The sequence below is a fragment of the Streptomyces sp. NPDC021356 genome, from assembly GCF_040641015.1.
Taxonomy (GTDB): Bacteria; Actinomycetota; Actinomycetes; order Streptomycetales; family Streptomycetaceae; genus Streptomyces.
This window is the reverse complement of the sequence record NZ_JBFACU010000039.1, coordinates 1-56160: the sequence shown is the minus strand read 5'-3', so window position 1 is coordinate 56160 and position 56160 is coordinate 1. Positions and strand designations below refer to the sequence as shown.

The 56160-nt window shown below is 73.3% G+C and carries 52 protein-coding genes and 1 riboswitch (1 of these 53 only partly in view); of the genes, 16 read left to right on the top strand and 36 right to left on the bottom strand.

Annotated elements, in window-relative coordinates:
• Both AB0G56_RS35580 and AB0G56_RS35575 read right to left on the bottom strand, forming a co-directional pair.
• Window positions 1-482: the 5' end (the start) of a HEAT repeat domain-containing protein gene (locus AB0G56_RS35580; RefSeq protein ID WP_360978234.1), read on the bottom strand. It extends 937 nt beyond the left edge of the window; only the first 482 of its 1419 coding nucleotides appear in the window; its start codon is at window positions 480-482; its stop codon lies beyond the left edge, outside the window.
• A gap of 323 nt (window positions 483-805) precedes the next feature.
• On the bottom strand, window positions 806-1198 hold the full coding sequence (locus tag AB0G56_RS35575; RefSeq protein WP_360978231.1) for an ankyrin repeat domain-containing protein: 393 nt from the start codon (window positions 1196-1198) through the stop codon (window positions 806-808).
• 409 nt (window positions 1199-1607) lie between these two features.
• Between AB0G56_RS35575 and AB0G56_RS35570 the strand changes: the two genes are divergently transcribed.
• Both AB0G56_RS35570 and AB0G56_RS35565 read left to right on the top strand, forming a co-directional pair.
• Window positions 1608-1802 (top strand): hypothetical protein, encoded by a 195-nt coding sequence (locus AB0G56_RS35570; RefSeq protein ID WP_360978228.1) that lies wholly within the window; start codon window positions 1608-1610, stop codon window positions 1800-1802.
• Window positions 1803-1890: 88 nt separating this feature from the next.
• Window positions 1891-3675 (top strand): hypothetical protein, encoded by a 1785-nt coding sequence (locus AB0G56_RS35565; protein WP_360978225.1) that lies wholly within the window; start codon window positions 1891-1893, stop codon window positions 3673-3675.
• Window positions 3676-3779: 104 nt separating this feature from the next.
• On the opposite strand, the gene AB0G56_RS35560 is transcribed toward AB0G56_RS35565, so the two are convergent.
• Window positions 3780-5279, bottom strand: coding sequence for a PLP-dependent aminotransferase family protein (locus tag AB0G56_RS35560; protein ID WP_360978222.1), 1500 nt, complete (start codon window positions 5277-5279; stop codon window positions 3780-3782).
• A gap of 220 nt (window positions 5280-5499) precedes the next feature.
• On the opposite strand from AB0G56_RS35560, the gene AB0G56_RS35555 reads away from it, so the two are divergent.
• From AB0G56_RS35555 to AB0G56_RS35540, 4 genes are all read left to right on the top strand, one after another.
• Window positions 5500-6153, top strand: coding sequence for a hypothetical protein (locus tag AB0G56_RS35555; protein ID WP_360978219.1), 654 nt, complete (start codon window positions 5500-5502; stop codon window positions 6151-6153).
• Window positions 6150-6917 carry a glycerophosphodiester phosphodiesterase gene (locus AB0G56_RS35550; protein WP_360978217.1) on the top strand — a complete coding sequence of 256 codons (768 nt, stop codon included), beginning with the start codon at window positions 6150-6152 and terminating at the stop codon, window positions 6915-6917. Before AB0G56_RS35555 ends, AB0G56_RS35550 begins: the two co-directional genes overlap by 4 nt.
• A 67-nt stretch (window positions 6918-6984) precedes the next feature.
• Window positions 6985-8331 (top strand): MFS transporter, encoded by a 1347-nt coding sequence (locus AB0G56_RS35545; RefSeq protein WP_360978214.1) that lies wholly within the window; start codon window positions 6985-6987, stop codon window positions 8329-8331.
• A gap of 279 nt (window positions 8332-8610) precedes the next feature.
• Window positions 8611-8985, top strand: coding sequence for an RNA polymerase-binding protein RbpA (locus tag AB0G56_RS35540; RefSeq protein ID WP_003977404.1), 375 nt, complete (start codon window positions 8611-8613; stop codon window positions 8983-8985).
• Window positions 8986-9139: 154 nt separating this feature from the next.
• Here the strand turns inward: AB0G56_RS35540 and fxsA are convergent, their stop codons facing one another.
• The 4 genes from fxsA to AB0G56_RS35520 form a co-directional block, all read right to left on the bottom strand.
• Window positions 9140-9700, bottom strand: coding sequence for an FxsA family membrane protein (fxsA, locus tag AB0G56_RS35535; RefSeq protein WP_360978211.1), 561 nt, complete (start codon window positions 9698-9700; stop codon window positions 9140-9142).
• Between the two features lie 175 nt (window positions 9701-9875).
• Window positions 9876-10676 (bottom strand): polyprenol monophosphomannose synthase, encoded by an 801-nt coding sequence (locus AB0G56_RS35530; RefSeq protein WP_360978208.1) that lies wholly within the window; start codon window positions 10674-10676, stop codon window positions 9876-9878.
• 519 nt (window positions 10677-11195) lie between these two features.
• Window positions 11196-12800, bottom strand: coding sequence for an amidohydrolase (locus tag AB0G56_RS35525; protein ID WP_360978205.1), 1605 nt, complete (start codon window positions 12798-12800; stop codon window positions 11196-11198).
• A gap of 133 nt (window positions 12801-12933) precedes the next feature.
• On the bottom strand, window positions 12934-13374 hold the full coding sequence (locus AB0G56_RS35520) for an Lrp/AsnC family transcriptional regulator (RefSeq protein ID WP_360978202.1): 441 nt from the start codon (window positions 13372-13374) through the stop codon (window positions 12934-12936).
• Window positions 13375-13642: 268 nt separating this feature from the next.
• Here AB0G56_RS35520 and AB0G56_RS35515 point away from each other — a divergent pair, with 268 nt between their 5' ends.
• Window positions 13643-14077: a hypothetical protein gene (locus AB0G56_RS35515; protein ID WP_360978199.1), complete on the top strand. Its 435-nt coding sequence runs from the start codon at window positions 13643-13645 to the stop codon at window positions 14075-14077.
• Between the two features lie 477 nt (window positions 14078-14554).
• Here AB0G56_RS35515 and AB0G56_RS35510 read toward each other — a convergent pair whose 3' ends face one another.
• From AB0G56_RS35510 to AB0G56_RS35490, 5 genes are all read right to left on the bottom strand, one after another.
• Window positions 14555-15727, bottom strand: a complete 1173-nt coding sequence (locus AB0G56_RS35510; RefSeq protein ID WP_360978196.1) for an acyl-CoA dehydrogenase family protein — start codon at window positions 15725-15727, stop codon at window positions 14555-14557.
• Window positions 15728-16188: 461 nt separating this feature from the next.
• On the bottom strand, window positions 16189-16341 hold the full coding sequence (locus tag AB0G56_RS35505) for an SCO1431 family membrane protein (RefSeq protein ID WP_360978193.1): 153 nt from the start codon (window positions 16339-16341) through the stop codon (window positions 16189-16191).
• A 161-nt stretch (window positions 16342-16502) separates the two neighbouring features.
• Complete coding sequence (locus AB0G56_RS35500) at window positions 16503-17897, bottom strand: peptidase C39 family protein (protein ID WP_360978190.1); 1395 nt, start codon at window positions 17895-17897, stop codon at window positions 16503-16505.
• Between the two features lie 217 nt (window positions 17898-18114).
• The gene (locus AB0G56_RS35495) at window positions 18115-19623 is read right to left on the bottom strand and encodes an amino acid permease (protein WP_360978276.1); all 1509 of its coding nucleotides are present in this window, start codon (window positions 19621-19623) and stop codon (window positions 18115-18117) included.
• Window positions 19624-19694: 71 nt separating this feature from the next.
• Complete coding sequence (locus AB0G56_RS35490; RefSeq protein ID WP_360978273.1) at window positions 19695-20651, bottom strand: hypothetical protein; 957 nt, start codon at window positions 20649-20651, stop codon at window positions 19695-19697.
• A gap of 313 nt (window positions 20652-20964) precedes the next feature.
• Here AB0G56_RS35490 and AB0G56_RS35485 point away from each other — a divergent pair, with 313 nt between their 5' ends.
• Both AB0G56_RS35485 and AB0G56_RS35480 read left to right on the top strand, forming a co-directional pair.
• Window positions 20965-21588 (top strand): hypothetical protein, encoded by a 624-nt coding sequence (locus AB0G56_RS35485; RefSeq protein WP_360978270.1) that lies wholly within the window; start codon window positions 20965-20967, stop codon window positions 21586-21588.
• A gap of 430 nt (window positions 21589-22018) precedes the next feature.
• Window positions 22019-23887, top strand: coding sequence for an AAA family ATPase (locus AB0G56_RS35480; protein ID WP_360978187.1), 1869 nt, complete (start codon window positions 22019-22021; stop codon window positions 23885-23887).
• A gap of 82 nt (window positions 23888-23969) precedes the next feature.
• Here the strand turns inward: AB0G56_RS35480 and AB0G56_RS35475 are convergent, their stop codons facing one another.
• The 9 genes from AB0G56_RS35475 to AB0G56_RS35435 form a co-directional block, all read right to left on the bottom strand.
• A complete protein-coding gene (locus AB0G56_RS35475) occupies window positions 23970-25064 on the bottom strand; it encodes a hemolysin family protein (RefSeq protein WP_360978185.1) in 1095 nt (364 codons plus the stop codon).
• Window positions 25061-26407 carry a hemolysin family protein gene (locus AB0G56_RS35470; protein ID WP_360978182.1) on the bottom strand — a complete coding sequence of 449 codons (1347 nt, stop codon included), beginning with the start codon at window positions 26405-26407 and terminating at the stop codon, window positions 25061-25063. The genes AB0G56_RS35475 and AB0G56_RS35470 overlap by 4 nt, the downstream gene beginning before the upstream one ends.
• Window positions 26408-26651: 244 nt before the next feature.
• A complete protein-coding gene (locus AB0G56_RS35465) occupies window positions 26652-27134 on the bottom strand; it encodes a PH domain-containing protein (RefSeq protein WP_360978179.1) in 483 nt (160 codons plus the stop codon).
• A 13-nt stretch (window positions 27135-27147) separates the two neighbouring features.
• Window positions 27148-27996, bottom strand: coding sequence for an ATP phosphoribosyltransferase (gene hisG / locus AB0G56_RS35460; protein WP_360978176.1), 849 nt, complete (start codon window positions 27994-27996; stop codon window positions 27148-27150).
• A gap of 53 nt (window positions 27997-28049) precedes the next feature.
• Complete coding sequence (locus AB0G56_RS35455; RefSeq protein ID WP_086730082.1) at window positions 28050-28322, bottom strand: phosphoribosyl-ATP diphosphatase; 273 nt, start codon at window positions 28320-28322, stop codon at window positions 28050-28052.
• Window positions 28323-28356: 34 nt separating this feature from the next.
• Complete coding sequence (gene ribH / locus AB0G56_RS35450) at window positions 28357-28842, bottom strand: 6,7-dimethyl-8-ribityllumazine synthase (RefSeq protein ID WP_360978174.1); 486 nt, start codon at window positions 28840-28842, stop codon at window positions 28357-28359.
• A 22-nt stretch (window positions 28843-28864) separates the two neighbouring features.
• Window positions 28865-30154, bottom strand: coding sequence for a bifunctional 3,4-dihydroxy-2-butanone-4-phosphate synthase/GTP cyclohydrolase II (locus tag AB0G56_RS35445; RefSeq protein ID WP_360978171.1), 1290 nt, complete (start codon window positions 30152-30154; stop codon window positions 28865-28867).
• Complete coding sequence (locus tag AB0G56_RS35440; RefSeq protein WP_360978168.1) at window positions 30151-30795, bottom strand: nicotinamide mononucleotide transporter family protein; 645 nt, start codon at window positions 30793-30795, stop codon at window positions 30151-30153. The genes AB0G56_RS35445 and AB0G56_RS35440 overlap by 4 nt, the downstream gene beginning before the upstream one ends.
• On the bottom strand, window positions 30792-31400 hold the full coding sequence (locus tag AB0G56_RS35435; RefSeq protein WP_360978165.1) for a riboflavin synthase: 609 nt from the start codon (window positions 31398-31400) through the stop codon (window positions 30792-30794). The genes AB0G56_RS35440 and AB0G56_RS35435 overlap by 4 nt, the downstream gene beginning before the upstream one ends.
• Window positions 31401-31552: 152 nt before the next feature.
• Window positions 31553-31683: riboswitch (FMN riboswitch) on the bottom strand.
• 353 nt (window positions 31684-32036) lie between these two features.
• On the opposite strand from AB0G56_RS35435, the gene AB0G56_RS35430 reads away from it, so the two are divergent.
• Window positions 32037-32801, top strand: coding sequence for an NAD(P)H-binding protein (locus AB0G56_RS35430; protein WP_360978162.1), 765 nt, complete (start codon window positions 32037-32039; stop codon window positions 32799-32801).
• 64 nt (window positions 32802-32865) lie between these two features.
• On the opposite strand, the gene AB0G56_RS35425 is transcribed toward AB0G56_RS35430, so the two are convergent.
• On the bottom strand, window positions 32866-34071 hold the full coding sequence (locus AB0G56_RS35425) for an ROK family transcriptional regulator (protein WP_360978159.1): 1206 nt from the start codon (window positions 34069-34071) through the stop codon (window positions 32866-32868).
• 140 nt (window positions 34072-34211) lie between these two features.
• Here AB0G56_RS35425 and AB0G56_RS35420 point away from each other — a divergent pair, with 140 nt between their 5' ends.
• On the top strand, window positions 34212-35423 hold the full coding sequence (locus AB0G56_RS35420; RefSeq protein ID WP_360978156.1) for an MFS transporter: 1212 nt from the start codon (window positions 34212-34214) through the stop codon (window positions 35421-35423).
• Here the strand turns inward: AB0G56_RS35420 and AB0G56_RS35415 are convergent.
• Window positions 35383-35841 (bottom strand): thioesterase family protein, encoded by a 459-nt coding sequence (locus AB0G56_RS35415; RefSeq protein WP_360978153.1) that lies wholly within the window; start codon window positions 35839-35841, stop codon window positions 35383-35385. The two genes, AB0G56_RS35420 and AB0G56_RS35415, sit on opposite strands and share 41 nt — an antisense overlap.
• A 153-nt stretch (window positions 35842-35994) precedes the next feature.
• Between AB0G56_RS35415 and AB0G56_RS35410 the strand changes: the two genes are divergently transcribed.
• From AB0G56_RS35410 to AB0G56_RS35400, 3 genes are all read left to right on the top strand, one after another.
• Window positions 35995-37455 carry a solute carrier family 23 protein gene (locus AB0G56_RS35410; RefSeq protein WP_360978150.1) on the top strand — a complete coding sequence of 487 codons (1461 nt, stop codon included), beginning with the start codon at window positions 35995-35997 and terminating at the stop codon, window positions 37453-37455.
• 107 nt (window positions 37456-37562) lie between these two features.
• Window positions 37563-38258 carry a DUF5995 family protein gene (locus AB0G56_RS35405; RefSeq protein ID WP_360978147.1) on the top strand — a complete coding sequence of 232 codons (696 nt, stop codon included), beginning with the start codon at window positions 37563-37565 and terminating at the stop codon, window positions 38256-38258.
• Between the two features lie 217 nt (window positions 38259-38475).
• Window positions 38476-39405 (top strand): LLM class F420-dependent oxidoreductase, encoded by a 930-nt coding sequence (locus AB0G56_RS35400; RefSeq protein WP_360978144.1) that lies wholly within the window; start codon window positions 38476-38478, stop codon window positions 39403-39405.
• Window positions 39406-39420: 15 nt separating this feature from the next.
• Here AB0G56_RS35400 and AB0G56_RS35395 read toward each other — a convergent pair whose 3' ends face one another.
• On the bottom strand, window positions 39421-41133 hold the full coding sequence (locus tag AB0G56_RS35395) for an NAD(P)/FAD-dependent oxidoreductase (RefSeq protein WP_360978141.1): 1713 nt from the start codon (window positions 41131-41133) through the stop codon (window positions 39421-39423).
• A 68-nt stretch (window positions 41134-41201) separates the two neighbouring features.
• Window positions 41202-41990 carry a carbon-nitrogen hydrolase family protein gene (locus AB0G56_RS35390; protein WP_360978138.1) on the bottom strand — a complete coding sequence of 263 codons (789 nt, stop codon included), beginning with the start codon at window positions 41988-41990 and terminating at the stop codon, window positions 41202-41204.
• A gap of 295 nt (window positions 41991-42285) precedes the next feature.
• Between AB0G56_RS35390 and AB0G56_RS35385 the strand changes: the two genes are divergently transcribed.
• Entirely contained in the window at window positions 42286-42843 is a 558-nt protein-coding gene (locus AB0G56_RS35385) for a hypothetical protein (protein ID WP_360978135.1), read from the top strand.
• A 9-nt stretch (window positions 42844-42852) separates the two neighbouring features.
• On the opposite strand, the gene AB0G56_RS35380 is transcribed toward AB0G56_RS35385, so the two are convergent.
• The 9 genes from AB0G56_RS35380 to fmt all read right to left on the bottom strand — a co-directional run bounded on the left by AB0G56_RS35380 (window position 42853) and on the right by fmt (window position 52696).
• Window positions 42853-43305 (bottom strand): Lrp/AsnC family transcriptional regulator, encoded by a 453-nt coding sequence (locus AB0G56_RS35380; RefSeq protein ID WP_360978133.1) that lies wholly within the window; start codon window positions 43303-43305, stop codon window positions 42853-42855.
• A 43-nt stretch (window positions 43306-43348) separates the two neighbouring features.
• On the bottom strand, window positions 43349-44824 hold the full coding sequence (locus AB0G56_RS35375) for an amino acid permease (RefSeq protein WP_360978130.1): 1476 nt from the start codon (window positions 44822-44824) through the stop codon (window positions 43349-43351).
• Window positions 44825-45172: 348 nt separating this feature from the next.
• On the bottom strand, window positions 45173-46624 hold the full coding sequence (locus AB0G56_RS35370; protein WP_360978127.1) for a GuaB1 family IMP dehydrogenase-related protein: 1452 nt from the start codon (window positions 46622-46624) through the stop codon (window positions 45173-45175).
• A gap of 123 nt (window positions 46625-46747) precedes the next feature.
• The gene (locus AB0G56_RS35365; protein ID WP_360978125.1) at window positions 46748-47077 is read right to left on the bottom strand and encodes a barstar family protein; all 330 of its coding nucleotides are present in this window, start codon (window positions 47075-47077) and stop codon (window positions 46748-46750) included.
• Window positions 47074-47541: a ribonuclease domain-containing protein gene (locus tag AB0G56_RS35360; protein WP_360978122.1), complete on the bottom strand. Its 468-nt coding sequence runs from the start codon at window positions 47539-47541 to the stop codon at window positions 47074-47076. Before AB0G56_RS35360 ends, AB0G56_RS35365 begins: the two co-directional genes overlap by 4 nt.
• 40 nt (window positions 47542-47581) lie before the next feature.
• Window positions 47582-48625 carry a sugar-binding domain-containing protein gene (locus tag AB0G56_RS35355; RefSeq protein WP_360978119.1) on the bottom strand — a complete coding sequence of 348 codons (1044 nt, stop codon included), beginning with the start codon at window positions 48623-48625 and terminating at the stop codon, window positions 47582-47584.
• Window positions 48626-48703: 78 nt separating this feature from the next.
• Complete coding sequence (rpe, locus tag AB0G56_RS35350; protein WP_360978116.1) at window positions 48704-49390, bottom strand: ribulose-phosphate 3-epimerase; 687 nt, start codon at window positions 49388-49390, stop codon at window positions 48704-48706.
• A gap of 392 nt (window positions 49391-49782) precedes the next feature.
• Complete coding sequence (locus tag AB0G56_RS35345) at window positions 49783-51201, bottom strand: transcription antitermination factor NusB (protein WP_360978113.1); 1419 nt, start codon at window positions 51199-51201, stop codon at window positions 49783-49785.
• Window positions 51202-51763: 562 nt separating this feature from the next.
• Window positions 51764-52696 carry a methionyl-tRNA formyltransferase gene (fmt, locus tag AB0G56_RS35340; RefSeq protein WP_360978110.1) on the bottom strand — a complete coding sequence of 311 codons (933 nt, stop codon included), beginning with the start codon at window positions 52694-52696 and terminating at the stop codon, window positions 51764-51766.
• Window positions 52697-52935: 239 nt separating this feature from the next.
• Here fmt and AB0G56_RS35335 point away from each other — a divergent pair, with 239 nt between their 5' ends.
• Window positions 52936-53481 carry a hypothetical protein gene (locus tag AB0G56_RS35335; protein ID WP_360978107.1) on the top strand — a complete coding sequence of 182 codons (546 nt, stop codon included), beginning with the start codon at window positions 52936-52938 and terminating at the stop codon, window positions 53479-53481.
• Window positions 53482-53595: 114 nt separating this feature from the next.
• Here the strand turns inward: AB0G56_RS35335 and AB0G56_RS35330 are convergent, their stop codons facing one another.
• Together AB0G56_RS35330 and AB0G56_RS35325 are read right to left on the bottom strand one after the other, a co-directional pair.
• Window positions 53596-55743: a primosomal protein N' gene (locus tag AB0G56_RS35330; RefSeq protein WP_360978104.1), complete on the bottom strand. Its 2148-nt coding sequence runs from the start codon at window positions 55741-55743 to the stop codon at window positions 53596-53598.
• Between the two features lie 282 nt (window positions 55744-56025).
• Window positions 56026-56160: methionine adenosyltransferase domain-containing protein (locus tag AB0G56_RS35325; RefSeq protein ID WP_360978267.1), on the bottom strand; the 135-nt coding region annotated here is incomplete at its 5' end.

The window sequence follows — 56160 nt, the reverse complement described above, 5'->3', positions numbered from 1 at the left end:
AGCTCGGCCTCGCCCTCGGCGTCGGTGGCGAAGCGGGCCAGGACGGGCGCGGCCAGGGCGCGCAGGCCGGCGTCGTCGTCGCGCAGCGCCAGCTCGTCCAGGGCCCACGCCCAGTTGGCGCCGGTGGCGGCGTATCCGCGCAGGAGCGCGAGGGCGTCCCGCCTGCCGTAGGAGGCCAGGTGCCCGAGGACGGCGAGGGCGAGCCCGGTGCGGGACTCGTCGGTGTCGAGGGCGTCCTCGGGGTCGAAGAGGTGCGCCTCGATGGCGTCCAGCTCGCCGTGGAGGTCGAGCAGGAGCCGGGCGTAGTACAGGGAGCGGTTCTCCACCTGCCAGTCGTGGCGGGGGTCGTGCAGCACACAGTGGTTCAGGGCCGCCAGCGCCTCGGCGCGGGGGGCGGTGAGCGCGTGCAGAGTGCCGTCGCCGCGGCCCCGCTGGAGCAGGCCGAGCAGCGTGCCGCTGGGCGCTATGACCGGATCGAACATGGGAAACAGCCTCACATCAAGCGTCGACGCAACCGGGGAACACGCACTACCTGGCCGCGTGACAACACGTCGGGGCGCCCGCCGTCTCTTGCTTGTTGTAGACCATCTTCCTCTGCCTCTCGTCGGTGGCCCATGCGGACCGCATCACGGTCCGCGCGGTGCGGCAACACCTGCCCAGCCATCGCGTCCGTGAATCACGACGTCATGATGACCCGGCGTCTGCGCTGCCGCGACCGAAATTTCCGGCGGCCCTGTACCGCCTCCCCCGTTTTCCGTGTCGTGGCTGTTCAGCGGGGAGCCTCAGATGGTGGCGCCCCGCGGTCTCACTGCTCGCCGAACAGGCGCAGCAACTCCGTACGGCCGAACATGCGGGCCGTGTCAAGGGCCGACGGCGTGCCCGCGGACGGGTCCGCGCCGCCCTCCAGCAGGGCCTCGATCACCGCCTGCTCGCCCTTGAAAACCGCCCCCGCGAGGGGTGTCTGACCGCGGTCGTTGACGCGGTCGGCCTCGGCACCGCGGGCCAGCAGGGCGCGGACCGCGTCGGCATGGCCGTGGTAGGCGGCGAGCATGACGAGGGAGTCGCCCCGGTCGTTGGTGAGGTCGGCGGGTACGCCCGCGTCCACGTAGGCCACGAGCGCCTCGGTCCGCCCCTGCCGGGCCAGATCGAAGATCTTGGTCGCCAGCTCCACGACCTCGGGGTCGGGGGCATCACTCATCGGCCGGACCGCCTCTCACTGCGAACTTCGGGGACTGTGGGTACTGCGGGGCACTGCCGGGCACCGCCGGGCCCTGCGCAGGTGTCGCTCTGGGGACTGCGCAGGTACTGCTCGGCACTGCCGGTCACTGCGGGGAGCAAGCGTACGGCCATGAGCGCCGGGCGGCCGTACGGGTGAATCGCCAGGGTACTGGCTCGTCCGGAACGGAACCCGGTGCGCCGGAGGTGAAGATCACCCCGGACCGGGCCGTATGCGACAGCGGGGCCCGCCGGCCCTCCACACGATCCCCGCACCCCGAGGGTGATGGGAGGCATTTAACCCAGTTGCACCTTTTGTCATACAGATACATGCTGTGATCCTAGAAGGACTCAGGGTGACACCGTCCCCCTTCGACACCAGGAGATCTCACATGATCCTCTCCATCTCAGGCGTCGTCCTGTTCGGCGTCATCGGCTTCATCTTCTTCCGCAAGGACGGGCTGAAGCCCTCCCACGCGTGTGTGTCGACACTGTTCGGCTTCTACCTCTCGAGCACGGCGATCGCGCCGAGCATCAGAGCCGGCGGCGAGAGCCTGGCCAGCCTGCTCGGCGGCATGAGGTTCTGACGCCGCCCCGCCCCAGGACCCCGACACGCTCGACAAGCTCCGTCCAGGGGGCGCCCCCATCGCCCCTGAGCACTCCCAGGAGGCAGCAGTGGCCCGGCGCCCCCTCCCCCGCATTCTGAGCACAGGCGGCGCTCAGCTCGCCCGGAGCCGGGAGCTGGCACGGACGGCGGCCGACAGCGCCACGGACGTCCTGCACCCGCTGATCACCATCGCCCGCGGTCTGCGCCGGCTCGCGGCCGCCGGCCGGCACAGATGGGCTCAGACCCCCAAGGACCGGCGCGGGCCGCTGCTGTTCCTGGTGGCCTCGGTGATCCTGGTCGTGGCGCTGGTGCCCTACGGTCCGCTGCTCGCCGCCGTGGTGGTGACGGGGGCCGCCGCCTGGCAGGGCCGCGACCGCACCCCGCCCGAGCCCGTGGACTCCGACGAGCCGCGCAAGCAGCGCCTGAGCACGCTGTACGACGCGCTGGTCCCGTACTTCTCGGCCGCCGAGGACCCCGCGCCGCTGTACGCGCACGGCGGTGAGTGGGAGAAGGCCTTCCCGTCCTACGCCTTCGACGACTCCGGCCGCCTCTCCCACCTGCTGGTGCGCTACCCGGCGTACTTCACGGACGGCGAGCCCGAGGCCCGCGCGCGGATCGAGCACCTGCTGACCACCAAGGCCGGCCGCGGCCGGGAGTACCTCCTCGTCTGGGACGAGGAGGGCAACGAGCTGGCCGTCACCGCGCTGGCCCCGCTGCCCACGGACATCGCCGCCCAGCGGTTCGTGACCGCGCCGGGCGAGACGGTGCTCGGCTTCACCGACCCGAGCGAGGTCCAGCGCACGCTGCCCCTCACGTACGGCGAGGAGCGGCACGACGTCCCGCCGGTCGTCTGGCGCACCGGACTGCGCTCCACCGAGCCGCATCTGCTCGCCATGGGGCAGCCGGGCAGCGGCACCTCCACGCTGCTGCGCTCCCTCGCGCTCCAGGCGCTCCAGCACGGCGACATCCTGATCGTCGACGGCGGCGGCACCGGCGAGTACGCCTGCCTGACCGGCCGCGACGGTGTCCTGGCGGTCGAGTGCGGGCTGGCCGGGGTCCGTACGAGCCTGGAGTGGGCGGCCACCGAGACCGAGCGCCGGCTGATCGCCGTCAACCGCGCACGGCAGGCGGGCCACCCGCCGCCGGAGGACACCAGGCGTCCGCTGTGGCTGCTGCTCGACCGGCCGACCGCGTTCACGCACCTGGCTGCCGCGGAGGGCTGTGAGGACCCGCAGTCGCTGCTCCAGGTACCGCTGCGGCACGGCCGCGCCGTCAACGTCACGGTCGTCGTCGCGGAGCAGTTCGACAGCGCCGAGGCGCTGAGCGACGCGCTGCGTCAGCACACACGCGCGCGCGTGGTGCTCGGTCCCGCCACGGTGGAGCAGTTGAAGGCCGTGCTCGGGGCGCCGCCGCACACCACGCCGCTGCCCGTCGTCCCGCCGGGGCGCGGGTACGCACGGCTGGGCACGGGGGCCGTGCACCGGCTCCAGGTGCCGGCCACGCCCGATCCGTACGACGACTGCACGAGCGACGCGCTGCGCGCGGCGGTGCAGGACCTGCTGCCGCCGAAGACCACGCCGGCGGACGGGGAGACGGTGCCGGAGCCGACGACGGTGCTGAGGACGACGGCCGTGAAGGTGACGAAGCCGGTGGAGGTCATGAAACCGGTGAAGGTGACGAAACCGGTGGAGGTCACGAAGCCGGTGGAGGCGGCGCAGGCCGGCGGGGTGGCGGAGGCGGCGGGGGTCACCGTGGCCGCCGAGATCGCGGAAGCGGTGGAGTCAGCAGAGGCGGTGGAGGCTGCCGTGACGGAGGGGGCGGTGCCGGAGGCGGCCGTGGCCGAGCCGACCTGATCCCGGCCGCCTCGGACCCGGAGGTGTCCCGTCACCCCGTCCCCGAGGCCGCCTCGCCTCCCCGCCCCGCCCACTCGGTTGCGCAACTGCCGGGCCCACCGCGGCTACGCCACGACCGTCCGCGGCGACTCGCCGCCTCCCGACGCGCCGGACTCCACCAGCCGGGCCGCCGCCGCGAGGCGTGTCGCCGCCTCCTCCGCCACCGCTCCGGTCACGGTGAACGGCAGCCGGACGTACCCTTCGAAGGCCCCGTCGACGCCGAAGCGCGGCCCCGAGGGCACCCGGACACCGACCCGCTCCCCCGCCTCGGCGAGGCGCGACCCCGACAGGCCGCCCGTGCGCACCCAGAGGGTCAGGCCGCCGCGGGGGACCTCGAACTCCCACTCGGGCAGCTCGCGGCGGACCGCCGCGACCAGCGCGTCGCGGTTCTCGCGGGCCTGGACCCGGCGGACCTCGACGGCCTGCTCCCAGCCGCCGGTGCTGAACAGCCAGTTCACGGCGAGCTGTTCCAGTACGGGGGTGCCGAGGTCGGCGTAGGCGCGCGCGGCGACCAGGCTGCGGATCACGTCGGGGGCGGCCCGTACCCAGCCGATCCGCATCCCGGCCCAGAACGCCTTGCTGGCGGACCCCACGGTGATCACCGTGGAGCCGGCCGGGTCGAAGCCGCACACCCGCCGGGGCATGTCCACGTCCGGCTCCAGGTGCAGCTCGCTCATCGTCTCGTCGACGACGAGCACCGTCCCGGCGGACCGGGCCGCCTCCACCAGACGGCGCCGCTGGTCCTCGTCCGCGAGGGCACCGGTCGGGTTGTGGAAGTCGGCGACGACGTAGGCGATCCGGGGCGCCGCCTCCCGCAGCACCTGGCGCCAGCGGTCCACGTCCCAGCCGGTGAGCCCTTCGGCCATCGCCACGGGCACGAGCCGGGCGCCCGCCTCCCGCATGAGCTGCAGGATGTTGGCGTAGGAGGGCGACTCCACGGCGATGCGCTCGCCCCGGCCGCCGAAGAGGTGGCAGATGGCGTCGATGGCGCCCATCGCGCCGGTGGTCACCATGATCTGCTCGGGCATGGTCGGGATGCCGCGCGCGGTGTACCGCTCGGCGATCATCGAGCGCAGCGCGGGCAGGCCCGCCGGGTAGTCCCCGTGTGTGTGGGCGTAGGGCGGCAGCTCCTCCAGGGCGCCCTGGACCGCGCGGGTGAGCCATGGCTCCGGGGCCGGCAGGGCCGCCGTGCCGAGGTCGATCACCGAGCCCAGGGCCTCCGGCGGGAGGGGTTCGAGCCCCCGCGCGGGCAGCGGATTGCCGGCCGGGACCGCGGTCCAGCTGCCCGCTCCGCGCCGCGACTCCAGGAAGCCCTCGGTGCGCAGCGCCTCGTAGGCGGCGGCGACGGTGGTGCGGCTGACGGACAGGGCCAGGGCGAGTTCGCGCTCGGCGGGCAGCCGGGCGGCCACCGGGACCCGGCCCTCCAGGACCAGCAGCCGGACCCCGTCGGCGAGCGCCCGGTAGGCGGGCGGGCGGCGCGAGCCGGGGCCCGCGGGGCGCTCCTGCTGGGAGTTGAGGAGCCGGGCGAGCTGCGCGGCCCCCACCGCCGAGGTCCACTGCGCCATGAGTACCAGTCCACCTTCCTCGAATTGGCCATGGATGGGTCACTTCCCCACGCCACAGAGTGGCACGGGTCAGGCCACTTTCACCACCGGTTCCCGTTCGGGCCGCACCGCGACCCACCGGCCCACCACCGGTCCACCATCAGGGCCGTCACCGGTCACCATCGGGGCCGTCACCGGTCCGTCACCGGTCCACTCTCAGGACCACCACCAGGGGGGCATCATGTCCATGCCGGACCGACTCGGGCGGCGACTCGTCCAGCTCTACACCGGCCTCGTGCTGTACGGCGCCAGCTCCGCGCTGCTCGTGGAGGCCGGACTCGGCCTGGAACCCTGGGGCGTCCTGCACCAGGGCCTGGCCGAACTGTCCGGTCTGACGATCGGCGTCGTGTCGATCGTCGTGGGCGCGGTGGTGCTGCTGCTGTGGATCCCGCTGCGCCAGCGGCCCGGCCTCGGCACCGTCTCCAACGTCTTCGTGGTGGGGCTCGCCATGGACGGCACCCTGGCCCTGGTGCCCGACCCCCGCGCCCTGGCGGTGCGGATCCCGGTGCTGGTGGCGGGCATCCTGCTCAACGGCGCGGCGACCGGTCTCTACATCTCCGCCCGTTTCGGGCCCGGTCCCCGGGACGGGCTGATGACGGGGCTCCACCGGCGCACCGGCCGCTCGATCCGCCTCATGCGCACGGCCGTCGAGGTGGCGGTCGTGGTCACCGGCTTCCTCCTCGGCGGCACGATCGGGGTCGGCACCCTGCTCTACGCCGTCTCGATCGGCCCGCTGGCCCAGCTCTTCCTGCGGGTCTTCGCCTCGCCCGCGACCCCCGGCGGCGGCCCGGGCGTTGCCACCGGTACACCCGAAAGGGCGATACTGCGTCCGTGACCACGCCCGTACGCCATCCCTACCTCGACCACCCCGGGCCCCTCGCCTTCGCGCACCGCGGTGGGGCGGCCGACGGGCTGGAGAACACCGTGGCGCAGTTCCGCAGGGCGGTCGAGCTCGGGTACCGGTACATCGAGACCGATGTCCATGCCACGGCCGACGGGCACCTGGTCGCCTTCCACGACGCGACACTCGACCGCGTGACCGACGGTGCGGGCCGGATAGCCGACCTGCCGTGGGCCGAGGTGCGCCGCGCGCGCGTGGCGGGCCGCGAACCGGTGCCGCTCTTCGAGGAACTGCTGGCGGCGTTCCCCGAGGTCCGGTGGAACGTCGACGTCAAGGCGGAGCCCGCGCTGCGGCCCCTGCTGGACGTCATCGAACGGACGGACGCCTGGGGGAGGGTGTGCGTCGGATCGTTCTCGGAGGCGCGCGTCGTGCGGGCACAGCGCCTGGCGGGACCGCGCCTGGCGACGTCGTACGGCACGCGCGGGGTGCTGGGTCTGCGGCTGCGCTCCTGGGGCGTGCCGGCCGCACTGCGCCGGTCGGCCGTCGCCGTGCAGGTGCCGGTGGCGCAGTCGGGCGTCCCGGTGGTCGATCGGCTGTTCCTGCGCGCGGCCCACGCGCGGGGCCTGCACGTGCACGTGTGGACCATCAACGAACCCGGGGAGATGCACCGGCTCCTCGACCTCGGCGTCGATGGCATCATGACCGATCACATCGACACGCTGCGCAAGGTCATGGAGGAGCGGGGCGTCTGGGCCTGAGCCCGGCCGCGACCGCTACCGCCCGGGAGGCCGGCTCGGCGGCTGAGGCGGGGAAGCGAGGGCGCGGGTGGGCACCGGCACCGTGCGGGCGCAGACGGACGACGGGATGGCGGAACGGCGGCGCGAGCAGCGCGGCTGGTACTTCTACGACTGGGCGTGCTCCGTCTACTCCACCAGCGTGCTCACCGTGTTCCTGGGGCCCTATCTGACCTCGGTCGCCCGGTCGGCGGCGGACTCCGGCGGGTTCGTGCACCCGCTGGGGATCCCGGTGCGGGCCGGGTCGTTCTTCGCGTACTGCGTCTCGCTGTCGGTGATCGTGGCGATCGTGGTCATGCCGCTCGCGGGCGCGGCGGCCGACCGGACCGGCCGCAAGAAGCCGCTGCTGGCGACCGCCGCCTACGTGGGCGCGGCGGCGACGACGGCCCTCTTCCTCCTGGACGGCCGCCGCTACCTGCTGGGCGGCTTCCTGCTGATCGTGGCCAACGCGTCGGTCGCGGTCTCGATGGTGCTCTACAACTCCTACCTGCCGCAGATCGCGCGTCCCGAGGAGCGGGACGCGGTCTCCTCCCGCGGGTGGGCGTTCGGCTACGCGGCCGGCTCGCTCGTGCTCGTGGCGAACCTGGTGCTGTTCACCGCCCACGACTCCTTCGGGGTGTCCGAGGCGATGGCGGTCCGCATCTGCCTGGCGTCGGCGGGGCTGTGGTGGGGCGTCTTCACGCTCGTACCGCTGAGGCGGCTGCGCGACCGGGGGACGGGAGCCGCCGCACCGCCGGGGCACGGCTGGCGGCAACTGGCGGCCACCGTCCGGGACATGCGGGGCAAACCGCTCACACTCGCCTTCCTGCTGGCGTACCTCGTCTACAACGACGGCATCCAGACGGTGATCTCCCAGGCGTCGGTGTACGGCTCGGAGGAGCTGGGGCTCAGCCAGTCGACCCTGATCACGGCTGTGCTGATGGTGCAGGTGCTGGCGGTGGCCGGGGCGCTGGGCATGGGACGGCTGGCCCGCACGTACGGGGCGAAGCGGACGATCCTCGCCTCGCTGGTCGCCTGGACCCTCACCCTGGGCGCGGGGTACTTCCTGCCGGCCGGGGCACCGGTGTGGTTCTTCGTGCTGGCGGCCGGGATCGGTCTCGTCCTCGGCGGCAGTCAGGCGCTGTCCAGGTCGCTGTTCTCGCACCTGGTCCCGCCCGGCAAGGAGGCCGAGTACTTCTCGGCGTACGAGATGAGCGACCGGGGCATGAGCTGGCTCGGGCCGCTGCTGTTCGGGATCACCTACCAGCTGACCGGGAGCTACCGGGACGCGATCGTCTCGCTCGTGGCGTTCTTCGTGATCGGGTTCGTGCTGCTCGCGCGGGTGCCGGTGGCGCAGGCGATCCGGGCCGCGGGCAACCCGGCGCCCGACCGGATTTAGCGCTGGAGGCGAAAGGGCTGTAGTGTACGCGTTTGGCCTGCCAGGCGTACCGTTACTGCGCGTCAAAGATGCCGAAACGCTGGGTGACATCTCCTTGCAGATGTGACAAACCGGGCGCCGGTGGGTACTGCACTGGTTGACAAGGCTGCGGCTACGACGGCGACACATGACCCGGAACGGGACATCGGAACGGGAATCTTTACCGCCGACCGGACGTTGACCGGATGACGACGACAGCGACACCTGTCCTGTGGGCGACAAGCCCGGGAGGCACGATTCATGAGTGAGCGAGCTCTTCGCGGCACGCGCCTCGTGGTGACCAGCTACGAGACGGACCGCGGCATCGACCTGGCCCCGCGCCAGGCCGTGGAGTACGCATGCGAGAAGGGGCACCGCTTCGAGATGCCCTTCTCGGTCGAGGCGGAGATCCCGCCGGAGTGGGAGTGCAAGGTCTGCGGGGCCCAGGCACTCCTGGTGGACGGCGACGGCCCGGAGGAGAAGAAGGCCAAGCCTGCGCGTACGCACTGGGACATGCTGATGGAGCGGCGCACCCGCGAGGAACTCGAAGAGGTCCTCGAGGAGCGTCTCGCCGTGCTGCGGTCCGGGGCGATGAACATCGCCGTTCATCCCCGGGACAGCCGCAAGAGCGCATAGCCCCGCGCGGCGTGGGCCGGTTACCAGCGCACCTCGAACAGGACGGGCGCCGTACGCGAAGTTCGCGTACGGCGCCCGTCCTGCTGCTGTGAGCCGGTGCTCTCCTCACCTGTACCCGCCGCGGCGCCCGGCGCTCGCCCGCGACAGCCGGTGCTCACCGGGTCAGCGGCGGGCGCTGCTCCCGCGGGGCGTCGCCCGGCTCGTCGTCCCTGATCACCTCGCCCTGGACGACCTTGCCGTCGGGGCGGTGGATACGGACCTGCTGGAAGGCGTCCCCCAGGGTGCCCGGGGCGGCCGCGCGCAGTCTGCGGTCGACCGTGCGCTCGGCGAACCGGCCCACGGCACGCTGGACCGGCGGGATCAGCAGCAGCAGACCCACCGCGTCCGAGATCATGCCGGGGATCATCAGCAGCAGGCCGCCCAGCATCATCAGGCCGTTGCCGCCGCGCCGGGCGGAGGGGGTGGCGCCGCGCTGCAGCGCCTCGTTGAGGTTCTGGAAGGCACGGCGGCCCGCTCGCTTGATCACGACGGCACCCAGCACGAAGGCGGCGACCAGCAGAAGGAACACGGTGAACCCGCCGGCCGCGCCGGCCACCAGTGTCAGCAGCCAGATCTCCAGCACCAGCCACACGGCGACGGCGAGCGGCAGGAACCTGCGCAACCGCGAGGGCCGGGGCCTGGTGGAGGGTGAAGAGGTCGGAGCGCCTGTCGTCATACTCCCAGTGTGCCTGGGCGCGGCTCAGCACGGGATAAGAGGGTGGCCCGCCGCCCCCGGCCAGCGGGCGGGCACCTGCCGCGCGGGCGGCCCCCGGCCAGCGGGCGGGCGCCTGCCGCGCGGGCGGCGGACGCCACGGGTGACGGCTGCGGGGACCGGGGCGACGGGGGCGACGCTACGACTGCGGCTTGCCGCCCCTGCCGGTGAGCTTGGTCACCCGCTCCCCCACACCCCAGGAGGTGACCCGCCACAGCGCCTCCGCGACGATGTCCCGGCTCATCTTGGAGTCGCCGAGTTCCCGCTCCACGAACGTGATCGGCACCTCGACCACGTGGAAGCCGGCCTTGATCGCGCGCCGGGCCAGGTCGACCTGGAAGCAGTACCCCTGCGAGGCGACCTCGTCCAGGCCCAGGCCCTCCAGGGTCTCGCGCCGGAACGCCCGGTAGCCGCCGGTCACGTCGCGGATCGGCACGTCGAGCATGAGGCGCGAGTAGGTGCTGCCGCCGCGGGAGAGGAACTCGCGGGACCTGGGCCAGTTGACCACGCGGCCGCCCGGCACCCAGCGGGAACCGAGGACCAGGTCGGCGCCCTTGAGGGCGGTCAGCAGGCGCGGAAGCTCCTCGGGCTGGTGCGAGCCGTCGGCGTCCATCTCGACCAGCACGCCGTAGTCGCGCTCCAGACCCCAGCGGAAGCCCGCCAGGTAGGCGGCGCCCAGGCCCTCCTTGCCCTTGCGGTGCAGTACGTGGACGTGCCCGTCCTCGCCGGCCAGTTCGTCGGCCAGCTTGCCGGTGCCGTCGGGGCTGTTGTCGTCGGCCACGAGGACGTGCGCCTCGGGGACGGCCCTGCGCACCCGGCCCACGATCGTCGTGATGTTCTCCGCCTCGTTGTAGGTCGGAATGATCACCAACGCCGTGCCGAGCGGACCGAACCGCCTCTCCTGGGACCCCGCCGCGAGGCTACCGTCGCCGTGGTTCACTACTGCCCCTTCATGTCCGTACGCAGGGGACCACCATAGTGGCCAGGGCCTGCGGGGATGTGACACCACGTTCGTTCGGTGGTGTCGATTCGACGAGAGCTGGGTAAGAAAGCTCTTTTCGGAATGGGGGCCCGGTGCCCTTCGGGCCGACCTGGTACCCGCTGGCTGCGGATCGACCGAAAGCCGTTGTCTACTGAGCGACCGGGCCCCACCCGGGTCACACCCTGCCGACCGTCCGGAACCTTCCCCCGCCGACGCGGACGCTGAGCCTGGCTCCCAGTGACGGTGACCCGGTGCGGCACACCGTCCCTGACCCAGCGGCACTGCGACGCGGGTACGGAAGTTCCCCGGTCGGGCGTCCGGTGGTGGACCCGGCAGAACCTACCGGCCCCCTGCCGTCGCCTGTCAAACACCGCCCCGGCCCGCCGCGACGCCCGGCACCGCCCGGCCGGTGCCGAGGATGCGCAGGTCGCGCGAGCGGGCGGCGGGCCGTCGCCGCCGCCGCGCCGTACCGGGAGATCACTCGCCCGGCCGTACGAAGACGGTCCGGCCGCCCACCACGGTCCTCAGGCAGACGGGCAGGTCACGGCCCTCGCCCAGGTCGGGCAGGCCGGGGGTGCCGGAGCGCGGGTCGGTCGACCAGCGCGCGACGCGGTCGTCGGGGGCCTGCACGACCAGCTCGCCGGTGCGCCACAGGGCGTAGTCCGCGGGGGCGCCGGGCACCAGGACGCCGGCGTCGTCGCGGCCGACGGCCCGCCAGCCGCCCCGGGTGTGGGCAGTGAACGCGGCCCGCACGGAGACCCGGTGCTCAGGGGTGCGGTGGAGGGCCGCCGCGCGGACCGTGCCCCACGGGTCCAGGGGCGTGACGGGGCTGTCGGAGCCCAGGGCGAGCGGGACACCCGCCCGCAGCAGCGCCGCGAAGGGGTTCAGCGTCCGGGCCCGCTCGACACCGAGCCGCTCGGCGTACATGCCGTCCTCGCCGCCCCACAGCGCGTCGAACGCCGGCTGCACGGACGCGGTCAGGCCCAGCTCGGCGAAGGCCGCGACGGTCTCGGGGGTGAGCATCTCGGCGTGTTCGACGCGGTGCCGGGCGGCCCGGATCCGGGCCAGACCCACCTTGTCGGCGGCGGCCCGCACCCCCTCGACGACGGCGGTGACCGCGGCGTCGCCGATGGCGTGGAAGCCGGCCTGGAGGCCGGCCTCGGTGCAGGCGGTGACGTGGGAGGCGACGGCGTCCGCGTCGAGGTAGGCGGTGCCGGTGTGGCCGGCGTCGGCGTACGGGGCGTGCAGGCAGGCGGTGTGCGAGCCGATGGAACCGTCGACGAAGAGGTCTCCGGCCGCGCCGCGCGCCCCCAGCCGCCGTGCCTTGTCGACGTCCGCCTCGGCCCAGTAGCCGACGACACGCGGCCCCGGTTCCTCGGTGGCGAGCCGCAGCAGGCCCGTGAAGTCGTCCTCGCAGGAGATGTCCGGGCCGCCGCACTCGTGCACCGAGCCGATACCCAGGGAGGCGGCCCGGGCCAGCGCGGCACGCTGGGCCTCGACGCGCTGGGCAGGCGTGACGGCACCGAACGCGGCGGCCCGCACCGCGTGATGGGCGTCGGCGGTCAGCGGGCCGTCCGCGGGCCGCCCGATGCCGGGGACGAGGTCGAGCAACGCCGTGGTGACGACCGCGGAGTGGACGTCGATCCGGCTCAGGTAGAGCGGACGCCCGCCGGTGGCCCCGTCGAGTTCCGCGCGCGTCGGGGGGCGGCCTCCGGGCCAGCGGGCGGCGTCCCAGCCGTGGCCGAGGAGGACCCGGTCCTCCGGGCGCGCGGCGGCGAAGTCCCGCACCCTGGCCAAGGCCGATTCCAGGGACGGGGCGTCGGAGAGGTCGAGGCCGGTGAGCGCGAGGCCGGTGGCCGTGGTGTGTACGTGGGCGTCGGTGAACGCCGGGGTGACCAGGGCGCCGTCCAGGTCGACGACCTCGTCGACGCCGTCCGCGAAGGCGTCGGCCGCGCCCTCGGAACCGACCCAGGCGACATGGCCCGCCTCGACGACCATCGCGGTGGCGAACGGGTCGGCGGGACTGTGGACCTCGCCGCGGCGGAGAAGGACGGTCTGCGGTTCGGCGGTGCGCTCACTCATGGACACCAGTCTCCCGCCTCGCCCGCCGGGACCGGCACGCAGGGCACGGCTGACGGCGGGCGGAACGACGGCCGGGCGCCTGCCCGGTGCCACGACGCGGGGCGGGGCCGACCGCCGCCCGGTCAGCCGGCCCTCAGATGCGCGGCGGGCGAGCCTCGTACGGGGTCGACAGGACCACCGTCGTCCGGGTGGACACCCCCGCCAGGGTCCGCACGCGGGCCAGCAGCTCCTCCAGCTCGTGCGGCGTGGCGACGCGCACCTTGAGGATGTAGTTCTCGTCCCCGGCCACGCTGTGGCAGGCCTCGATCTCGGGCACGCCGGCCAGGCGGTCCGCGATGTCGTCGGGGGCGCTGGGGTCGAAGGGTTTGATCGAGATGAAGGCGGTCATGGGCAGCCCCACGGCCTCGGCGTCGACGACCGCGGCGTACCCGCGGATGACGCCACGCTGCTCCAGCCGCCGCACCCGCTGGTGCACGGCCGACGTGGACAGGCCCGTGGCCTTGCCCAGGTCGGTGTAGCTCATCCGCCCGTCCTTGACGAGCAGCTGCACGATCTGTCGGTCCAGCTCCTCCATGGCGCAAGAACCTACAGGGCGCTTGATCGCCTCGGATACCTCGGCGGCCCAGGCCGTGCCCCGTTCGCCCGGAGCCCGGCGGTGTCCCGTCGGCCGACCGGGGGACAAACCGGTCGCGACGGGCACCTGCGAGCGGCATGTGACCAACGCCACAACACACGGCCGCCCTTCGTGATGTTCCCGTGATTACCGCCGAGACCGGACGGGAAGTGCTTGCTGTGGTCGAGGCCGCAGCGCCTTCACGGCCCAGCCTTAGGGGGAGAAACCCATGCAGAGTCTCAAGCGTCCTGGTCGTTCCGTGCCCAAGCGGCAGCAGCCGGTCGTCGAGCCCCAGCCGGAGGGCGTCGAACCGGACGAGTTCGGCGAGGAGCCCGACGCCTACGACACCTTCGAGATGTTCCGGGTGATCTGCCCGGAGTGCGCGCAGCCCATCGCCCTGCTGGCGGACGAGGAGATCCTGCCGGAGCACGCGCTGTGTGCCTCGCCGTGGAACCCGTTCGGGCTCACCGTGTGCGCCGGCACAGGGCTCAAGGCCACCGACGCACGGCCCGCGGACGAGTTCGCCGGCCCGCAGGAGCAGCAGACCGCCCTGCTGCTGACGCTGCCGCAGGGGCTCGACTGGCGGACGCAGCCCTTCTCGCACGTCGGCGGCCCGGGCTCGCGCCCGATGCGCGTACCGTCGATGCGCCGCCAGGCCGCCTGACCACCCGCCCGGCCGCTCCGACCGCCCGCCCGCCTCGGGCACCCCGTCCGTACCATGGCGCACCGGCGCCGTGGCGCGGAACCGGCGTGCCCGGGCGTGTGGCGGGCACGGACGGCTCACGACGCCGGACAGCCGGTGGGAGTACGGGAATCGGCGGCCCTCGGGTCTTCCCGCTGCCGGGGCCGCGGGCCGGGCCGGACGTCGCTGGACTCACGCTCGATTCCGCGCGGCGGTGACCTGTCCGCCCTGCGGCGCGTTGCCCGGGTATGACCCCCATGCCTCCGGCAGCCGGGCGTCGGCGTCGCATCTTCGTGCCGCCGCCCGCGGAACTGGTTCCCCCCGCCCCGCCGCAGCTCCCGGACCCGCCGATCTACCGCGACCTGGTGCGCACGTGGGCCGACCGGGGCCGCACGCTGCCGGGGCGCCACGACCCGGAGTGGGTCCGGCTGGCGGCGCCCCTGTTCGGCCTCGCGCAGTTCAGCGGGTCTCGGGACCCGCGACGTGACGGGCGATGACCATGCGCTGGATCTGGTTGGTGCCCTCGACGATCTGCAGCACCTTGGCCTCCCGCAGGTAGCGTTCGACCGGGAAGTCCGCGGTGTAGCCGTACCCGCCCAGCACCTGGACGGCGTCGGTCGTGACCTTCATGGCCGCGTCCGTGCAGAACAGCTTGGCCATGGCCGCCTGCCGTGCGAACGGCCGTCCGGCGTCGCGCAGCCGCGCCGCCGCCAGGTACAGCGAGCGGCCCGCCTCGATCTGCGTCGCCATGTCGGCGAGCATGAAGCGCAGCCCCTGGAAGTCGGCGATCGGCCGCCCGAACTGCCGCCGGTCGGTGGCGTAGGCGACCGCCTCGTCCAGCGCCGCCTGGGCGAGGCCTATGGCGCACGCGGCGATGCCGAGCCGTCCGGAGTCGAGGGCGGCCAGGGCGATGGTGAAGCCCTGGCCCTCCTCGCCGAGCCGCCTCTCGTCGCGGACCCGCACGCCGTCGAGGTGGAGCTGCGCGGTCGGTGAGCCCTTGAGGCCCATCTTCTTCTCCGGTGCCGCGGCGCTCAGCCCCTCGGCGTCGCCCGGCACCAGGAAGGCGGTGATCCCGCGCGGGCCCTCCTGGCCGGTGCGGGCCATGACCGTGTAGAAGTCGGCGATCCCGCCGTGGGTGATCCAGGACTTGGTGCCGCTGATCACCCAGTCGTCGCCGTCCCGGACGGCCTTGGTGCGCAGCGAGGCCGCGTCGGAGCCGGAGGAGGGCTCGGACAGCGCGTAGGCGCCGAGCAGTCCGCCGCCGAGCATGGCGGGCAGGTGCTCGGCCCGCTGCTCCTTGGTGCCGTACGCGGCGAGCCCGTAGGCGGCCAGGGTGTGCACGCTGAGGCCGAGTCCCACGGTGAGGCGGGTCGCCGCCAGTTCCTCCAGGACCTGGAGGTACACCTCGTACGGCTGGTCGCCGCCGCCGTACTCGGACTCGTAGGGCAGGCCGAGCAGTCCGGAGCGGGACAGCAGGGTGAAGACCTCGCGCGGGAAGCGTCCGGCGTCCTCCTCCTCGGCCGCCTTCGGGGCGATCTCGTGCTGCGCGATGTCGCGGACGAGCGAGATCAGATCCCGGGCCTCGTCCGTGGGCAGTTGCCGGTCCACCGGCTGCGGGGCGCGGTCGGGCATGGCGACGCTCTCCTCCCTGTCGGGCGCTGGCGGACTGGCACCCTGTGGGGCGGCTCCGCCGGGGCTTCCTCGGCGCCGGCCGATGCTCGCCCTCCCGGGTCGCGGAAGCGGCTGACCAGCGACTGTGCGCTGTGAGTATGCCCGATCACAGGCATGGAGTCACCGGTTAACGACCGCTTACTTCAAGAAAGGGTGAACCCGCGCGCCGGGGGCCTTCGGTCAGCGGTCCCGGGCGCCGGGCCGGCCGTCCCCACGGGCGGGTGCGGGGGCCGTGCGCGCGGGGTCGATCCCCTCGATCGCGCGGAGCGTCCCGGCCACGGCCCGCACGAGGAGTTCGCGCCCGGGGGTGCCGGGAGAGCCCGGGGCGGTCTGCCGCAGGCACCCTCGGCGACGGCCTCGGGCACGCCGTCGCGGGTCCAGGGCCGGGGTCCGGGTCAGGTCGGTGCCGGGGCCGGGTCGGCTCACAGGAGCCCGAGCTGGGCCACGAGCATCGCGATCACCACGACGAGGGTCCAGCCGAGGACGTGCTCCAGGACCTTGGGGCCGTCGCCGTCGTCGCGGGGGCCTCCCGTGCGGACGCGGGCGGGGGTGGCGGTGGCCGAGGGAGCGGTCATGGTCTCTCGCAGGGTCGGACGTGCGGTGTGGACTCCCCCACGGGCGCCCCGCGCCCGCCGCTGTCCACCTTGCCACCGGCGACGGCCTGCGCGGCGGAGAGCTTGGTCACAGGCGGGCCCCGGTCGCCCGGGGGCCCGCCCGCGGTCCTCCTCCGCCCCGCTCAGCGCACGCCCACGGCGGCGAGCGCCATGCGCTGGTGGGGGGTGAGGTGCGCCGGGAAGTACAGATAGCAGATGCCGCCGCTGCCCGAGACGACCTTGCCGGAGGCGTTGTACCGCTTGGTCCTGAGCCAGATGTTCTCGAACTCCCGGCGCCGGTACACGCGCCGGACGGCCTCGTCGCTCGGCGAGGCGGGGTCGTTGGCGATCACGTCCCCGTCGGCCGTGAAGCCGATGACCGTCATCAGGTGGCCGGAGGTGCCGTAACCGGCGCCGGTCAGCTCGGTCTTGAGGAAGGACTGCGACGTTATGGCCGGGATGCCGGCCGCGACCAGCCTCTCCACGTCGGTGAGCGAGCCGAGCCGGGTCACCACCCCTTGCAGATCCTTGAAGGTGGCCGCGTACGCCGCGTTGAACGGCCAGTTGCCGCAGCCCGCGTACTGGTAGTCGTACGTGTACCGGGCGGCGTTGCACACCTGCGGGTCGGCGTAGGACGGGTCGACCCACGACAGCTGGGCGGGGGTGAGCCGGCCGCCCCAGTACTCGACGATCATCTGCGAGGAGGTGGGGCTGCACCAGGCCTCGCCGCCGTTGTCGTACTGGGGGTACTGGCCTGCGTGGATCTCCTGCGAGTAGCGCGGAACGGTCAGTTCCGCACCCACCTGCCCGGGCGTGGACGCGGGCACGGTGAAGCGGTCGGGGATGTCGGAGCCCATCGCGCCGAGCCGCCAGACGGCGGGTGTGAGCCGGGTGCCGGGCCTGCGGTAGAGGGTGAGGCGCAGCCGGTACGCGGCCAGGCGCAGGCCCGAGGCCGGGTCGTCCACTGCGAAGGTGTCCGTGGAGATCGCGCTGCGGCCGTCGCCCTGGCCGTCGAGGGAGGTGCGCCTGATGTCCTGGTCACCGGCGGCCCAGCGGCCCATCACGTACCAGGGTGTGTCGGTGCCGTCGGAGTACGTGCCCCGCAGCTCCACCTGGAGCCAGGTGCCGGCCGGGGTGCGCGCGTTCCAGGAGGCGACCGCCTCGGTGGCGGGGACGGGGAGGCGGTGGACCGGGCCGGTCCAGGTGGCGTACTCCCATGAGGCGGTGGTGCCGGTGTGCGGGTCGGTGTACTCGGTTGTGCCCGCCGCAGCGGTGATCTCCAGGCCCGGGCGGGCGCCGGACACGGCGCGGGTGCCGTGGTGGGTGCCGCCGCGCCAGTCGGTGTACGTGGTCCAGGCGCGGTAGTCGACCGGTCGGGCCTGCCTGCGCCGGGCGGCGAGGTCGCCCGGGTACGGGGAGCCGGCGGAGTCGGTGGTCCGTCCGGCGGCGGCAGCGGCCGGGGCCGCTCCGCACGCCACGGCGGCGACGACCGCGGCGGCGAGGACGGATCTGCGGGTGGGCTGTTCGGGTCCGCTCATGGGTGGAAGACCCCCAGGTGTCCGAGTCGGTACGGGTGGCCGGTCCGTGCACGGCAATGCGCCCACTATGGCCGCGGCGCCCCGCGCCTGCCAGCACTTCGCCGCACGCCACGCCCAGCAATATTGGTCTCCACCACTGGCGTGATCCGGGCGGGGGCAGCCCCTCCACGGGCCTTCCCCCGCCCCCTCGTGGGGACCCCGCACGACCGCGCCCGGATCAGATGAGGTCCATCGCCGCGACCTCGTCCGGGCGGCCGTAGCTGACCGGGCCCTGGAAGCGGCGGCGGGCCGTGGCGAACCACCAGACCGTGGCGACCAGCAGGACCACGGCCAGGGCGATGGGGGCGTAGTTGAACGAGTCGGCGGTGATCGGCGAGGCCTGCGGGAGCATGAACAGCACGCTGCTCAGCACGATCCAGGTGACCGCCACGACGCCGATCGGCCGGCCCCAGCGGCCCAGGTGCCACGGGCCCCGCTGGAACTCGTCGCCCAGGCGCAGCCTGAGCAGGATCGGGACGGCGTAGGCGAGGAAGAGCCCGACGACGTTGACGCTGACGATGGCGGTGAACGCCGTGTGGGACCACCAGCCGGGCAGGATCAGCGCCAGTGAGCAGGCGACCGCCAGCCAGACCGCCTTGACGGGTGTGCGGGTGCGCGGCGAGACCGAGTGCCACCAGCGGGAGCCGGGCATGGCGCCGTCCCGGGAGAAGGCGAAGATCTGCCGCGTGTTGCTGGTGAGGTTGGCCAGGCCGCAGAAGAGCATGGCCCCGATCACGATCAGCAGCAGGGCTTTCGCCGCGCCCAGGCCGAGTGCGTCGATGAGGATCTGGACGGGCGGTGCGTCCGCGCCCGCCACGTGCGCGTAGTCGCGAATGCTGTAGACGAGGGCCAGCATGAGGATCAGACCTGTGACGGCCGAATAGCCGATGGCGCGGACGATGCCCCGGGGCGCGTTGACGGTCGCCCGGACCGTTTCCTCGGACATGTGGAAGCTGCCGTCGAAGCCGGTGAAGGTCCAGCTGGTGACCAGCAGACCGAGCAGGCCGCCGTAAAGTCCGCTCGTGAAACCGGTGTTGTTCGCGAAATGCGTGACGAAGGACACCGGACGGTGATCGTCGGGAACGGCGACCAGCGCGGTGACGATGACCACCATCCCGACCAGCAGCCACCACACGGAGATCCGGTTCAGGACCGCCACCAGCTGGACCGTGTAGGTGTTGGCCAGTCCCTGGAGCACGATGATGAGCGCGGTGATCAGCACCGTCTGGTGCGCGGTGGGCCGGTAGGAGGACCACTGGAGCGCGACGAAGGCCTGGATGAAGGTGGCCGCCGCGTACCCGGTGGCCGCGGTGCCCCCCACCTGGCCGACGAAGTTCAGCCAGCCCGTGTACCAGGACCACGCCCCCTTGTGCCGTTTGGCGAGTTTCCCCGCGGAGAAATACAGCGCACCGCTCGTCGGATAGGCGGAGGCCACCTCGCCCATGGCCGCGCCGACGAACAGCACCATGACGGAGACGCCGATCCAGCCGAACACGAGAATGCGGGGCCCGCCCGCGTTCATGCCGAATCCGAAGGAGGAGAAGATTCCCGAGATGATGTTGATGATGGTGAAGGAGATCGCGAAATTGTCGAACGCCTTGAAACGCCGGGTGAGTTTCCTGGGATAACCCATCGCGTGCAGGGTCGCGTCGTCGTCGAGCGCGCTCGGGTCGGCGATGCCGCGCATTCTGGCGCGCGGTGGCTGTATCCGTTCCAACACGGGTCGGCCTTTCTCTCGTGGGGGGGGCGGTGCGAGGGTCAGGGGGACGGTGGCACCGGCAGGCCGCAGGCCCGGCGTGCCCGGGACAACTGCTCCACGGGGTCGCCGAAGACGCACCACGGCATCCGGGAGGCGTAGGGACCCATGGCGGTCAGGACCGCCCGGGCCTCGAACTCGCACCCGGCCAGGACCAGCGCATGGGCCAGATAGGCCAGGTCGAGCACCGGCGTGAACCGGTGACCGGCCACCGCGGGAAGCCAGTTCCGGTAGATCGCCAGGGCGGCGGAGCGCCACTGGGGCTGCTCCCAGACCCGGTCCGCGAGCAACTGGGAGGGGTCGTAGCTCTCCACCAGGGCGACCAGCGGCAGCAGTCGCAGCGCGGAGTCGGCGGGCGCGCGCTGGCTCAGGAAGGCGGCGACGTCCCAGGCCGCGTTGACGGAACCGCCGTGCCGGGTGAAGAAGAAGGCCAGAAATCGGTGGTGGGCCTCGCGGTGCCAGGGGTCCAGGGACAGGATGTGCGCGAACAGCCGCCAGGGGCCGGGCGGGGCGGTGAGCAGCCCCTGCGGCGCCGGCTCGCGCAGCCGGTGCAGCCGGGCCATGGCCAGCTTGGCCGCCCAGGGCGTCGGGTCGGCGGGGTCCACCGCCGAGGCCCGTTCGCAGGCGGACAGCGCTATCCGCTCCAGCGCGGCGGCCCGCTCGTCGCGGGCGTCTGCAGCCCTCAGCGCCCGGTGCACCGCCACCCGCGCCCACACCAGGGCCGATTCGGGGCCGGGTTCCTCGGCCAGCCAGCGTTCGGCGAGGTCGGAGTCGGCGGCCTCCGAGGCCAGCACCAGGGAACGGTGGGCCCGCAGCGCGAAGTCACCGCGCGTCTCGGCGAGGGCGGCGCGGGCACTCGCCCAGCGGCCGGCCCGGATGTCGACGCAGACGCTCGCGAGGGCACGGTCGTCCGCCGCCGGGTGCCAGACGTACTGTCCCTCGAATAACCCAGCGGCCATCTTCCCCCTGTCCGTCACCGCACGACTCCTCACAGTGCGCTCCCGGCACTTTACTCACCCCGGCGACAACCGGAACGCGGTTTTCGACATGTTCGCGTGGTGATTCGGGGGGTGATTAGCGGGAGTCGGGGGTGCCGGCGCAGGCGTTCGGCCCGGTGTTCCGGTGGATGTTCACCGGGCCGCGCCGCGCACGCCCGGTATGACCGGTCACTAGAATGTTCCCGCGAAATATGCCGTCAGATCAGTACCCGCACCCGCACTGCCATCGCCACTTCACCCTCGCCAGCGCTCGTCATTCACCCCGGGACCCGCCATTCACACCCTCGCCGGCCTGCTGCGCCGCCTTCCGCCGTCCTGCGGCCCCGTCCGCCTGGTCGCCGTCGACGGGCACGCCGGCTCCGGGAAGTCCACCTTCGCCGCCCGCCTGGCCGCGGCGCTCGGCGACGCACCCGTCCTGCACCTGGACGACATCGCGAGCCACGAGGAACTGTTCGCCTGGGACGGACGGCTGCTGGCGGAGGTGGTGGAGCCGCTCGCCCGAGGCGCCACGGCGCACTACGCGCCCTACGACTGGCGAGCCCGCCGCTTCGGCCCGGCCCCGCGCGCGCTGCCGCCGGCGCCGGTCGTCCTGGTCGAGGGTGTGGGCGCGGGACGCCGGGCGCTGCGCCCCCGCCTGGCCCGGCTGCTGTGGATGGAGCTGCCACGGGAGGAGTCCTGGGCGCGGGGGCGGGCGCGGGACGGAGCGGAGCAGCGGGGGTTCTGGACGGGCTGGGTCGAGGCGGAGCGCCGGCACTTCGCCGAGGACCCCTCCCGGCCCTTCGCGGACCTCTTGGTACGACAGTCGGCGACGGGGTACGAGGTGCTTCCGGGGCCCGCCGGAACGGTTGGACCGGACCAAATCATCACGCAGGGTGAGGGGCCGTCGGCAATGTGCTGAACTTGTGAAGGCCGGGCCCGTGCAACTTGGCCAAGTGTCCCAACTTCGCTTGACCCGGGGCCCGTACAGGTCTTACGTTCTCAATGTGCGGTCATCGCGGACCGCCCCGCAGACACGAAGCCCCCGGTTGTTCCCCCGTGACCGGGGGCTTCGTTCTGCCCGCGCACCGCTATCCGGACGCCAAGCGGCTTCGTTCGGTCACCCTCGGTCACCGAAGGGGGTGTACCGCTTTTGCTCCCCCTCTTCGAACGCCGTGTGCCGCACCCTTCGGCGGGCGGCGACCCCGCAGGTACGATGCCCTCGGTGCGACCTTCGAACGACTGCTTCGCGCACCTGCAACTCCGGTCCGCGGCACAGCGGTTCGACCAAGGAAGCCACCGGGCGGCGGTCCGGCGGCGAACCTACGGGGGCACGGTTTGTGGGGGACGTGATGGACTTCGGCACGCAGGGCCCCGACGCCCCGGCCGACCTCGCCTGGCTGCGCGGGGTGGACGCCTACACGATGGGCGCCTATCCGCAGGCCGAGGAGGAGTTCCGGGCCGCGGTGGAGATGGACCCCGGGATGGCGGACGGCTGGCTCGGACTGCACGCGCTGCGCGTCGACACGACGACCGCGCTGCTCAGGATGTTCCGGCACCGGGACCGCTTCGGCGAACAGCGCGCCCGGCACCGTCGCACCCTCAACTCCTGGTACTGGCTGGGCTGGTGGGTGCAGCCCGTCCTGGAGAGCCCCCGCGACCTGCTCCTCGCGCACGCCTCCCACTGGCTGGACGGACGCCACGTGCCCGAGCTGGACCGGGCCCTGGCCGGTCTGCCGCCGGTGGACGCCGACGCCCAGGTCCGTTTCCTGCACGCCTGCCGCGCCTACCTGGTCAAGGACTGGGAACAGCTGGTACGGCACACCGACCCGCTCGTCGACGATCCGATGCTCGGCATCGAGGCCGGCCTGTTCGGGGGCATGGCCCGGGTCCGGCTGGAGATGTACGGGCAGGCCGAGCCGCTGCTGTCGGCCGCGCTGATGCGGTGCCGCAGCGAGCAGCCGCAGCGCAAGGAGTTGCGGTACTGGCTGGCCAGGGCGCACGAGGGCACCGGCCGCAGCGCCGCCGCGCTCCCCCTGTACCGGGCGGTGCACCGGGTCGACCCCGCCTTCATGGACACCTCGGCCCGGCTCGCGGCGATCGCCGAGGGCGACGGCTACGACGACGAGGCCGCCGACCTCGCGGCGATCACGCTCGCCGGGGCCGGCCAGGACAGCGTGGACGGTCCCGACGTCCTGGACCCGCTCTTCGGCACCGAGGGCCGGGACCTCAGGCTCGACGAACCCGATCTGCCCGCCGCCGGCCCCTTCCCCTCCCCCGCCGACGCGGCGGTGCGCGCGCGAGCCTCGGTCGCCGCCGGACCGCTGCCCAGCGGCCCGACGGATCCCGCGTTACTCGAACAGGCGCTCGCCGAACTGGAGCGCATGGTGGGTCTGGAACCGGTGAAGCGCCAGGTCAAGGCTTTGTCGGCGCAGTTGAACATGGCCCGGCTGCGCGCAGGTCAGGGGCTGCCCGTGCAACCGCCGAAGCGCCACTTCGTCTTCTCCGGCCCCTCCGGCACCGGCAAGACCACGGTCGCGCGGATCCTCGGCCGGGTCTTCTACGCGCTCGGGCTGCTCGGCGGCGACCACCTGGTGGAGGCCCAGCGCGCCGACCTGGTCGGGGAGTACCTGGGGCAGACCGCGGTCAAGGCCAACGAGCTGATCGACTCCGCCATCGGCGGGGTCCTCTTCGTCGACGAGGCCTACTCCCTGTCCAACTCGGGGTACGGCAAGGGCGACGCGTACGGCGACGAGGCGTTGCAGGTGCTGCTGAAGCGGGCCGAGGACAACCGGGACCACCTGGTGGTGATCCTCGCCGGCTATCCCGAGGGCATGGACCGCCTCCTCGCCGCCAACCCCGGGTTGTCCTCCCGCTTCACCACCCGCGTGGACTTCCCGTCGTACCGGCCGCCGGAGCTCACCGAGATCGGCAAGGTGCTCGCCGCGGAGAACGGCGACCAGTGGGACGACGAGGCCCTGGACGAGCTGCGTTCGATCGCCGGCCACGTCGTCGGCCAGGAGTGGATCGACGAACTCGGCAACGGCCGGTTCCTGCGCACCCTCTACGAGAAGAGCTGCGCCTACCGGGACCTGCGCCTGTCGACGTACCCGGGCACGCTGACCCGGGGCGACCTGGCGACCCTGCGGCTGCCGGACCTGATGCAGGCCTACGGGGAGGTGCTGTCGGGCCGGGGCCCCCAGGACCCGTCGGCCCTGTGACGGGTCCCGCCGCGCACGCCCGGCCCGGCGCACACGTACGCCCACGGCCGGGCGGCCGTGGGCGCGCGGTGGAGGGGCGGGCTCAGGTGGCCAGGGCCTGTTCCGCCTGTTCCGGTTCCCCGCTCTCGCGGGGTTCGGTGAGGCGGACCTCCGGGGCCGGCCGGTGGGCGGGGTCGCGGACCTCGCCGACGAGGAGTTCCAGGACGTCCTCCAGGGCCACCACGCCGAGGACCCTGCCGGAGGCGTCCGCTACCTGGGCCAGGTGGGTGGCCGCACGGCGCATGACCGTCAGGGCGTCGTCCAGCGGCAGCTCGGACCTGAGCGTGGCCATGGGGCGCCATATCCGCTGCGGCACGGCCCGGTCGGAGTCCTCCAGGTCGAGAACGTCCTTGACGTGCAGGTACCCCATGAAGGCGCCGTTCTCCGCGGCGACCGGGAAGCGGGAGTACCCGGTGCGGGCGGTGAGCGCGACGATCTCGCCGGGGGTGACCGACGGGCTGACGGTGACCAGCGCGTCGCGGCGCAGCAGCACGTCGAGGACGGGCCGGGAGCCCAGCTCCAGCGCGTCCTCCAGGCGCTCCTGCTCCTCGGGGTCGAGGAGTCCGGCCTGCCCGGAGTCCTCCACGAGCCGGTTGAGCTGCTCGCTGGTGAAGACGGCCTCGACCTCGTCCTTGGGCTCGACGCGGAAGAGCCGCAGGATGCCCTGGGCACAGGCGCCGAGCGCGACGGTGACGGGCTTGCAGACGCGGGCGAAGGCGACCAGGCCGGGGGCGAGCCACAGCGCGGCCTTCTCCGGCGCGGCCATCGCGAGGTTCTTCGGCACCATCTCGCCGATGACGAGGTGGAAGAAGACCACGGCCGCCAGCGCGATGACGTAGCCCAGCGGGTGCACCATGCCGTCGGGCAGGTGCATCCGGGCGAAGACCGGTTCCAGCAGCCGCGCCACCGTCGGTTCGGCCACGGCGCCCAGGGTCAGCGAGCAGACGGTGATGCCGAACTGGGCGGCGGCCATCATCTGCGGCAGCCGCTCCAGGCCGTGCAGGACCTGGCGGGCGCGGGCGGTACCGAGCGGTTCGATCTGGCTGCGGCGGACGGAGACGAGCGCGAACTCGGCGCCGACGAAGAAGCCGTTGACGAGCACGAGCAGCGCGGCGAGGACCAGTTGGAGCACGCTCATCGGGCGGCCTCCGTCAGGGCCTCGGCGGTGGGGCTCGCGGTGGCCGTGCGCACGAGGCGGACCCGTTCGGCGCGGTAGTGGCCGACCTGGCGCACGGACAGCCGCCAGCCCGGCAGTTCGGCCTTGTCGCCGGGGGCCGGGATACGGCCCAGCAGGTCGGCGACGAGTCCGGCGACGGTCTCGTACGGGCCTTCGGGCGCGTCCAGGCCGATGCGCCGGAGCAGGTCGACCCGGCAGCCGCCGTCGGCGTCCCAGGCGGGCCGGCCGTCCTCCGGCGGGGCGGGGGCGAGTTCGGGCACGTCCTTGGCGTCGTGCTCGTCGCGGACCTCGCCGACGAGTTCCTCGACGATGTCCTCCAGGGTGACGACGCCCGCCGTGCCGCCGTACTCGTCGACGACGACCGCGATGGGCTGCTCACTGCGCAGCTGCGCGAGCAGCGGCTGCACGGGCAGGGTCTCGGGGACCAGCAGCGCGGGCCGGGCGATGCGGCCGACGGGGGTGCGCAGCCGTTCGTGCGCGGGGACCGCGAGGGCGTCCTTGAGGTGGGCCATGCCCACCACCTCGTCGATCTTCTCCTGGTAGACGGGGAAGCGGGACAGGCCGGTGGCCCGGGTGAGGTTGACCACGTCCTCGGCGGTCGCGGAGAACTGCAGGGCGCTGACCTTCACGCGCGGTGTCATGACGTGCTGCGCGGTCAGGTCGCCCAGGGAGAGGGTGCGTACGAACAGGTCGGCCGTGTCCTGTTCCAGGGCGCCGGCCTGGGCGGAGTGCCGGGCCAGCGAGACCAGCTCGCCCGGGGTGCGGGCGGAGGCCAGCTCGTCGGCGGGCTCGACGCCCAGCGCCCGAACCAGGCGGTTGGCCACCGTGTTCAGGGCGGCGATCACCGGGCGGAACAGGCGCGAGAAGTGGTGCTGCGGGCCGGCGACGAAGCGGGCGACCTGCAGCGGCCGGGAGACCGCCCAGTTCTTGGGGACCAGCTCGCCGATCACCATCTGGAGGGCGGAGGCGAGCAGCATGCCGACGACCACGGCGACACCGGAGACGGCGCCCTCGGGCAGGCCGGTCGCGGCGAGGGGGCCGTGCAGCAGCTCGGCCAGCGCCGGTTCGGCGAGCATGCCGACGACGAGGGAGGTGATGGTGATGCCGAGCTGGGTGCCGGAGAGCTGGAAGGACAGCTCGCCCAGCGACTCGACGACCGTACGGGCCCGTCGGTCGCCGTCGGCGGCGGCCTTCTCGGCGTCGGGGCGCTCGACGGTCACCAGGCCGAACTCGGCCGCGACGAAGAAGCCGTTGGCGAGAATCAGCAGGAAAGCCGCTCCGAGGAGCAGCAGGGGGATGGTCATGATGCCGCCGCCTGAGTGTGCGCGCGGACCGCTTGCTCGCGGTGCGCGCTATGTCGGCAGGGGGCGGCGCAGGTACTGCAGGACGATCCGTCCATCGCCGGAGGGAGTCACTCCTCGGGTAGCAGGAACCCCTGGCACCGGTCGGGGCTCAGGGGCGGAGACGCAGCGAAACGTCTCCGCCACCAGATTAATCAAGACCGGGCCGACCGCGTCAGGGCGGAGGCCCTCGAGTCAGCCCGGAGGGTCACCCCGAGACGGATCCGGGGTCCGTCCCCCGGGCCTGCTCCGGGTCGTGGACGGCGCGGGCGTCGACGAGCGCGCGCAGGGTGCGGGCGTCGGCGATGGCGCGCTGCCTGGCGATACCGGGCTGGATGCCCAGGGTGGGCAGGCTGGTGCCGTCGCTCAGGTTGAGGAAGACCCAGGGGTCGCCGGGGCGCAGGTTCACCTGGATGACCTCCGCCCACTCCAGGTGCCGCTTGGAGGTGATGTTCACCACGGTGATGCCGGAGTCGTCGGCGACCACCTTCGGCCGGGCCAGCAGCGCCAGCACGCCGAAGAGGAGGGCGCCGGTGAAGACGAAGCTGATGCGCTCGCCGGGGGTGAGCTGTTCCAGGAGCACGGCCACCGCCGCGATCACGACGAAGATCGCGACCCCGGCCGTGAGCAGCACCGCGCGGGTGTGCCCGGGCCGGAAGGTGACGGGGAGGGCGGGAGGGAGGTCGGACATCGGTCGGTCGTCCTCAGAGGCGGCAGGCGTGGATGGCCGTGGTCAGGATGGCGCGGGCACCGATGGCGTACAGGTCGTCCATGATCCGCTGGGCGTCCTTGGCCGGGACCATGGCGCGGACGGCGACCCAGCCCTCGTTGTGCAGCGGGGAGACGGTCGGGGACTCCAGGCCCGGGGTCAGCGCGACGGCCTTCTCCAGCTGCTCGACCCGGCAGTCGTAGTCCATCATCACGTACGTCCGGGCCACCAGGACGCCCTGGAGGCGGCGCAGGAACTGCTGCACCTTGGGTTCCTCGGCGTCCGCGCCGGTGCGGCGGACGACGATCGCCTCGGACTTCATGATCGGCTCGCCGAAGACCTCCAGACCCGCGTTGCGCAGGCTGGTGCCGGTCTCCACGACGTCGGCGATGACCTCGGCGACGCCCAGCTCGATCGCGGTCTCCACCGCGCCGTCGAGGTGGACGACGGAGGCGTCGACGCCGCTGTCGGCGAGGTGCTTGGCGACGATGCCCTCGTAGGAGGTGGCGACCGTCTTGCCGTTCAGGTCGCCGACGGCGTGCGCGGTGCCGGGCTTGGAGGCGAAGCGGAAGGTGGAGCGGGCGAAGCCGAGCGGGAGGATCTCCTCCGCGTTGGCTCCGGAGTCCACGAGCAGGTCGCGGCCGGTGATGCCGATGTCGAGGCGGCCGGAGGAGACGTAGATCGCGATGTCGCGGGGGCGGAGGTAGAAGAACTCGACCTCGTTGGTCGGGTCGACGATCCGCAGTTCCTTGGACTCGCGCCGCTGCTGGTAGCCGGCCTCATGCAGCATGTCCGCCGCAGGGCCGGAGAGTGAACCCTTGTTGGGGACGGCGATGCGCAGCATGAGGTCGGCTTCCTTCGCGTGAGGGGGTGTGTACGGCTCTTGGAGCGGGCGGGTCACAGGTGGGCGTAGACGTCGTCCAGGGAGATGCCGCGGGCGACCATCATCACCTGAACGTGGTACAGCAGCTGCGAGATCTCCTCGGCGGCCGCCTCCTTGCCCTCGTGCTCGGCGGCCATCCAGACCTCGGCGGCCTCCTCGACGACCTTCTTGCCGATGGCATGGACGCCCTTGCCGACCAGTTCGGCGGTGCGGGAGGTGGCGGGGTCGCCGTTGGCGGCCTTCTGCTGGAGCTCGGTGAACAGCTCCTCGAACGTCTTCTTGGACATGGTGCTGCTAACCCTACGCGCTCCGGGTCACTGGTCACCGCCAGGGTTCGGATACTGAACGCAGCGTGGCCGCGGTCGCCACTGCGGCGGTGACCGCCTCGTGGCCCTTGTCCTCCCTGGAGCCCTCCAGCCCGGCCCGGTCCAGGGCCTGCTGCTCGTCGTCACAGGTCAGTACGCCGAAGCCGACGGGGACCCCGGTGTCCACGGAGACCTGGGTCAGTCCCTGGGTGACGCCCTGGCAGACGTAGTCGAAGTGGGGGGTGCCGCCGCGGATGACGACGCCGAGGGCGACGATCGCGTCGTAGCCGCGGCCGGCGAGGACCTTCGCCACCACCGGCAGTTCGAAGCTGCCGGGGACCCGGAGCAGGGTGGGCTCGTCGATCCCCAGTTCGTGCAGGGCGCGCAGGGCGCCGTCCACCAGTCCGTCCATCACCTTCTCGTGCCACTGTGCCGCGATGACGGCGACCCTGAGGTCCCCGACGTTCCGGACGGACAGATCCGGTGCACCCTTGCCGCTCACGTGTCTCCTCAGTGCTGTGTCGTTACTGGTTGCCGCAGGTGGGCGCCGTGGACGCGTCCAGCCAGGGCAGGTCGTGCCCCATCCGGTCCCGCTTGGTGCGCAGGTAGCGGAGGTTGTGCTCGCCGGCCTGGACGGGCATGGGCTCCCGGCCGGTGACCTTGATGCCGTGGCGCAGCAGCGCGTCGGCCTTGTCGGGGTTGTTGGTCATCAGGCGGACGCCGCGCACTCCGAGGTCCTTGAGGATCTGCGCGCCGGCGCCGTAGTCGCGGGCGTCGGCGGGCAGGCCGAGTTCGAGGTTGGCGTCGAGGGTGTCGCGGCCCCGCTCCTGGAGTTCGTAGGCGCGCAGCTTGGACATCAGGCCGATGCCGCGCCCCTCGTGGCCGCGCAGGTAGACCACGACGCCCCTGCCCTCGCGCTGGATGCGCTCCAGGGAGGCGTCCAGCTGGGGGCCGCAGTCGCAGCGCAGGGAGCCGAAGACGTCCCCGGTCAGGCATTCGGAGTGGACCCGGACGAGGACGTCGTCGCCGTCGCCGATCTCGCCGTGCACGAGGGCGACGTGTTCCACGCCGTCCACGGTGGAGCGGAAGCCGTGTGCGGTGAAGGTGCCGTGCGCGGTGGGGAGGCTGACCTCGGCCTCGCGGCGGACCGTGGGTTCGCTGCCGCGCCGGTAGGCGATCAGGTCCTCGATGGAGATGATCGTCAGGCCGTGCTTGCGGGCGAAGAGGAGCAGCTCGGGCAGGCGGAGCATGCGGCCGTCCTCGCCGGCGATCTCGACGATGGCACCGGCCGGGCGCAGGCCCGCGAGCCGGGCGAGGTCGACGGCGGCCTCGGTGTGGCCGTCGCGGACGAGGACGCCACCGGGCCTGGCGCGCAGCGGGAAGACGTGGCCGGGCCGGACGAGGTCGCCCGGTTCGGCGGTGCCGCTCGCCAGGAGCTGGAGGGTGGTGGCGCGGTCTGCGGCGGAGATGCCGGTGGTCACGCCGTACGCGGCGGTGGCGTCGACGGAGACCGTGAACGCGGTCTTCATCGACTCGGTGTTGTCCTCGACCATCTGCGGCAGGTGCAGCCGGTCGAGTTCCTCGCCCTCCATGGGGGCGCAGATCAGACCGCGGCACTCGCTCATCATGAAGGCGACGATCTCGGGGGTGGCCTTCTCCGCGGCGACGACGAGGTCGCCCTCGTTCTCGCGGTTCTCGTCGTCGACGACCACGACCGGGCGGCCGGCCGCGATGTCGGCGACGGCCTGCTCGATCGGATCGAGCGCGAAGTCCTCGATGTCGTCGGTGCTGTACAGGACGGGTGCCGCAGTCATGCGGGCGCTCCTTCCGGGACGGGCCGCGCGCCCTGGCGGGAGCGCAGCCACCAGTCGCGCATGCCCCACAGGACGAGCGCGCCGTAGATGACGTAGACGAAGCCGGAGAAGGCGAAGCCGCCTGCGAAGTTGAGGGGGACGCCGACGGCGTCGACGAGCAGCCAGGCGAACCAGAACTCGACCATGCCGCGCGCCTGCGCGTACATGGCGACGACGGTGCCGACGAAGATGTAGGCGTCGGGCCAGGGGTCCCAGGACAGGGACGGGTAGGCCTCGAACAGGGCGGCGACCGCGACCGTGCCGACGGCGGCGGTGGCGAGCAGGGCGGCCCGCTCGCGCCAGGTGGCGAACCGGACGGCGATGTGGCCGTCCTGCGCCGTGCCCCTGCCGCGGTTCCACTGCCACCAGCCGTAGACGGCGACGACCATGACGACGATCTGCTTGCCCGCGCTGCCGGACAGGTGGGCGGTGGCGAAGGCGGCGAAGAGGATCACGCCGGACAGGAACTGGGTGGGCCAGCTCCATATGGAGCGCCGCCAGCCGAACGCCAGGCCGAGCAGGCCGATGATGTTGCCGATCATGTCGGACCACTTGATGTGCTGGCCGAAGACGGTGAACGCCTCCGAGTTGAGCCAGTTCACCGGCCGGCCCCCGCGATCCGGTCGCCGAGCAGCCGCTCGACGTACTTGGCGACGACGTCCACTTCCAGGTTGACCGGCTCCCCGGGCTGTTTCAGCCCGAGGGTGGTCAGCGCGAGGGTGGTCGGGATGAGGCTGACGGTGAAGTGCCCGGCGCCCGCCTCGACGACGGTGAGGCTGATGCCGTCGACGGTGATGGAGCCCTTCTCCACGACGTAGCGGGCGAGGTCCGCGGGGAGCGCGATCCGCACGATCTCCCAGTGCTCCGAGGGGGTGCGCTCCAGGATCGTGCCGGTGCCGTCGACGTGGCCCTGGACGATGTGGCCGCCGAGGCGGGCGCCGACGGCGGTGGGGCGTTCGAGGTTGACGCGGGAGCCGGGGGTGAGGGCACCGAGGCTGGAGCGTTCGAGGGTCTCCGCCATGACGTCGGCGGTGAACTCGTCGCCCTCGTGGTCGACGACGGTGAGACAGACGCCGTTCACGGCGATGGAGTCGCCGTGCTGCGCGCCCTCGGTGACGACGGGGCCGCGGAGGCGGAAGCGAGCGGCGTCGCCGAGGTCCTCGACGGCGGTGACCTCGCCCAGCTCTTCGACGATTCCGGTGAACACTTCCCGGGTCCTCCTGCCTCTTCGGGCACGGACTCCGGGGCTGCCGACGACGGCAGAGCACACGAACGAGCACACGGGGGCGACGGCGCCGGAGCGGAACCCGTCGCACGGACGGGCCCGTAGACGGCGACGCGCACAGATGTGCCCGCTCGCCGCGCACTGCCTCCCATCCGGACTTTAACCGTCGGTCCAGGAATTTCACCTGGTCAACCGGCCGCTGGAAGCGACCGGGTCGCGGACTGTAACCGCCGGTTCGGACTTTCACCGACCCCGGAGTGCGCTGCTACTGGTACAGGGCCAGTGTGCCACGCGCGGTCGGCGTCCATACGGACGATCGGTGTGGGCTCGATCACAGAGAGCGTCGCCGACCCGGTCGCGCGGGAGCGGGTGAGAGGCCCGGCGGCGGGCAAGGGCCGTCGTCACCGCCGCCGGGCCGGCCTGTGCAGGAGTCAGACCCTAAAAGGACTAGACCAGTAGGGTCAACAGGTGCGCGTGCCAAGAGAGTTCCCCGGGTGAGGTGCGGGTGCGGTCACCGCCGGACCCGGAGAAGCTGGATCCCGTAGACCCATGGGCCCCGCCCGTGCGCAGGGGCACCACGGGGCCGTCCGGAGGCACCGTCCGAAGGGGCTGAACGGCATGACCACGATCCTGGTGACCGGTGGGACCGGAACCCTCGGCCGGCCGGTCGTGGAGCGGCTGCGGGCGGACGGGCACGAGGTGCGGGCGCTCGGCCCGGGCGCCCGGCCGCACGCCGTCGAGCTGCGCGAGGGCGGTCCGGCGCTGGACGCGGCCGTGGCCGGCGCGGACACGGTCGTGCACTGCGCGGGCGCGCCCCGCGGCGAGGAGGAGGGCGCCGCCCACCTGATCGCGGCGGCGCGCAGGGCCGGGGTGGGTCATCTGGTGCTCGTCTCCGTCGTGGGCGCGGGCCGGGTGCCGCTCGGCCCCTACCAGAGCAGGCGGGCGGTGGAGCGGCTGGTCGAGGAGTCGGGCCTGGGCTGGACCGTGCTGCGCGCCACCCGGGCCCACGACGTCCTGGCGTCCTTCTTCGAGCGCCGGGCCAGGCCGCCCGTCATGCTGCTCCCGGCGGGCGTACGGGAGCAGCCGGTCGAGGCCGCCGAGGTCGCCGGACGGCTGGCCGCACTGGCGGTGGGCGCGCCGGCGGGCCGGGTGCCGGACATGGGCGGCCCCGAGGTGCGCCCCGTCGAGTCCCTGGCCCGTGCCTACCTCAGGGCCACGGCCCGCCACCGGCCGCTCCTGAGCCTGCCGCTGCCGGGCCGCGCCTACCGGGGCTTTCGCGAGGGCGAGCACCTGGCGCCGCGTCAGGCCGTCGGCAGACGCACCTTCGAGGAGTACCTGACGGCCCGCTTCGGGCCCCGCATCGAGACGGGACGACAGGACTGAACCGCGCGGGCGGCGCGCCGGACGCGGACCGGCGCCCGGCGCGGCCGCCGTGGATCCGCGTCGTTCAGCGGGGCGGCGGGCCGGCCGGGCCCGGGGGCGTGAACAGGATCTCCTGGGCGCTGTCCCGCGCCGTCAGGAGCGCGCCGCGCAGCACCGCCCCGCCCCCCAGCGTGCTCGCACGCACCTGCGTGGGCAGCGGTGACATGCGGGCGACCCGGCTCGCCACGCGCGCGGCGAGCGCGTCCCCCCCGGCCCGCCCGGTCTCCCCGCCCAGCACCACGCACCCGGGGTCCAGCACGGCCACCACGGAGGCCGCGCCGAGGGCCAGCCGGTCGGCGAGGACGTCCAGGAACTCGGCGGCCCTGGGCGTCTTCGCGCGCACCGCGGCCCGCACCAGGTGGGCGGCGGCCGGTTCGCGTCCCGTCGCCGCCGCGGAGAGCCCGTACGCGCCGGCCAGTTCCACCACCGCCGCCGAGCCGGCCAGCGAGTGGAAGCCGCCCGCGCAGTCCGTGGCGGAGGGCAGGCCGCCGGTGCCGGGCACGGGCAGGAAGCCGATCTCGCCCGTGCCGCCGGAGGCACCGTGCCGCAGCGCACCGTCCAGGACCACCGCGGCACCGGCGCCGTGGCCGAGCCACAGCAGGACGAAGGTGTCCCGCCCCCGGGCGACCCCGTCGCGCTGTTCGGCCAGCGCGGCGAGGTTCGTCTCGTTCTCGACGATGACGCGCGCCCACGGCAGCCGCTCCTGGAGCGCGGCCACCAGCCGGCGGTGCCACTCGGGCAGCCCGGTGGTCTCGCGCAGTTCGCCCGTGGCCGGGTCGATCAGGCCGGGCGCGCCGATGCCGACGGTGTGCAGCCGCTCCGCCCCCGCCTCCTTGGCCGCCCGTTCCACGAGGGTGACCGCCTGTTCGACGGCGGGCCCGGTCCCGGTGTCCGGGCCGATCGGCACCGACGCGGCGGCCAGCTCCCGCCCGAGCAGGTCGCAGACGGTCACGGCGACGCTGTCGGTGCGCACGTCGAGGGCGGCGAGGTGGGCGCGGTCGGCGACGATGCCGTACAGCCGGGCGTTGGGGCCGCGCCGTTGCTCCCCCGACTCCCCCACCACGGTGATCAGACCGGAGACCGTCAGACGCTCGACCAGATCGGCGACGGTCGGCCGGGACAGTCCGGTCAGCTGCTTCAACTGCCCTGCCGTCAACGGCCCTTCCTGCTGCAGCAGGCGCAGGGCGAGCCGGTCGTTGATGGCCCGGGCGGTGCTCGGGGATGCGGGCATGCCGGGAATCCTTCCAGATCGGTGGGGCGGGGCCGCGTCATGGGCCGCCCGTTGATCCCCTATCTATCAGGCAGGGTCCCTGATAGTTTACGTCCGCAGAACTCGGCGGGACACGGCAGACGCCCGGGAGGGGCCCGAGAATGACAGCAGTGGTCTACCAGCAGCGCGAGGTCAGACGCGCCCGGTACGCCGTGGCGGCCGTCTTCGCCGTGCACGGCGCCGTGACGGGTTCGTTCGCCACCCGGGTGCCGTGGATCCAGGACCACGCCTCGGTCAGCGCCGGACAGCTGGGCCTCGCCCTGGCGTTCCCCGCTCTGGGCGCGTCGTTGGCGATGCCGCTGGCCGGCGGCATCAGCCACCGTTTCGGCGCCCGCGCCGCCCTGCGCGGCCTGCTGGCCCTGTGGACGCTCTCCCTGGTCCTCCCCTCCCTCGCCCCGAACCTGCTCACCCTCTGCCTGTCCCTGTTCGTCTACGGCGCCTCGGCGGGCATGTCGGACGTCGCGATGAACGCGCTCGGTGTGGAGGTGGAGAACCGGCTCGGCCGCTCGATCATGTCGGGGCTGCACGGCATGTGGAGCGCGGGCGCCCTCATCGGTTCGGCGGCCGGCACCCTCGCCGCGCACTTGGGCGCGGACGCCCGCCTGCACCACGAGCTGACGGCGGCCGTGCTGACGGTCCTCGGCTTCGTCGCCTGCGCCTGGGTCCTCGACCTCCAGCCGGCCGAGGACGAGGAGCCGCCGCCGCGGTTCGCTCTGCCGCCGAAGTCGGCGCTGCTGATCGGCGCGGTCGGGTTCTGCGCGGTGTTCGCGGAGGGCGCGAGCCTGGACTGGTCGGCGGTGTACCTGCGCCACCAGCTGGAGACCTCGGCCGGGCTCGCCGCGGCCTGCACCACCGGTTTCACCTTCACCATGGCCGTCGCCCGGATCGCCGGCGACAAGGTGGTGGACCGGTTCGGCTCGGTGCGCACGGTACGGGCCGGCGGGGTCCTGGCCGTCGCCGGGGGCCTGCTCGTCGTGGCGGCGGGGCATCCGGCGGTGGCGATGACCGGGTTCGCACTGATGGGCCTGGGCATCGCGGTCGTCGTCCCGCTCTGCTTCGCCGCGGCGGGCCGCAGCGGGCCGAACCCCAGCCAGGCCATCGCGGGCGTGGCGACCATCACCTACACCTCGGGCCTGATCGCGCCGGGCGCGATCGGCGGTCTCGCCCAGGCGACCAGCCTGGTGGTGTCGTTCGGGCTGGTCACCGTGCTGGCATGCGGCCTCGCGGTCTTCGCCGGGGTGCTGCGGGCGGGCGACCGGGACCGCCCCAGGGTCACGGGGCCGGGCGCAGCAGTTCCCGACCCGCGGCCCTGAACTCCTCGCTCCACGGCGCGGGCCGCAGCGTGGCGGGGTGGAGCCGGACCAGGACACGGCTGCCGCGGGCGTACGTCAGCGCGCCGTCGGGCGAGCAGAAGCGGAAGCCGTAGGTCAGTCCGGTGGTGCCGAGCCGGTCCAGCCACAGGTGGACGGCGTACTCACCCGGCCGGGTCACCGGTGCCTCGTAGCTGATCCGCAGTTCCTTGACGGCGTTGCACGCGTCCCCGGCGGCCACCCAGTCGCCCTCGAAGCGGAATCCGTGCTCGTGCCACAGCCCGGACCAGGCGCGTTCGACCATGAGCGGGTAGCGGGCGTTGTGCAGCAGCCCGAGCGCGTCCAGGTCGTCGAAGTGGACGGCGACGGGGATCAGCCGCCCGTACGACAGGGCGGGGGCGGCGGGTGCTTCGGCGGTCAAGGGGGTGCTCCTGAACGTACGGGCCGGGTACTGGATCGACCCTCATTCTAAGCGGTCGCTCAGTACGCCCGGCGGGGAAGGTGCTGGTCAGCCGTTCCTCACCCGCACAATGGTCTGGACAGACTTCACGTACAGAGAAAGCGAAACCCCACCATGGACCTCGGCGTGCGCTGGAAACTGCACGGTGACGGGCGCACGCCCGCACCCGGAGCGGTGGTCCGGCCCGACGAACGGCTGTCCTGGCCCCGCACGGTCGGGCTCGGCGCCCAGCACGTCGTGGCCATGTTCGGCGCCTCCTTCGTGGCCCCCGTGCTCATGGGCCTCGACCCGAACCTCGCGATCATGATGTCGGGCGTGGCGACCGTGCTCTTCCTGCTGGCCACGCGCGGCCGGGTGCCCAGCTACCTGGGCTGTTCGCTCTCGTTCGTCGGCGTCGCCGCGGTGATCCGGGCGCAGGGCGGCACGAGCGCGACAGTGACCGGCGCGGTCTTCGTCGTGGGCGTCGTGCTGTTCCTGGTCGGTCTGGCGGTGCAGCGGTTCGGGGCGCGGATCATCCACGCCGCGATGCCGCCGATCGTCACCGGCGCGGTCGTGATGCTGATCGGCTTCAACCTCGCCCCGGTCACCGCCTCCACCTACTGGCCGCAGGACCAGTGGACGGCCCTGCTGGTGATGCTGTTCACCGGTCTGGCCGTGGTCTGCCTGCGGGGTTTCTGGTCCCGGATCGCGATCTTCCTCGGGCTGGTCTTCGGCTACGGCATCTCCTGGGTCTTCGACCGCGTCTTCGGGAAGATCCACTCCGTGGACGGGTCGGGCAAGCTCACCGACCACTGGCGCCTGGACCTCTCCGGCGTCGGCAAGGCCGACTGGATCGGGCTGCCCTCCTTCCACGGCCCGGCGTTCCACTGGTCGGCGATCCTGGTCGCGCTGCCCGTCGTCATCGCGCTGGTCGCCGAGAACGCCGGGCACGTGAAGGCGGTCGGCGAGATGACCGGCGACCCGCTCGACGACAAGCTGGGCACGGCGATCTCGGCGGACGGCGTGGCCTCCATGATCTCCACGGCCGTGGGCGGCCCGCCCAACACCACCTACTCCGAGAACATCGGCGTGATGGCGGCCACCCGCGTCTACTCGACCGCCGCCTACTGGGCCGCCGCGTGCTTCGCGCTGCTGTTCGGCGTCTGCCCCAAGTTCGGCGCCATCGTCGCCGCGATCCCCGGCGGTGTCCTCGGCGGCATCACCGTCATCCTGTACGGCATGATCGGCCTGCTCGGCGCGCAGATCTGGACCAACGCCAGGGTGGACCTGCGCAACCCGCTGAACCTGGTGCCGGCCGCGGCGGGCATCATCATCGGCGTCGGCAACGTCAGCATGAAGTTCACCGACACCTTCTCCCTGAGCGGCATCGCGCTCGGCACGGTCGTCGTCATCACCGGCTACCACGCCCTGCGCGCCTTCGCCCCGGCGCACCTGAAGAAGCAGGAGCCGCTGCTGGACGAGGGAACGTCGTCGTACGACGCCTCCGGGCAGGCCGGTGGCGCCGCCCCGGGGCAGGCGGGCAGCGGCGGGTCCGGGGAGACCGCGAGCGGCGGGCCGGGACGCACCGCGTCATAGGCGAACGGCACCGCGTCCGGGCCCGGATCGCGCGCGCGTTCCCCCGTTCTGGGGAAGCGCCCGGCCGGTCGGCACCCGGACCGGTGCGGGCCTGGGACCCTGCCCCCATGGGGCAATCGGTACAACTCATCCGTCGTCCGGACACAGTGGACGCGGTCGTGGCGCGGATGCGCGACCTGGCCGCCACTCTGCCGGAGCGGGACGGGGTCGCGGTCTTCAACCGGGTCTACCTCGCGGTCACCGAGGAGGTCGGCCGGCGCCTCGCGGCGGGGCGGTTCGCCGACCGGCGGGCCACGACCACCCTGGACGTGCGGTTCGCCGAGCGGTATCTCACCGCTGTGGACCCGGCGGCCGAGGAGCGGCGCGCCCCGGCCTGCTGGCGGCCGGTCCTCCAGTCGCGCCGGCACCCGGGCGTACGGCCGCTGCAGTTCGCGCTGGCCGGCGTCAACGCGCACATCGGCCACGACCTGGCGCTCGCCGTGGTGGACACGTGCGAGGCACTGGAGTGCGAACCGGCCGACCTGGAGGGCGACTTCGAGCGCGTGGGCGATCTCCTCGTCGCCCTGGAGGAGCGCGTGCGCGAGGATCTGATGCCGGGCCCCGACCTGCTCCAGATCGCCGACCCGCTCACCCATCTGCTCGGCGCCTGGAGCCTGGAGCGGGCGCGGGACGCCGCGTGGTCGGCCGCGCGGGCGCTGTGGGCGCTGCGCCGGCTGCCCGACGTGGCCGAGGAGTTCACCCAGCGGCTGGACGCGGCGGTCGGCTTCGCCGGACGCATGATGCTCACGCCGCTGCCCGACTGACCGGGCCGGCCCGGCCCACCGGCCCCTGCCCGGGCGTCCGTCCACCAGGTGCGGCCGTCCGCCGCCGGGGCCCGGCGGCGCCGCCGGGCCGGGGCTTCCCCCAGCCGTTTCCGGACTCCGCGCTGCTCCCCGGAACTCCCGTGTGATCGCTGTACGTTGCCCCATGGACACCGTCGATCACCACCGATCACCGGCGATCACTAAGGAGCGCACCGCCATGGCGACCCGTCTGGGACTGGGCCTTCCGCAGAACCGTCAGTACGACCTCGGCAAGGACGTGCCCGACGTGGCACGCGCCGCGGAGGACATCGGCTACGACAGCCTCTGGGTGTACGAACCGGCGCTCTTCCCGGAGCCCGCCACCCAGGGGCTCTACGGCATCGAGGGCCTGCCCTGGCCCGACTCCTACCGGCACGTGGCCGACCCGCTGGTCACGCTCACCCTGGCCGCGGCGGCCACCGAACGGGTGAGCCTGGGCACCAGTGTGCTGGTGGCCCCGCTGCACGTCCCGTTCCAGCTCGCCAGGACCCTCGCCTCGCTGGACGCGGCCAGCGGCGGCCGGGTGATCGCGGGCTTCGGCACCGGCTGGTCCCTCGACGAGTACGCCGCGTCGGGCATCCGCCCGATCAAGGAGCGCGGCCGGGTGCTGGACGAGGTGATCGACGTGTGCCGGGCGGTGTGGGGCCCCGACCCGGTGCGTCACCACGGCCTGACCACCGAGATCGACTCGGCGGTGGTGGGCCCCAAACCGGCCCGGCCGATCCCGGTCCTGCTGGCCGCGGGCACCCGCAAGGCGCGCGAACGGCTCGTGGAGCACGCGGACGGCTGGCTGCCGACCAGCACGGGCATCGACCAGGTGGCCGCTCAGTGGCACGCGTTGCAGGACCTGGCCGCCGAGCGCGGCCGGCAGCAGCCGATCCGGACCGTGCTGCGGGCGAACGCCCGCTACTCGGCCAAGGCCCGCGAGGGCGCGGACCGGCCGCCCTTCCACGGCAGCGCCGACCAGATCGTCGAGGATCTGTTCGGCTACGTCGAGCTGGGCATGCAGGAGGTCCTGGTCGATCTCCAGAGCACCCTGCGCGACGCGGGGGAGCTGAAGGACGTGGCCGCCGAGGTGCACGAGAAGGCGCGGGCGGCCGGTCTGTGACAGCCCGCACCGGTCTCAGTCCTCGGGGAGTTCGACGGGCGCGATCTCGTCGAAGACGTCACCGGGGCCCGGGTTGGTCGCGTCGGTGGTCCCGCCGAAGTGGTGCATGACGCCCCAGACCGCGTTCAGCGCGGTCTGGATCGCGCCCTCGGCCCAGCCGGCCGTCCAGGAGATGTCGTCGCCGGCGAGGAAGATGCCCCGCTTGTCCTCGGGCAGCCCCTCCTGCATGAAGTGCGTGAACAGGCGCCGCTGGTAGCGGTAGTGGCCGGGCAGGTTGGCCTTGAACGCGCCCATGAAGTAGGGCTCGTTCTCCCAGGAGACCGTCACCGGGTTGCCGATGACGTGCTTCCTGATGTCGACGTTCGGATAGATCTCCGACAGCGACTTGAGCATGACCTCCATCCGCTCGTTCGCGGACAGCGGCAGCCACTTGAGGCTGTCGTCGCACCAGGTGTACGAGAGGCAGATCACGGCGGGCTTGTCCGGGCCGTCGTCGAGGAGGTAGGTGCCGCGGGTCATGCGGTCGGTGAGGGTCATCGACATGACGTCCCGGCCGGTCGGATTTCCCCTGTCGTCGACGGCCTTGTCCAGCCAGAACGGCCGGTCGACCGGGACGAAGAGCTTGCTGGACTCCATGTAGTGGGTGCGCTCGATGGCCGTCCAGTGGTCGATCGGGAACAGCTCGTCGTCGCACTGGATCTTGGACAGCAGCATCCAGGACTGCGCGGTGAAGATCGCCGCCCGGTAGGTGCGGATGTCGCCGTCCGCGTCCGTCACGGTGATGCGGTTGCCCGCGGTGCGGTGCAGCCGGGTCACGGCCGGGCGCGGCTCGCCGCCGGCGTGCAGGGACTTCAGCGAGGTGCCGTACGGCCAGTGGACGATCTTCTCCGGCTCGCGCTCCCACAGCCGGAGCGGCAGTTGCTGCGAGCCGCCGACGATGCCGCGGTGGTGGTCGTCGGCCTCGGTGTAGACGACGCGCAGGATCTCCAGGATGGAGTTGGGGAAATCGGTGTCCCAGCCGCCGGTGCCGAAGCCGACCTGGCCGAAGATCTCCCGGTGCCGGAAGGACTTGAAGGCCTCGGAGTCGCACAGGAAGCCGTAGAACGTCTGGTTGTCGAGCTTCTCGACGAGCCTCGACCAGATCGCGCGGATACGGGGCACGTCCCGCTCGCGCAGGGCGCGGTTCATGTCGGAGAAGTCGGCGCCCTCCTCCAGGCACTTGCTCCAGGCCTCGGCGACGTCACGGTAGACCTGCGGCAGGTCGTCGATCGTCTCGGCGTAGTGCGACTCGCCCTTGAGGTCGACGACGGTCGACGGGGTGGCCTCCGCGAGGGGGTTCGGGAAGGGCCGGGTCTCCAGTCCCACCAGGTCGATGTAGTGCTGGAGTGCCGTGGAGGACGGCGGGAAGCGCATCGCGCCCATCTCGGCGGTGAGGGCGGGGTCGCAGCCCTCGAAACCGACGGTGCGCAGCCGGCCGCCGATCCGGTCCGCCTCGTAGACGACGGGCCTGAGGCCCATCTTCATCAGCTCGTAGGCGGCCACGATGCCGGACAGGCCGCCGCCGATGACCGCGACCTCGGTGCCGTGCCCGGTCGCGGGTATCTGGCCGAGCCCCGCCGGGTGGGCGAGGAAGTCGTCGTACGCGTACGGGAAGTCCGGGCCGAACATGGTGATCGGCGGCTGCTGCTCGTCTGCGTGCTCGACGGCGTTGGGCACGGTGGACGTCATGGGGTACGGACTCCTTGCACGGGAAAGCTTCGGGGGGTTCGGGGTGCGGGGATGTGCCTCGGCCGGCCTCAGCCGAGAGACCCGTAGAGACCGGGGCGGCGGTCGAGCAGGTACGGGTTGGCCTCGCGGGAGCGGGCGAGGAAGGCCGGGTCGACGTCCGCGAGGAGGAGTTCCTCGTCGCGGCCCGCGCGGGTGCGGGTGACCCCGTCGGGGCCGGCCAGGGCCGAGAGGCCGACGAACTCGAACTCGCCCTCCGGGCCGACCCGGTTGACGTAGGCGACGTACATCTGGTTCTCGAAGGCGCGCACCGGCACGACCGACTCGGCGACGAACTGGTACGGGTGCATCTGCGCGGTCGGCACGAGGAGGAGGTCGGTGCCGGCGAGGGCGTGGGCGCGGACGTTCTCCGGGAACTCGACGTCGTAGCAGATCATCATGCCGACGGTCAGACCGTCCAGCTCGGCCTGGACGACGGGCTGCTCGCCCGGCGTGAAGTGGTCGCGCTCGAAGCAGCCGAAGAGGTGGGTCTTGCGGTAGTTCGCCAGTCGGGTGCCGTCGGCTGAGATCAGCTGCGCGGAGTTGAACACGGCCCCGCCGTCCCGCTCCGGGTAGCCGTAGCCGACCGCGAGGCCGTGCCGGCCGGCGAGGTCGGCGACGGCGTCCGCGAAGTCGCCGTCGGCGGGCTCGGCGAGGCGGCCGATGCCGTCGCCGATCGCGTACCCGGTCAGGAACAGCTCCGGCGTCACCAGCAGCCGCGCCCCGGCCGCGGCGGCGCGCTCCGCGGCGGCGTCGAGGACCTTGAGGTTGTCCGCGACGGAGCCGGGGCGGCCGGAGCTCTGGAGCAGGGCGGTGCGCATGCGGGATCCTTGCCGGTCAACGGGGGTTCTGGGTCGGTTAGACGGTACGGGCGCAGGGTTGCGCGGAACAAGCGGGAGCCGTTGCGCACGTGTGGACGATCCGTTGCGTCCGGAAGCGGCTGATCGGCGAATCGTTGCGCCCCGGGGTGATGCCGTGGTCGCAGTACGTGCCTGGTCCTCTCCCCCGCCCGGCGGAGACGGGTGCCGACCGCGGGCGGACGCGGTGCGGGCCCGGTCACGGGAGGGTGAGCACACCTGGACGGGCCGGGTGGCACGACGACACAGGGGGTTTCCCATGGCCATGGGACGCATGCGGATTCTGGTGGCGACGGCGACGGCGGCGGCGCTGGCCGTGGCCGCGGCGGGCTCGGCCGGCGCCACGGCCGAGGGCGCCCACGGCCCACGGCCGCAGCGCGAGGCGGCAGCCCTGACCGGCACGGCCAAGCTGTACCGGCCGCTCGGCGACGACATCACGTTCAGCATCGACGCGCATCTGGCGGCGAAGGACAACATGGACCCGGCGAAGGCGTACGGCACGTTCTCGTTCAGCCACTATCTGCACGGCAGGGGCGGCTGGGCCAGGGGCAGGGTCGACTGCCTGACGACGGGCGGGAGGACGGCCGTGATGACGGGTGTGGTGACCGACTCGGACACCCCGTTCAAGGGGCACCGGGTCGGCATCACGGTCACCGACGACGGCGCCCACGACCGGCTCGGCTACACCTGGGAGAGCCCGGACACCGAGACGCTCACCGTGCCCCGGTGCCTGGGCGGGGCACCGTTCGAGTTCGTCAAGAAGGGCAGCGGCGACTTCCGGGTGCTGCCCTGGCACCCGGTGTATCCCACGAAGTAGGCGCCGGGGTCAGGTGGGCGAGCCGGAGGAGAAGCGGCGCAGGAGGGGTGACAGGACCAGGACCGACTTGGTCCGCTCCACGAACGGCTCGCCCGCGATGCGTTCCAGGACCCGCTCGAAGTGCCGCATGTCGGCGGCGAAGACCTGGGCGATCGCGTCCGCGTCACCGGTGACGGTGGACGCGGCCACGACCTCCTGGTAGCGCTCCAGGCCGCGCTGGATGGTCTCCGGCGAGGTGTTGCTCCGGCAGTAGATCTCCACGTAGCCCTCGGTCTGCCAGCCGAGCGCCGCGGGGTCGACGCGGACGGTGAAGCCGGTGATGGCGCCGGTGGCGCGCAGCCGGTCCACGCGCCGTTTGACGGCGGGCGCGGAGAGGCCGATCAGCTGCCCGATGTCCGCGTAGGAGCGGCGGGCGTCCTCGGCGAGGGCGTGCACGATGTGTTCGTCGAGATCGTTCAGCACGGGGTGTGGGTCACTTCTTCGGGCTCGGGCCGGCTCTGAGGGGCTAGTGGGCTGCCGTGGCGGGGCTCTCCGGAGCCGCCAGACGGGAACGGCGGTAGCCGTACACGAAGTAGAACACGAGCCCGACGGCCATCCAGATTCCGAAGACCACCCAGGTGACCGTGGACAGGCTGCCCATCATCCACACGCACAGCACGAAGCCGATCGCGGGCAGCACCGGGGACAGCGGCACCCGGAAGGTGCGGTGCATGGCCGGGCGGGTCCGGCGCAGCATCACGACGGCCACGTTGACCAGGGCGAAGGCGAAGAGAGTGCCGATGCTGGTGGCGTCCGCGAGCTGTCCCAGCGGGATGGCGGCGGCCAGCACACCGCAGAAGAGGGACACGATGACCGTGTTCACCCGGGGGGCGCCCGACTTCGGGTGGACGCGGGAGAACGCCTTGGGCACCAGGCCGTCGCGGGACATCGCGAACAGGATGCGGGTCTGGCCGTAGAGCACGGTCAGCACGACGCTGGCGATGGCGATGACCGCGCAGAAGGCCAGCAGGGTCCCCCAGAAGCTCTGGCCGGTGACCTCGCGCATGATCTGGGCGAGCGCCGCCTCCGAGTCGTTGAACTGCCGCCAGGGCTTGGCACCCACGGCGACGGCGGCGACCAGGACGTACAGCGCGGTGACGATCACCAGGGAGAGCATGATCGCGCGGGGCAGGTCGCGCTGGGCGTTCTTGGCCTCCTCACCGGCCGTGGAGGCGGCGTCGAAGCCGATGTACGAGAAGAAGAGCGTCGCGCCGGCCGCGCTCACGCCGCCCATGCCGAGCGGCATGAAGTGGGAGTAGTTGCCGGAGCGGAAGCCCTGGACGCCGATCGCGCAGAACAGCACCAGGGCGGCGATCTTCACGCAGACCATGATCGTGTTGGCGCGCGCGGACTCCTTGGCGCCGCCGAGCAGGAAGGTCATCGCCAGCAGGACGACGATCAGCGCGGGCAGGTTGAAGACACCGCCGTCACCGGGCGGGGCCGACAGGGCCGCCGGTATGGTCACGCCGATCGTGCCCTTGAGCAGCTCGTTGAGGTACTCGCCCCAGCCGACGGCGACGGCGGCCACCGACACGCCGTACTCCAGGATCAGGCACCATCCGCAGACCCAGGCGATCAGCTCGCCCATCGTTGCGTATGCGTACGAGTACGAGGATCCGGAGACCGGGATGGTGCCGGCCAGCTCCGCGTAGGACAGGGCGGAGAAGAGGGCCGTCAGACCGGCGATCACGAAGGAGATCGTGACGGCCGGGCCGGCCTTGGGGACGGCCTCGCCGAGGACCACGAAGATGCCGGTGCCCAGGGTGGCACCGATGCTGATCATGGTGAGCTGCCAGAGTCCCAGGGACCGCCTGAGGCTGCCTCCCTCTCCCTGGCCACCCTCAGCGACCAGGCGTTCCACCGGCTTGCGACGCATCAGGCGCGCACCGACGGACGAAGGGACGGTGAGGGTGCGGTTCGGCGGTGCGCCTTGGTCGAGCACGCGCGGCTCCTTGTCGCTGCGATTTCTTCGAGCGGCGGGGACCGGTGGCACCACGTCCCGTGGGGACCCACCGAGCGGGGTCCCTGCCACGCCATGTACAGCGCAGACCCTACGAGGCTGCGCTTCACAAGCGTAATGCAGCAACCTTGCGTCTACCTGCAAGATCGTTGCGTTCCGGGGGCTTGCGCGGGTGTTCGTTGCGCGGGTGCTTTGGACCGTTGCGCGCGGGACGGGCGGGAGTGTCCCGGTGTGCCACGGGACGCCGACGGCCCCCGGCGTCCCGTGAGCGGGACGGCGGGGGCCGTCGGGGAGAGGGGTCCGCCCGGCCTCGGCCGGCGGGGGCGGCGGTCAGTTCCAGCTGGCGTGCAGCGGCTTGCCCTCGGCGTAGCCGGCCGCGCTCTGGATGCCGACGATCGCCTTGTCGGCGAACTCCTCCAGGGAGTTGGCGCCGGCGTAGGTGCAGGAGGAACGGACACCCGCGATGATCGAGTCGATCAGGTCCTCGACGCCCGGGCGGGTCGGGTCGAGGAACATCCGGGACGTGGAGATGCCCTCCTCGAACAGCCCCTTGCGGGCCCGGTCGTAGGACGACTCCTCCGAGGTGCGGTTGCGCACCGCGCGGGCGGAGGCCATGCCGAAGGACTCCTTGTAGAGGCGGCCGTTCGCGTCCTGCTGGAGGTCGCCCGGCGACTCGTACGTGCCCGCGAACCAGGAGCCGACCATCACGTTGGAGGCGCCGGCCGCGAGGGCCATGGCCACGTCGCGGGGGTGACGGACGCCACCGTCGGCCCACACGTGCTTGCCGTACTTCCTGGCCTCGGCCGCGCACTCCAGCACGGCGGAGAACTGCGGCCGGCCGACACCGGTCATCATCCGGGTGGTGCACATGGCGCCGGGACCCACGCCGACCTTGATGATGTCGGCGCCCGCGTCGATCAGGTCCTTGACGCCCTCGGCGGAGACGATGTTGCCCGCCACGATCGGGACCTGCGGGTCGAGGTCGCGGACCAGCTTGATCGCGCTGATCATCGACTCCTGGTGGCCGTGCGCCGTGTCGATGACGAGGGTGTCGACACCGGCGTCGAGGAGCTGCTTCGCCTTGCCCGCCACGTCGCCGTTGATGCCGACGGCGGCGGCGATGCGGAGCCTGCCGTGCGCGTCGGCGGCGGGGGTGTAGAGCGTGGCGCGCAGGGCGCCCTTGCGGGTCAGGATGCCGACGAGGCGGCCGTCCGCGTCCACGGCGGGCGCGTAGCGGCGGTTGGCGGCGTCGAGCCGGTTGAAGGCCTCGCGCGGGTCGATGTCCGCGTCCAGGAGCACCAGGTCCCGGCTCATGACGACTTCGAGCTGGGTGAAGCGGTCCACGCCGGTCAGATCCTGGTCGGTGACCACACCGACGGGCCGGTGGTCCTCGTCGACGACCACACCGGCGTTGTGCGCGCGCTTGGGCAGCAGCGCGAGGGCGTCGGCGACCGTCTGGTGCGGGGCCAGCACGATCGGGGTGTCCAGGACGTGGTGGCGGCCCTTGACCCAGGAGATCACCTCGGTGACGACCTCGATCGGGATGTCCTGCGGTATGACCACCAGACCGCCGCGACGGGCCACGGTCTCGGCCATGCGGCGGCCGGCGATCGCGGTCATGTTGGCGACGACGAGCGGGATGGTGGTGCCCGTGCCGTCCGGGGAGCTGAGGTCCACGCCCTGTCGCGAGCCGACCGCGCTGCGGCTCGGCACCATGAAGACGTCGTCGTACGTCAGGTCGTACGCGGGCTGGATGTCGTTGAGGAAACGCACGTGCTGCACATCCCAGTCGATCAGAGGTGGCCCCCGGACAGGTCAGCCAGGGGGAAAGAGCACGTACTTCATTGTCCCATGCCGGATGGCCGGTCATGTCCTGTCGCAACATCCAGGCTGGTCAGCGGGGTCTTAGGAGGAACCTCCGAGGTCCAGGGCGACGGCCAGCGCGGGGGTGCGGTCCGCCGCCTGGGCGAACACGTCCTCGGCGATGCGCCACTCCTCGGGACGGCCCGCTGCGTACGCGCGCCAGCCCCGGACGACGAGCAGCAGCCCGCGCCCGGCCGCCTCTTTCGGCCACACCGAGGGGTCGGCGAGGGAATCGGCCAGCGCGTCCCAGTTGCGGCCGAACCAGCCGGGCAGCGCGAGGGCCCGCGCCACCCGGTCCATCAGGCCCGCCTTGTCCGTGACCCCGTCGAGGTCCAGCGCGACCACGAGCCGGCCGGCCAGGTCTTCGCTCATCTCAGCACCGCCCGGAACGAGTCGTAGTGGTCGTCGGTGTAGTAGATCTCCCCGCCCTGCCCGGTGACGAGGCGCCGGGCGCCGCGGTCGCGCGATCCCGGGGTCCTGACCGTGTACTCGTGGTAGTAGCCCCGCACGTGTCTCGGCAGCCGCTTCTCGACGTTGCCGAAGACGACGCCGTCCTGGGGATACGGGAAGGGGCCGCCCCGGTCGATGAGGGCGAGGGTGTGCCGGGCCTCGGCCGGCAGCCGGGACTCCCGGACGGTGGCCGTGCCACGTGCCCAGGAGGGCGTGGCGGCGCCGGCCGCAGCCGGACCCGACGCGGAGGACCGGGCGGGAGCGGGCGTCGCGCTCCCCCTGGTGGCACCGCCCGAGGCGGAGCCCCCGGTCGAACACCCCGCCAGCAGGACGGCGAGACAGACGAGGAGACCCGCGCACGCACGGGGGACGGACCGCACCAGCATGCCGACGATGCTCCCACGGCCGTTCCCCGGCGGCCCGCTGTCAGACCCCGTCCGGGTCCGCCCGGTTCAGGGCGGGCCTGGGGGCCGGCCCGGCCGTCATCAGGTAGTCGGCGGCCGAGGTGTCCGTGACCAGGCTGGTGACCAGCCCCGAGCGCAGCACCGCGTCGATCGCGGCGGCCTTGCGCTGGCCGCCCGCGATGGCGACGACCTCGGGGATACGGCGGAGCTGGTCGGCCTTGACCGTGATGCACCGCTCCCCCAGGTCGCGGCCGATCCGGCGGCCCTCGGCGTCGAAGAGGTGCGCGGCCATCTCGGCGGCGACACCGAGCGAGGCGTAGTGGGCGCGCTCCTCGTCGCTGAGCATGTCGTGCACCGTGGAGATGCCCGGCTCCCAGGAACCGATGGACACGCAGGCGACGGTGACCTTGTCGAAGTACTCGAAGGCCCGGGCGATCCCGGTCTGGTTGCGCAGCGCCGCCGCGGTGGCCGCGTCCGGCAGCAGCATCGGCGCGTAGATCGGGTGCGCGTCGCCGCCGGAGACCTGGGCGGCGCGGCGCACGGCCTCCACCGAGCCGCGCTCGGACGTACCGGCGTCGTACACGCCGGTCAGCTGCACCACCGTGCACGGGGGCAGCCGGTCGAGGGCCGCCGCCATGTGGATGGTGGAGCGGCCCCAGGCCAGACCGAGGACGTCGCCCTCGTCGACCAGTTCGCCGAGCAGGTCGGCCGCGACCTCCCCGAGGTTCTCCGGGTCGGGCGTCTCCTCGGCCTCGGCCGGGGACTCGACCACGACGGCGTGCCTGAGGCCGTAGCGGGCGCGGAGCGCGTCGGAGCGCTCGGCGTCCAGTTCGGCCGGCACACGGATCTCGATGCGCACGAGATCCCGTTCGAGAGCGGTCTCCAGGACCCTGGCCACCTTGAACCGGCTGACGCCGAACTCCTCGGCGATCTGGATCTTGGACTTGCCCTCGAGGTAGAAGCGGCGGGCCATGGCCGCCGCCTGCACCAGCTCAGCGGGTCCCATCCGCACTGCTGACCGGCCCGCCGACATACCCGACACGGCGATCTCCTCACTGCTGTTCACACTCTGGATTCGCCGTTCATCCTTGCAGATCCGGCGCTGTTGATCAGCCCTGATGAGAGCCGTTCATGTTCCTGATGCTCAGTGGTTGCACGCCCAGGACGCCTGGGAGGTGGCCTTCTCGGCCTGTGTGCGCAGGGCACGGACCGCTTCGGCCGGGTCCTCGGCGCCGTAGACCGCGGATCCGGCGACGAAGACGTCGGCTCCGGCGTCCGCGCACCGCTCGATCGTCGAGGCCGACACACCGCCGTCCACCTGGAGCCACAGCTGCAGGCCGTGCTTGCCGATCAGCTCCCTGGTGCGGCGGATCTTGGGCAGCATGATGTCGAGGAACGCCTGCCCGCCGAAGCCCGGTTCCACCGTCATGATCAGGAGCATGTCCAGCTCGGGGAGCAGGTCCTCGTACGGTTCGACGGGCGTGGCGGGCTTGAGCGCCATCGACGCCCTGGCGCCCTTGGCGCGGATCTCGCGGGCCAGCCGTACGGGAGCGGCGGCGGCCTCCACGTGGAAGGTGACCGAGGAGGCGCCCGCCTCCACGTACTGCGGCGCCCACCGGTCGGGGTCCTCGATCATCAGGTGGCAGTCCAGCGGGGTGTCCGCCGCCCGCGCCAGGGACTCCACGACCGGCACCCCGAGCGTGAGGTTGGGGACGAAGTGGTTGTCCATCACGTCGACGTGGAGCCAGTCGGCCCCTTCGACCGCCTTCGCCTCCTCGGCGAGGCGCGCGAAGTCGGCGGACAGGATGCTGGGGTTGATCTGCACGGCCATGCCCCAAGCCTGCCATGCCGCGGCGCTGGGCTGTAACGGCGGTCCCTGGGGGTTGTGCGTTGCCCGCGGGCGGTGGGGCTGAGCGCGTGTGTCGTCCGCGGGACGGTGGGGGCTCGGCGCGCGGTTCCCCGCGCCCCTGGGGGAGCTGCCCCCGCCGGGGTCCCGGCCGGTGCGGTCGGCTGCGGCGGGGGGCTGCGGGGTCGTGCGTTGTCCGCGGGACGGTGGGGGCTCAGCGCGCAGTTCCCCGCGCCCCTGGGGGAGCCGCCCCCACCGGGGTCCCGGCCGGTGCGGTCGGCTGCGGCGGGGGCTGCGGGGTCGTGCGTTGTCCGCGGGACAGTGAGGGCTCAGCGCGCAGTTCCCCGCGCCCCTGGGGGAGCCGCCCCCGGCGGGGTTCAGGCGGTTCTGCGGATCAGGGCCAGGTACATCGCGTCCGTGCCGTGCAGGTGCGGCCACAACTGGAGGTCGGGGCCCTCGCCCAGGGCGGGGACGCCGGGGAGCAGCGGCCTCGCGTCAATCAGTTCCGCCTGCGGGAACTGCTTGAGCAGATCGGCGACGACCGCCCGGGTCTCGGCGAGGTGCGGGGAGCAGGTGGCGTAGCCGACGACACCGCCGACGCGGACCGACTCCAGCGCCGTGCGGAGCAGGCCGCGCTGGAGGGGCGCGAAGCCGTCCAGGTCCTCGGGGCGGCGCCGCCACCGTGCCTCGGGACGGCGGCGCAGGGCGCCGAGGCCGGTGCACGGCACGTCCACGAGGACGCGGTCGAAGCTGCCGGGCCGCCAGGCGGGACGCGTCCCGTCGGCGGCGACGACCTGGTACGGGCCCGGGTTCCCGGCGAGCGCCTTGGCCACCAGTCCGGCCCGGTGCGGCTGCTTCTCCGAGGCGAGCAGCACCGCCCCGCGCTCGGCGGCGAGGGCGGCGAGCAGGGCCGCCTTGCCGCCGGGCCCGGCGCAACCGTCCAGCCACTTCGTGTCCGGGCCGTCGACGGGCGCGTTCGCCAGGGCGAGGGCGACGAGCTGACTGCCCTCGTCCTGCACGCCCGCGCGTCCTTCGCGCACCGCGTCCACAGCGCCCGGCTCGCCGCCCTCGGTGAGCCGCACGGCGTACGGGGACCAGCGGCCCGGCACCGCCGCCTCCTCGCGCAGCAGTTCCTGCGTGGTGGCCCGGCCGGGCCGGGCCACCAGGGTCACCTCGGGCCGCTCGTTGTCGGCGTCCAGGAGGTCCTCGATGCCCGCGCGTCCGCCGCCGAGCGAGTCCCACAGGGCGGAGACGACCCAGCGCGGATGGGAGTGGACGACGGCGAGGTGGTCCTCGGGGTCCTCGTCGTAGGGCGGGGCGACCTTCTCCAGCCAGGCGTCGAGGTCGTGCTGGGCGACCTTGCGCAGCACCGCGTTGACGAACTTGGCCCGCCCGTCGCCGAGCACCACCCGGGCCAGCTCGACCGTGGCGGAGACGGCGGCGTGGCTCGGGATGCGGGTGCCGAGCAGCTGGTGGGCGCCGAGGCCGAGGACGTCGAGGACGGGCGGGTCCACCTCCCGCAGCGGCCGGTCCACGCAGGCGGCGATGATCGCGTCGTACGTCCCCTGCCGGCGCAGCGTCCCGTAGACCAGCTCGGTGGCGAGCGCCGCGTCCCGCCCGTCGAAGTCGCCCTTCTCCCTGGCCTTGCGCAGCAGCGGCGGCAGGACGAGGTTCGCGTACGCGTCCCGTTCGTCCACGGCGCGCAGCGCGTCGAAGGCGAGGATGCGGACGGGGTCCTTCTGGGGCCGGCGGTAGGGCTTGGCAGGCTTGCGGGGCCGACGGGGGGTGTCGCTCACGAAAAGGTGCTCCGGATGTCTGGGGGCGCCGCGCACGGACGCGCTGGGCGGGGCCGGACGCGGGTGCGCGGGCCCGGTGCGCTGTGCCCCCAGCCTACGGCCCGCGAGGCGGCGCCCGACCGGCGCCCGGCGGCAAGAGGGCACGGCACGGGCCTGCGGACCACCCGGCGGCAAGAGCACGCGGCAGGGGCCTGCCGACCCCCAGCAGCAAGAGCACGCGGCACAGGCCTGCCGACCCCCAGCAGCAAGAACACGCGGCACAGCCCCGCCGACCCCCAGCACCAAGAGCACGCGGCACGACCCTGCCGACCCCCCGGCGCGTCACCTCCGCGGACCGCCGGGTCCCCGACCGGCTCCAGGTCCGCCCCGCGACGGCACCCCAGCGCTCCCCCGCACTTCACGCCGAACCAGCACGCCCCGGGCGACCGCCGGCCGTGCCACGGCCCCGGTCGGCACCGAACTGCCGCTCCCGGCCGGCCGTGGGCCCGCATGCCCGTACGGCGGCCCGGCGCACCCGGCGCCGCTCGTGGGCGGCGCCGGGCGCCGCGCGGGGCGCAGCCCTTCAGCCCCCGAGCGTCTCGCCCTCCGTGATGCGCGCGCCGCGTGCCCAGTCCGCCGCCCGCATCGGCTTCTTGCCCTGGGCCTGCACCCAGAGCAGTTCGACCGCGTACGAGCCCGTGCCCGCGTGGACGCTGTTCTTGCCGACGGCCAGGGTTCCCGGCGCGAGGTCGGTGCGCTGCGGCACGGGGGCGGCCTGGATCAGCTTGAGGCGTTCGCCGCGGAACGTGGTCCAGGCTCCCGGCGCCGGCGTGCAGCCGCGCACCACGCGGTCGACGCGCAGGGCGGGGGCCGCCCAGTCGATCCGGGCGTCCTCGACGGTGATCTTGGGGGCGAGGGTCACGCCCTCCGCCCGCTGCGGCACGGCCTTCAGGGTGCCGTCCTCGATGCCGTCCATGGTCGCGGCGAGCAGTCCCGCGCCGGCGAGGGCGAGCCGGGTGAGCAGGTCACCGCTGGTGTCGGTGGGGCGGATCGCCTCCGTGACGGTGCCGTAGACCGGGCCGGAGTCCAGTCCCTCCTCGATGAGGAACGTGGAGGCACCGGTGATCTCGTCACCCGCCATGATGCTGTGCTGCACCGGCGCGGCGCCGCGCCAGGCGGGCAGCAGGGAGAAGTGCAGGTTGACCCAGCCGTGCGCGGGGATGTCCAGGGCGGTCCTGGGCAGCAGGGCGCCGTAGGCGACGACGGGGCAGCAGTCCGGGGCGATCTCCTTGAGCCGCTCCTGGAACTCGGGCTCGCGCGGCCGGGCGGGCTTGAGCACCTCGATCCCGGCCTCCTCCGCGCGCTCGGCGACCGGGCTCGCGATCAGCCTGCGTCCGCGCCCGGCCGGTGCGTCGGGGCGGGTGACGACGGCCGCGACCTCGTGCCGCCCGGAGGCGAGCAGGGCGTCCAGGGCGGGAACGGCGACCTCGGGGGTACCGGCGAAGACGAGCTTCATGAGCGGGTGCGGGCCTCTCGGTCGGGGTGGGTACGCGGCCCACAAGTCTATGGCCACGAAGGGGAACCGCCGAAGGCGAGGAACGCAGCGCACGCCCGACGCGCGGGGGCGTACGCATATGCCCTTACGCCCCCACAGCGTGACCAGCGGGCCGAAAACGCGTTGGTCAAGTGAGAGTTGACCAAAAGGGGCCGCTCGTACGGCCCGTTCCTTTCAACGCCGGTTCGAGAGGCTTGTTCATGGCCGACCACGCAACCCACGACGCCCAGGCCCGGGCCAGCCTTCACTTGCTGGTGCGGGACATCGAGCGGGTCCGCCGCCAGGTGGACGCGCTGCGCACGCTCACCGCCCAGTTGGGCAACGTCTACCGCCCACGCCGCTCCGGCCCCTCCACGGGCTTCGTCGTCTACGGACGGGCGCCCGCCCCGACGGTCCGTCTCGCGCAGGAGCTGCGGGACAGCGTCGAGACCCTGGTCACGGCCGCCGTCGACTTCGACCGCTCGCTCGGTTTCTCGTGGGACGCCGTGGGTTCGGCGCTCGGCGTCACCAAGCAGGCGGTGCACCGGCGTTACGGCGCGCGCCGCGCCGCCGCGCAGGCTGCTGCAGCCGAGGCCGAGCGTGCGCCGGAGACGCCCGGCTCCCACCCGGTCAACGTGGGCACCGGCATCACGGCGGTTCCCACGGTGCCGGCGGCCCGCTCCATGCCGACCCAGCCGACCGCCGGCAGCCCGTCGCTGCGCGAGGACGTCAGGCCCACGGCCTTCCCCGGCCCGCGCAACGGCTGACGCGCCGACACCGTCACCCCCCGATCGCGCCCTGCCGGCCCCGCAGCCGGCAGGGCCTCACAGCGCACGGGGCCGGAAGCGGCGGCGGTGGCCTCCGCCCGTCACCCGATGTCGTCACCCGATGTCCGGCGGGTCGATCCGCACCCACACGGCCTCGCCGCTCCCCCGGGCCGTCCGTGCCGCCTGGGCGGCCTTCAGGGCCGTGGCGAGGGCGGACCCGCTGCCGGGAGGTACGCGCACCAGCGCCCTCTCCCACTGCTCGCCGGGCGGCGGCGCGCCGGGCCGCCGGGGGCGTCCGGCCGGGGTGACCGGTACGGGCACGGGGCCGAGGATCTCGGCCCGGTCCGGCAGTTCGACGCCACGCAGGAAGTCCGCGACCGCCTCCACGGGACCCGTCACGGCCGCCATCCGCGACACCGGCGGGAAGCCCAGTTCGGCCCGCTCGGACAGCTCCCGCAGCGCGTGTCCCACGGGGTCCCAGCGCACCAGTGCCTGCACGGGCCGCAGCGTCGGCTCGGCCACGACGACCACCGTGCCGCCCGCCTCCTGCGGCCGCGTCAGGGCCGCCGCGCCGATCCAGCGGCGCAGGGCGTCCTCGCCGGCCCGCAGGTCGGGCCGGCCCAGCATGGCCCAGCCGTCCAGCAGGAGGGCCGCCGCGTAGCCGCCGTCGGCGACCGGCTCGGCGCCTGGTGTGCTCACCACCAGGGCGGGCGTGTCCGGCACCGTGTCGAGCACCTGCTCGCGGCCCGAGGTGCGCACCGGCACGGCGGGGAAGACCCGCCCCAGTTCCTCCGCGGTGCGCCGCGCCCCGACGATCTGGGCCCGCAGCCGGAACGACCCGCACTCCGGACAGTGCCAGGCGGATTCCTCCCGTCCGCACCACCCGCAGCGCAGGACTCCCGCGTCCTGCCCCTCCAGCGGACCGGCGCAGTGCCGGCAGCGTGCGGGCGCCCGGCACTGCGCACAGGCCATCCGCGGCGCGTACCCGCGGCGCGGGACCTGCACCAGCACGGGGCCGTGCCGCAGGCCCTCCCTGGCCGCCTGCCAGGCGAGCGAGGGCAGCCGGGCGGCCCGCGCGGCCTCGTCCCGGGCGAGGTCGCCGTCGCCCACGGTGCGCACGAGCGGGGCCGCCCGCCGCACCTGCTCGCGGGCCGCGGCCAGAGGCCGCGCCCAGCCGGACTCGACGAGCTGCGCCGCCTCCACGGTGCAGCTCCAGCTGCCCAGCAGGAAGGCGCACCGGTCCTGCGCGGCGCGCAGCAGCAGCACCTCGCGCGCGTGCGGCTGTGGCGCGTGCTGCTCGCTGTGGCTGTCGTCCCCGTCGTCCCAGAGGGCGACCAGTCCGAGGTCGCGGACCGGCGCGAACATGGCGGCGCGGGTTCCGACCACCGCCCGTACGGAGCCTCTGCTGACCGCGAGCCACTGCCGGTAGCGCTTCTCGGGCCCCGCGTCGGCGGTGAGCAGCGCGTGCCGTCCCGCACCGAGGAGGGCGGTGAGCGCGGCGTCGAGGCGGGCGGCGATCCGGCCGTCGGGGACGACCACGAGCGCGCCCCGCCCGGAGGCGAGCGTCGCGGCGACGGCCCGGGCCATCTCCTCGCTCCACCGCGGTCCGGGCAGGGCGTTCCACACCGCGCGGGGGGCGCCCCGGGCGGCCAGTGACTCGATGAAGGCCGCGCCGTGCTCGTAACGGGTCCAGGAACCGGGGTCCGGGGCCCCGGGCGGTGGCAGCGGGGCGGGCGACGGCCGCTGTTCGGCGCGCGCGTTGCGCGGCGGCACGGCGAGCTGGAGCACGTCGGCGACGCTCCCGGCGTAGCGGTCGGCGACGGCGCGGACCAGCGCCAGCAGCTCCTCGCCGAGGACCGGCTCGGGGGAGACGACCTGGGCGAGCGCGGCCAGGGGCCCGGAGTAGTCGGACTCGGCCCGCCGCTCGACGAGGAACCCGTCGATGAGGCCGCCGCCCTCGCGCCGGCCCTCCCGCACCCGGTGCCGTCCGGCTCCGAACCGCACCCGCACCCGCACGCCGGGCTGCGCGTCGGCGTCGAGTTCGGCGGGCACCGCGTAGTCGAAGGAGCGGTCGAGGTGGAGCACGCCCTTGTCGACGATCACCCGGGCGACCGGCAGGTGCTCGGCCAGCGCCGCGCCGCGCCAGGTCCGGGGCTTGGCGCGGGGCGCCTTCGCCTTGCGCACGCTCTCCCGGATGAGCGCAAGCTGCTCGGGCGGCGCCCCCTCGGCCCCGCCGTCCCCCGGCCCGTTCTCGCTGCTCACGCTTGCATTCTTACCAAACGGCACCGACAACCGACGCGCGGCGGCCCTGCCGGCGACCGCGGATCACCGGGGCCGCGGCGCGAGCGCGCCGTAGACCCTACGGCGCGGGGAGGGGCGGCGCCGCGGTGACCTCACGAGCTTCCGCACGCCCGGTGCCTCCGCGTCGTACGCCCTCGTCCGGCCGAACCGGCGGGGCCCGTCCGGACGACGACGCCGGCCCCCGGACCGCGGTCAGGTCCTGGGGCCGGCGTGCTGTACGAAGTGCCCGGGGTCGGGCAGGGCCTAGAAGCCCACCGCCTGGCGCAGTGCGTCCACGCGGTCCGTGCGCTCCCAGGTGAAGTCGGGCAGCTCGCGGCCGAAGTGGCCGTAGGCGGCGGTCTGGGAGTAGATCGGGCGGAGCAGGTCGAGGTCGCGGAT

What these genes read in the sequence shown, in the direction of transcription:
- AB0G56_RS35575 (WP_360978231.1), bottom strand. Translation starts at nt 1,198, where the DNA reads ATGAGTGATGCCCCCGACCCCGAGGTCGTGGAGCTGGCGACCAAGATC.
- AB0G56_RS35570 (WP_360978228.1), top strand. Translation starts at nt 1,608, where the DNA reads ATGATCCTCTCCATCTCAGGCGTCGTCCTGTTCGGCGTCATCGGCTTC.
- AB0G56_RS35560 (WP_360978222.1), bottom strand. Translation starts at nt 5,279, where the DNA reads ATGGCGCAGTGGACCTCGGCGGTGGGGGCCGCGCAGCTCGCCCGGCTC.
- AB0G56_RS35555 (WP_360978219.1), top strand. Translation starts at nt 5,500, where the DNA reads ATGTCCATGCCGGACCGACTCGGGCGGCGACTCGTCCAGCTCTACACC.
- AB0G56_RS35540 (WP_003977404.1), top strand. Translation starts at nt 8,611, where the DNA reads ATGAGTGAGCGAGCTCTTCGCGGCACGCGCCTCGTGGTGACCAGCTAC.
- fxsA (WP_360978211.1), bottom strand. Translation starts at nt 9,700, where the DNA reads ATGACGACAGGCGCTCCGACCTCTTCACCCTCCACCAGGCCCCGGCCC.
- AB0G56_RS35525 (WP_360978205.1), bottom strand. Translation starts at nt 12,800, where the DNA reads ATGAGTGAGCGCACCGCCGAACCGCAGACCGTCCTTCTCCGCCGCGGC.
- AB0G56_RS35520 (WP_360978202.1), bottom strand. Translation starts at nt 13,374, where the DNA reads ATGGAGGAGCTGGACCGACAGATCGTGCAGCTGCTCGTCAAGGACGGG.
- AB0G56_RS35515 (WP_360978199.1), top strand. Translation starts at nt 13,643, where the DNA reads ATGCAGAGTCTCAAGCGTCCTGGTCGTTCCGTGCCCAAGCGGCAGCAG.
- AB0G56_RS35510 (WP_360978196.1), bottom strand. Translation starts at nt 15,727, where the DNA reads ATGCCCGACCGCGCCCCGCAGCCGGTGGACCGGCAACTGCCCACGGAC.
- AB0G56_RS35505 (WP_360978193.1), bottom strand. Translation starts at nt 16,341, where the DNA reads ATGACCGCTCCCTCGGCCACCGCCACCCCCGCCCGCGTCCGCACGGGA.
- AB0G56_RS35500 (WP_360978190.1), bottom strand. Translation starts at nt 17,897, where the DNA reads ATGAGCGGACCCGAACAGCCCACCCGCAGATCCGTCCTCGCCGCCGCG.
- AB0G56_RS35495 (WP_360978276.1), bottom strand. Translation starts at nt 19,623, where the DNA reads ATGCGCGGCATCGCCGACCCGAGCGCGCTCGACGACGACGCGACCCTG.
- AB0G56_RS35490 (WP_360978273.1), bottom strand. Translation starts at nt 20,651, where the DNA reads ATGGCCGCTGGGTTATTCGAGGGACAGTACGTCTGGCACCCGGCGGCG.
- AB0G56_RS35480 (WP_360978187.1), top strand. Translation starts at nt 22,019, where the DNA reads ATGGACTTCGGCACGCAGGGCCCCGACGCCCCGGCCGACCTCGCCTGG.
- AB0G56_RS35475 (WP_360978185.1), bottom strand. Translation starts at nt 25,064, where the DNA reads ATGAGCGTGCTCCAACTGGTCCTCGCCGCGCTGCTCGTGCTCGTCAAC.
- AB0G56_RS35470 (WP_360978182.1), bottom strand. Translation starts at nt 26,407, where the DNA reads ATGACCATCCCCCTGCTGCTCCTCGGAGCGGCTTTCCTGCTGATTCTC.
- AB0G56_RS35465 (WP_360978179.1), bottom strand. Translation starts at nt 27,134, where the DNA reads ATGTCCGACCTCCCTCCCGCCCTCCCCGTCACCTTCCGGCCCGGGCAC.
- hisG (WP_360978176.1), bottom strand. Translation starts at nt 27,996, where the DNA reads ATGCTGCGCATCGCCGTCCCCAACAAGGGTTCACTCTCCGGCCCTGCG.
- AB0G56_RS35455 (WP_086730082.1), bottom strand. Translation starts at nt 28,322, where the DNA reads ATGTCCAAGAAGACGTTCGAGGAGCTGTTCACCGAGCTCCAGCAGAAG.
- AB0G56_RS35445 (WP_360978171.1), bottom strand. Translation starts at nt 30,154, where the DNA reads ATGACTGCGGCACCCGTCCTGTACAGCACCGACGACATCGAGGACTTC.
- AB0G56_RS35430 (WP_360978162.1), top strand. Translation starts at nt 32,037, where the DNA reads ATGACCACGATCCTGGTGACCGGTGGGACCGGAACCCTCGGCCGGCCG.
- AB0G56_RS35425 (WP_360978159.1), bottom strand. Translation starts at nt 34,071, where the DNA reads ATGCCCGCATCCCCGAGCACCGCCCGGGCCATCAACGACCGGCTCGCC.
- AB0G56_RS35420 (WP_360978156.1), top strand. Translation starts at nt 34,212, where the DNA reads ATGACAGCAGTGGTCTACCAGCAGCGCGAGGTCAGACGCGCCCGGTAC.
- AB0G56_RS35410 (WP_360978150.1), top strand. Translation starts at nt 35,995, where the DNA reads ATGGACCTCGGCGTGCGCTGGAAACTGCACGGTGACGGGCGCACGCCC.
- AB0G56_RS35405 (WP_360978147.1), top strand. Translation starts at nt 37,563, where the DNA reads ATGGGGCAATCGGTACAACTCATCCGTCGTCCGGACACAGTGGACGCG.
- AB0G56_RS35400 (WP_360978144.1), top strand. Translation starts at nt 38,476, where the DNA reads ATGGCGACCCGTCTGGGACTGGGCCTTCCGCAGAACCGTCAGTACGAC.
- AB0G56_RS35395 (WP_360978141.1), bottom strand. Translation starts at nt 41,133, where the DNA reads ATGACGTCCACCGTGCCCAACGCCGTCGAGCACGCAGACGAGCAGCAG.
- AB0G56_RS35390 (WP_360978138.1), bottom strand. Translation starts at nt 41,990, where the DNA reads ATGCGCACCGCCCTGCTCCAGAGCTCCGGCCGCCCCGGCTCCGTCGCG.
- AB0G56_RS35385 (WP_360978135.1), top strand. Translation starts at nt 42,286, where the DNA reads ATGGCCATGGGACGCATGCGGATTCTGGTGGCGACGGCGACGGCGGCG.
- AB0G56_RS35365 (WP_360978125.1), bottom strand. Translation starts at nt 47,077, where the DNA reads ATGAGCGAAGACCTGGCCGGCCGGCTCGTGGTCGCGCTGGACCTCGAC.
- AB0G56_RS35360 (WP_360978122.1), bottom strand. Translation starts at nt 47,541, where the DNA reads ATGCTGGTGCGGTCCGTCCCCCGTGCGTGCGCGGGTCTCCTCGTCTGT.
- rpe (WP_360978116.1), bottom strand. Translation starts at nt 49,390, where the DNA reads ATGGCCGTGCAGATCAACCCCAGCATCCTGTCCGCCGACTTCGCGCGC.
- fmt (WP_360978110.1), bottom strand. Translation starts at nt 52,696, where the DNA reads ATGAAGCTCGTCTTCGCCGGTACCCCCGAGGTCGCCGTTCCCGCCCTG.
- AB0G56_RS35335 (WP_360978107.1), top strand. Translation starts at nt 52,936, where the DNA reads ATGGCCGACCACGCAACCCACGACGCCCAGGCCCGGGCCAGCCTTCAC.